The organism is Oligoflexus sp. (genome assembly GCF_035638955.1).
In the GTDB taxonomy this organism is placed as follows: Bacteria; Bdellovibrionota_B; Oligoflexia; order Oligoflexales; family Oligoflexaceae; genus Oligoflexus.
The window spans coordinates 1-55,018 of record NZ_DASQYZ010000368.1; the positions used below are offsets into that span (position 1 = coordinate 1).

Consider the following 55,018-nt stretch of genomic DNA (forward strand, 5'->3'; position numbering starts at 1 on the left):
CCAGCTTATACTTGATCGGGATGTGAATGCGGCTTTGGTAATCTTAAATTATGCTTTGACAGGCTTTGTCACGGGTCGGGAACCGGCCTCAGGTGTGGAGGAGAAGAACTCTTTTCCTGTGAAACACGAAACTCCATTCCATACCAAAAGCCGCGATGAGCGGCTGCCAAGCCCGCAGGGCTTGTGAGGATTGGGTGGAGCAGTTCATGTGTCTACAGCTGTTTTCAGAAGGCTGTCCACAAATTCCACGTGTTTGGGTAATTTATAGCTAGTCAAAAAACGACGGCAGTGCTCGCGAATGTCCTGCGCTTTGAGTGACTTGTTCCGCGATACCACCCGGACTTTGACGATTTCGCCGGTAATGGCATGCGGCACACCGGACGCTTCACAGTCGATTACATCGGGATGCAGGCGGATGACGTCTTCCACTTCACTGGGATAAACATTGAAGCCGGAGACCAGAATCATGCGTTTCACCCGGCCCACGATAAACCAATAACCATCCTCATCAAACGTGGCGATGTCACCGGTTTTCACCCAGCCGTCGGCCGTCAGGTGCCGGGCTGTTTCCTCGGGATTGCGCCAGTACCCAAGCATGACCTGAGGCCCGCGAATCCAAAGTTCGCCCGGTGTATGGGGAAGGTCGATATCGTGACCCTGCAGGTTCACCAGCTTCATCCCGGTGCCGGGAACAGGTTGGCCAATGCTGCCAATACGGTTGGCATCTGGTGGATTAAAACTGGCGACAGGCGACGTTTCCGTCATGCCGAAGCCTTCGAGCAGCGGTCGACCCGTCACGTCCTCCCAGTGGCGAGCCACCTTGGGATCCAGTTTCATACCGCCGGCAATGGCGAAGCGCAAACGGCTGAAGTCCATCGCCCGAAAGCTGTCCATGCGCAAGAGACTATAAAAAAGGGTATTCACACCCGTCATCGCGGAAAACGGATAACGCACCAATTCCTGAAAAAGGACACGAAGCGCAGTGGGATCCAGAATCAGAACATTATGGGTTCCAGCCAGCAGGGGCATTCCACAGTGCACCGTAAAGGCAAAGATATGATAGAGGGGCAGCGGTGCGATAATTGTTTCCTGACCACGCTGGATGCTTTGGCCCAAAAAGCTGAGCACCTGATACATATTACTCACGACGTTGGCATGCGTGAGCATGGCTCCCTTTAAAACCCCGGTGGATCCGCCGGTGTATTGGAGCATCATAAGATCCTGGGGGCTGACGTTAGGCCTTGTCCAGGTCTGACGCTTGCCCAGGCGCAAGACCTTATCCAGAGTCAGGTAGGAGCGGCGACGATAATCTGCCACGGCCCGTTTGCGATAATGCAGGTGAAAGTGCAGACCCCAGCGTCGCCATCGCGGTTGCAACGTAAACAGCTCGCAGACAATGACGGTGGGGTTATTCAGTTCGTGGCTCAGCATCGGGACCATATGAGCCGCAGTTTCTGCCACAAACCAGACTTTGATATCCGCGTTCACCAGCTGACGCTGCGTTTCCCTTGGGGTATAGAGTGGATTGGTGTTAACCAGAACAAAGCCAGCTTTGATAATCCCAAAAGCGATGACAGGATAGGCAAGAATATTGGGGAGCTGAACGGCGACACGATCTCCCGGCTGAAGCTGGGGAAGCGACTGCAGGAAGGCCGCGACCCGGCTGCTGAGGCGATCAATCTCACGAAAAGTCAAGCTACGTCCGAATTGCGAATAGGCAGGACGCTCAGCAAATTCCTCGGCAGCTTCAGCAAGGCAGTCCAGCATGGTCTTGGCGGTCGGAATCGAATGGATTTCCACGGGTCGCCCCTTTGTGTCCGGCGATTCTATCATTAGAGAATGGGGGGCATCGAGTTTTTTCCAAGTTCCGGAGACCGTGGCGTATTGTCAGTCCGCGCCCAAGAAGGCACAATGGAAGAAGTTAATCCATGGCCTTGAACAGGAGAGGGTAGGTCTATGTCTTCTCATAAGCGCAAACTCAGCAATTTTATGCTGCAGCCTCTTTTGCAAATTCGGCTGGGACTTTATAACATTCTTCTGTCGTTGGCCTTCTGTCTGGCCCTGGTTGCCATTTTTTATGTCAATTTCAACAAATTCTATGATCTCGTCCTGGAACTCACCGATCTGCGCGAGGAAGTGACGGATATCCTCAGGTCCTATGTGCGCGGGTTGGTCGGCTGGGTGGCGATCGGAACGACGATCTATTTCTTTATTACGGTCTCGGTTTCCATATTTTTCACCCACCGCCTGGTAGGTCCAACGTATGCATTCCGTCGGCACATTCGTGAGCTGAAAAACGGCAACTACGGATCTCGCGTGGTTCTGCGTAAAGGCGATGCCTTTCAGGAAGTCGCTGAGGATCTGAATGACCTGGCTGTGACGCTTGAGCAGGTTCGTCGTCGCAGCTAATATGGGGGAGCTCATGGGAGCCCTGAGTCTCGACTGGTTTGAACCCGCAATGCAGGGCGCCGTCTCCATTCCTCTGGCGCTCGATCGTGTCCTCTGCATCGAAGAAAGCAAGCTGCATTTCACCCGCTGTCTGCGTGCCGCTTTATGCAATCCCGTTCCGCATGGACAGGATCGTATTGCAGCTTTGGCCCATGACATCAAACTTCTGCAGCAAACCTTTCAGCATCGACTGGGGATTCTGGCCATTGATCGACCTCAGGCCTGGTTTCGGCATAGTTCCACGGCGGAGCGGGGGCCTTTTGCGGTCTCAGTTTTTGAAGAGCCGGTGTTTGCGCGCTTCGATGAATGTCGAGCGGTGGCCGTTCGCCATCTTTTGCCTGAACTCTGGCGCAATCGACAGGTGACCTGCTCGGACTATGATCCGGCGCTGTCCCTTTGGGGGCGTCTCTTGCAACTGAATCGGCGGCTGGAGCAAATCAATCAGCTGCCGTCCCCGTTCGCTGATGTGCGTTTGGATGAACTGCCGGAAGCCGTGCCCGATGAATTGCAGTCACCCGCTCTGCATAAGTTCGGCAGTCAGATCGCGCAGCGTATCAAAACCTGCCAGCGCGAACTGGATCATTGCTATGAGCAGCTCTGGAGCCGATCCGAATCGTTTCTCTATGCTCTGCATATCCAGTATCTATCGAACAAAGCCCGGCAGCAGCAAAAGCAGCATCAGGAGCCGAAGAGTCAAAGTCGTCAGGGTGCGCGTCAGCAGCCACCACCACCGCCTCGGTCCCATGTGCCGCCGATTATTGGTGAGGCCATGCGCTTTATGGAGTTTCAGCAGCTGCCCAATTTTGACGATCTGCGGCAGCGTTATCGAGTGATGGCGCATCGGCTGCATCCCGATCGCGGCGGCAGCGAGGATCGATTCAAGCAGCTCACGCAGCATTACAAGAGTCTCTTGCAGCATCTGGAAGAAAGTTAAGCGAGGGCTCTGTTGTGCCAGCGGCTCAGGCTGATGGCGAGCAGGGCGCCGACCAGAGCGCAGAAGATATCCGACTGGGTATCCCACGTATCCCCTTGAGTCCCTAGAAAAGCATCGGCGCCTTGACCCAGCGCAAGGGCTGCCCCCCATTCGAGCAGTTCATAGATCGCACTGACCGACAGGCACATACTGATCACGATCACGCTCAGCAGAGCGCCCGGTCTCAGCGGCGATTTTCTCAGCAGAAGTTCACGAAAAATAAACGCGGGTACGAAGCCCTGCATGATGTGGCCGATGCGATCGTAGTGGTTGCGACTGAAATGGAAAAGATCCTGAAGCCAAAAACCGAGTGGGACCTCGGCATAGGTGTAGTGCCCACCCAGCATCAAAACACCCGCATGCAGCGCCATCAATCGGAGTGTCCACCGGCTGAAACGGATTTTGAAAATGACCAGACAGAGCCCAATAATAAAGACCGGAGCATTTTCCAAAAACCATGTGGTGCGGTCGGCTTTCGGCGCGATGCCCAGAAGAATTTCCATGATGATGACAAGCAGCAGCAGAAAACGAGGTTCGGTCATGGGAAAGGTAGCTCCTTGATGAGGTCGGCCCAGGACTGGAGGATAGGCCCAGTAAGGCTTCTGCCGCAGCCTGGCATAGTGTGGTAGACCTGGCACGTGCTATCATGGACGGTATCGGGAGAAGACTCTATGAAAAACGTTCTCGTTGGATCCATGCTGCTCCTGCTCGTCGCCTGCAAAACGACACAAACGGCGCAAACGCACGCCGCATCCGTCAAACCATCCGCCCTTATCGGCACGGCCTATGACGCTCACACTCAGGAATTTACGGGCATGAGCTGCCTGGATCTTTCGCCCTTGGGTGCGGAAGACTATGAGATGACGAGCCTGAGCAGTCTCGCGACGGAAGTGAGTCCAGGCGCGACGGAGGCGGATCTCGAAGCGCTCTTCGGTTCCTTTCAGAAAACTTTTTATGCGCCGGCCACTGGCCTGCGTCTGTCTCGCCCCTATGAAACGGTGCAGCGCATCCTGGAAGGCGAGGCGGATGCGGTCAAGCTTATCCGGGTGCAGAGCCAAAGGGGGCTTTTACGTTTTCGCTCGGCGACCCACAGTCGCTTGCGGCTGACAGCTGATGCGCAAAAGCTGGTGCAGTCCATTCTCGTGGCGCCTGCGGCGGACCGTCCGTCGCGCATACAGGCTTTTGTTCAAACCTGTGGCACAGGATTTCTAGCAGGCACGCGCTATTCGCTCGGCATGGCGGCCGTGCTGCGCTGGGTGTTTCGCAATGCCGACGAACGGCGGCGCTGGGGTGACGGGCTGGTGGCGCGTGAGCTGGATGCATGGCCGGACGAGGATCGGGCGCCTGGGGAGGCGCGGCTCAGGTATGAAAGTTTTTTGAAGGAAACGCGCGATATCAATGCGCGGCGCTTAGGTGATTCTGGCAATCACGAATGTTCAGCAGATTTTTACCAACCTTGCCTGGATGCTGCACGACTTTTTAAAAATATGAGCATTCCCGCCTATCAAAACCTGGTGAGCAAACTGGCTGAGAATCCTGATCTCATTTTACCGCAGGCTTTTCTTTCCGAACCCGAAATTATCAGCTATCGCGATATTGAACCCGCGCTCATTGGTGTCGCGTTGGAACCGACGCCTCAGGACTCTGCAGCGTGGGCGCAAATCCGTTCCCGTTTTGTGGACGTGTATATCCAGACGTTTAAGCAGGTGCTGCAAGCGGAGCGACGAGCCGAGGTGCAAAGCCGTGCGATCCAGGACCTGCACAGCCGCCTGCAGGATATCTCGAACCTGGCCGCCCCGTGCTATCGTCCACTTTTAAACTTGGATCTCTGCGCGCAACATGCGGAACGTTTACCCGTGAGCTCCAGTTTCTAGCATGCCTTGCAGAGAACCCGGCGATTTTTTCCTTCCATTAGCCCAAAAAAATGCGCTAAAAAAATGAATTATCCAATATATTAAATGGCTTATGAAGGTCGGTGAAGACTATAGTCTTCAATATGCCGCCCGCTCGTCCCGCCAATGCTGGATTGCGTCACGGTTCGTTCACGGTTAGAAATATCACTCAGAATTTACTGACTGAGGCATTCAGCATGTATATTTGGCTCCAATATATGTCGCATGGCTTGATTGCGCTTGCCTTCTTTTTAACGGCAGTCGCTACGTTCAATCAAAAAACGCCGAAGCTCGATTTCCAGAAGAGCCGGCTCCTTATGATTCTTTTCCTGTCAGCTTGTGGCTTTTATCACGGGATGACGGCCGCAGGACAGATGTCTGTAAGCTCGGTGTTAAACATTATACCAGTAGGAACGGGGCTTCTAGCGTTGGTCCTGGTCCCTGTGAGTTTGGGCATGCTGCGTGAGCAATCCAGAAGCGACAGGAATGCCGATTTAAAACTCGAACTGGAGAACGCACGCGAAAGCCTCGAACTCGTGCACACGGCCGCTGGTCTTGCGACCTGGGTTTGGGACCTCAAGACGAATACGGTTGAGTGGGGAGCCGGGAGCACAAGGCTTTTTGGATTGCCGGACAATGTTCAGAAGACAGACTTTGCAACCATAACTGACGTGACACATCCAGACGATCGAAAGAAAGCTCTGGAATCCTCTCGCCATGCCATTGAGGACTCGGGGTTTCTGGATCATACTTTTCGAGCCGTTCGTCCCGATGGGGATATTCGATGGCTACTGGGGCGCGGCAAAGTTTTTTACGACTCAAACGGCCAGGCCATGCGGATGAGCGGCATCAATATCGATATCACGGATCAAAAGCAGCTCGAAGGCAAGCTTCGCCAAAGCGAAGAGTTCAGCCGTCTCATCGTGGAAAGTAGCAGCGATGCCATGGCTATGATTGAGTTTGATGATAGGGTTCAACCACTCAACAGTCGAGCTCGCGAAATATTTCAGATTCACGATTCTGCATCCATTGATAGCAATTGGCTGGACCTTTGGCTTTCTTCGACTCGCGATGCAGCGTCAGACGCGCTGACTCAAGCCAAGCAGGGAAAATCAAGCCGATTTCAAGGATCAACGATTTCGCCAGCAGGCGAGACGATGTGGTGGGATGTAGTTTTGAACCCGGTTCCAGGTCCTGAACAAAGTATTGTAAAAATTCTGTCCATCTCCCGTGACATCACGATTACAACGCAAAACAGGGCCGAGCTTAGAGAAGCGGAAAATCGCTTTCGACAGGTCACTGAAAACATTCTCGACGCTTTCTGGATGTGGGATATCGGTAAGGCACAATTCACCTATATCAGTCCCGCAGTCAAAAACGTTTACGGGGTGTCTGCAGAGGAATTGCTCGCCAACCCATCGCTTCTCTTTGATGCCATACATCCCGATGATCAGGAGCTGACGAACCATTCCATGGCGAGGCAAATGCGGGGCGAGCCCACGGATCAGGAACTTCGTCTCCAGGTGAAGGGGGGCCTGAAATGGGTGCGAGCCAGGGCTTTTCCAGTGCGCTCTTCGGATGGCTCTGTGACTCGGGTTGTCGGGATATCATCCGATATTACAGAACAAAAAAAGGCACAGGATCAGCGCTCCCAGAATATTACAGAGATCAAGGAGATCCTGGCTGCACTTCGTGAGAGCGAAGAGAGGTTTCGACTTATTGCGGATAATATCCCTGATTCGTTCTGGATGTGGGATGTTGTCCATGAAAAGTACCTTTACATGAATAAGGCGTCTGAACAAATATTCGGTGTGCCGCGCGAAACGATGGTTAAGATGTCCTTGCCCGAGGCTGCAAAACTGATCCACCCTGAAGACAGGGAGGACGCTCGTGCGACTGTTGAACGTCAGCTGCAGGGGCAGCCGACAGAAGCCGAATATCGTTTTATCAGAAACGGAGACGCGTTTTGGGCCCTGGTCCGCGGCGTACCCATCAAGGATTCATCGGGAAGGGTCATCCGAATCGTAGGCACAACCAGCGATATTTCCATCCGGAAAAAAGTGGAACAGGAGAAGGAAAAGTTATTTGAAGAGTTGATGGCTGAACGCGCCCGCCTGAATCTGGTCCTGCACTATATGCCAGCAGGTGTCATGGTCGTGGAAGCGCCGCAAGGGGATATTCTGCTGCATAACAGAAAGGCAGAAGAATTGCTGGGCCATCCGGTTATTCAAACTGATTTGTCAGGGTATGATCAGTACCGAGGCGTCCATCCCGACGGCCGGCTTTATAAGGGTGAAGAGTATCCGTCTGCCAGGGCATTAACAGGCGAGACCGTCATCGATCACGAGCTTGCCTATCGCCGTGATGATGGAAGCCTTGCCAACCTCATTATCAGCTCGTCGCCTTTATACAATTCAAAAAAGGAAATTGTGGCTGCTGTACTGGTGTTTTATGACGTGAGTGAGCGCAAGAAGGCTGAGGAGGAACGGGAGCACTTGATAGACGAGCTCAAGGCCCTCACGCAGGAACTCAGTCAGGCCAAGGAAAAAGCTGATGTGGCCAACCAGCTGAAGAGCCAGTTTTTGGCCAATATGTCCCACGAAATCCGAACACCTTTGACGGCCATCATGGGCTTTGCAGAAATTTTGAACGATTCTGAGGATTTGACAGACGATGAACGCCGCGAGTATACCGATATTATTTTGAAGAATGGATCGAATCTTACCCATCTTATTGATGATATTCTGGACCTCTCGAAAGTTGAGTCGGGACATATGGAGGTGGAGAAGGTCCAGGTCTGCTTGCCGGAAATTCTGCATGAAATTCGCCGCTTGTTTGCGCAAAGGGCTGAGAAAAAGGGCGTTGCCCTTGAATTTAAGTCCAGGCCTGGCGATCCGGAGTCTATCGTCACGGATCCCACCCGGCTCCGGCAAATCCTGGTGAATATCATCGGCAATGCGTTGAAGTTCACTGATCAAGGCAGCATAGTCGTGGAGACCCGGATCGTTAACATGCATGCTGACAATAAACCGGTTCTGGAATGCAGCGTGAGGGATACTGGCGTGGGACTCTCCCCGGATCAGCAGGCGCGGCTGTTTCAGCCTTTCACCCAGGCTGATTCCTCCACCACGAGGATGTACGGTGGAACAGGCCTTGGTCTGGTTCTTTCCAGACGTTTGGCTCATTTGTTAGGTGGCGACCTCGTTCTGGCGGAAAGCGTGGTGGGCGTAGGAAGCCGCTTCGTGGTTACCATTGATCCCAGCCTCGCCACCATTTCGCAAGCTGATTCCCATCTGTTGCTGGATGGCCCGGTCAATGCTGAAAGCGACCCAAACACGTGGCAGCCTGGAATGTTGGATCATTTCTCCGTCCTTGTCGCTGAAGATTCCCGAGATAATCAGGTCATCATCCGCCGCATACTGGAGCGATGGGGAGCAAAGGTCGACATTGTGGATAATGGGGCTACAGCTGTTGAAAGAGCGATGACTGGGCCCTATGATATCGTATTCCTGGATATCCAGATGCCCGTTCTTGACGGCAATAGCACGGCTCAGGAATTGCGAAAACGCGGCTACAAGAAGCCTCTGATTGCCCTCACTGCCAACGCCATGAAAGAAGAACGTGATAAGAGCCTGCATGCTGGCTTTGATGATCATCTCTCCAAACCTATTAGCGCGGAGGTCCTTATTCGCAAGATTCTAGGTTACAATAAACATAAGATAGATTGAAAAGGTTGCGACCGCCAGGAACCCAAAATTCAAGGTTCCTCTAGGAAGATTACCCAATCAACCCGTACAAATGGACCTTGCGCATTATTAGATATGCGATCATATGCAGCGGAGACCATCACTGCATTCAGGAGGCTTTGTGAACAATAGCCTTTTATTCCGCGTGTTGAAATTTTATTTCATACTTTCATTTATTTTGAACAAGGACTGTCTAGCGAAAGAGACCTTGATTCTTGGAAGTGGCATCTCAACACAAAATCCTCTATGGCCCAAGATTCAAAAATACGTGGAACTCATTTCGCTTCACGCCAATAGCAGTACTCATATTGCAGTTCGATCCATACCATTCAAACGTTTGACAGAGATGGTGCTGGATGGGCAACTGGATGGCGATCTCGGCCGTGAGGAAGGGGTCTATAATGATGAATCAGGCTTGGTTCAAGTACCAGAGCCTATTGCTGAAATCGAATTTGTGATATTGACTCATATGAACGTTGATGCAGATGATATGTTGAAAGTCCGGCAATCAAAAACAGTTGTTGATTTCGGAGATGACATACACAAAGAAATCTGCAAAAAATTGGACCTTGATTGTATTTTTGTGACTCAAGGCTCAGATCGTTTTGCTATGGTTAGGTCAGGCCGCGCAGGAAGCATGCTCACTGGTAAAGCAGAAGCTCATGAGCTGGTTAAGAAGGATGTATCGACCAAAATCAAGGTCAGCCGCACTGCTTATAAAGTGCCGATTTACATCTTTCTTTCGAGAAAGCAGGTAAAAATGGTCCCACACCTCAACTCTGCTATTAGGAAAGTCAAACAGGACGGCCATCATAAGGCGCTGTTCGATATAGAACCCTAATCAAGCTAGACAACGAAGGTCTCGACGATACGAGCCGCAATAGGATTGGCAATTTTCCTTTGGGCCGTCACAAGCAGAAGCTCTTCGTAAATACCCTGCAACTGTCCAATCTCAACCAATTCTCCCGCCAGAACCTGCCTTGTGACGGTATGCGCAGCCGTTGCAATCAGTCCCAGTTCATTGACAGCCAACAGTTTTTTGACCGCAATATCCTGGCTTTCCGTAATGATATTCAAATCGATATCATGAAGCCTTGCCCAATGATCAAGGTCCTGTCGAAGTTTGCTATCGTACGTAGGAAAAATCATGGGTTGCCCGGACAAGGACTTGGGAAAGCCTTTGCGCAAGGATTTGAACTTGGGGGCGCCGTAGAAAGCCACATTTTTTTTGGTGAGAGACCTGGGCGAAAGTCCCTTGGCATCCACGCCTGACGGCAGAAAATTGGTGATGAGAAGATCCATCCGATGGGCCGTCAGCTCCCTCAGAAGTTCGTCCGACTTGCCTTCAGAAAGGGTGATCTGACAAGGCGAAATACCTAAGGCATGTTGGACGATCTGTAAGATAATTTGCTTGGGAACACTATCCAAAGCTCCAAGATGGAGAGAAGGCTTGGACGGTCTGATGCGATCATGCAGGACCTCATACATCTCCGAACCCATTTTGAAAATGTTCCTGGCGTAATCGAGGGCCACCTGGCCTTGTTCCGTCAAAAAAATCTTTTTGTGCTGCCGTTCAAAGAGCTGGACACCCAGCGTGTCTTCAAAGGTCTTGAGCTGGGCGCTGAGTGTCGGCTGACCAATACGCAATCGTTCCGCTGCCTTGGACACCGAACCTTCCTCAGCTATGCACTTGAAATAAAAGAGATGGTGGTAATTTATCCAGGGATCCATGGTATTTCCCTCCCAGAGCCATGCATCGTTTCAAACGATCTATAGGAGTATAATTATCGATTTGAGATATGCAAGCTTAAGGTCGATAGTAGTGATAATGAGGAGGGAGACAAACATCATGATACTTTTCACGTTTGCAGACTACTGGTGGTTCTATCTGGCATTTATCGTCTTCGTGTTGATTGTCCTGGCCTTGGACCTGGGGGTTTTTCACAAACAAGCGCATGAGGTTTCCTTTAAGGAAGCTTCCATCTGGACCTCGATCTGGATTGGTCTTGCGATGGTGTTTAACCTTTTATTCTATTGGTATGCGCACTGGCGTTTTTCAAGCGCCCCTCAATACTTAAGCCTGTCTGGCTTTGACCCTGATCAACAGGCTAGAACCATGGCCTTGGAATTCCTAACAGGATTCGTCGTCGAAAAGTCCCTGGCCATTGACAACATATTCGTCTTCGCCGTAGTTTTCGCCTACTTTGGAATTCCCAAGATCTATCAGCATCGCATCCTATTCTGGGGAATTTTGGGTGCTTTGGTATTCCGAGCGATTTTCATAGCCATGGGCTCAGTCCTCATGCGCTATGAGTGGGTCGTGATCTTCTTCGGTGCTCTCTTAATCCTGACCGGGATCAAAATGTTTTTTGCTGGAACCGAGCAGACAGATCTCAATAAGAACATTGTCGTGCGCGCCTTGAAGAAAATTTTCCGAATTCATCCGATGATCGAAGGTCAGAAGTTTTTTATACGAAAGGAGGGTTTGCTGCATGTCACGCCGCTATTCCTGGCTCTGGCTTTCCTTGAACTGAGCGACATCATATTCGCGATCGACTCGGTGCCGGCGATTTTTGCCCTCACCAACGAACCTTTGATTGTGTTTACCTCTAATATTTTTGCGATATTGGGGCTGCGCTCGATGTACTTCATGCTGGCTGGAGTTATGGACCGCTTCGTCTATATCAAGTACGGTCTGGCTTCCGTCCTGGTCTTTGTTGGTTTTAAAATGGTTTATCTGAATGAAGCTTTTGGCGGCAAGTTTCCCATAATCTGGTCGCTTCTGATCATAGCCTCCCTCATTGGTGGCTCGATCCTGCTGTCCGTGATCATGGACGCCCGACGTCGGCCAGATAAGCTGGAGATTAAGAGGCTTTGAGCTGCTCCACTTTGTGATCATGCGCCCAATAAAACAAGTTTTTCGGCATGAATATTTCAAAGTGAAAGGGAACCTTATGCCGGTCCTCAGCCTTATCAATTCTAACGGTGATGGCGACGCCTGTGTCTGCGCAGTAGGTGCGAACGGCATCCAGGCCCACGCCCCGACCTGATAGCTCACTGACGGCATTTTTTGTGGAAAAGCCTGATACGAAAATCAATGAAGCGATTTCAAGGTCTGTATGAGCCTGCTGGGATTTCAGAAGGCCTTGATCCAGACCTTTGGCTTGAATCGCGGCCAAATCCAGGCCGTTGCCATCATCGCGATAGGTGAGGATCAGGTTGTCCAGTTCCTCTCTCAGCGCGATGACAATATTTCCCCTGGCCGGCTTGCCTTGCTGGAGCCGTTGTTCGGCAGCTTCTATGCCGTGATCCATGGAGTTGCGAAACAGGTGCAGGAAAATATTATAGAGGAATACTGCACCTTTTTCTTTGACCAGGATGCGGGCCTCAGGCGTGACAACGACCGGCATGTCTTTTTTCAAGTCGCGCGCCAGTGAATCCAAACCTCTGGACGCTTCCTCGATAAGCGACGACAGCGGGTCATAACAAAGGGCGCCGATCTGATCCGTGGTGTCCTCCAGTTCGGCTCGCTGCGAGGGGTTGAGCCTTGGATCATCCATGTAATGCAGAAAACGCAGCGCGTTTTCCAGACGAGACTTGGGGATTTTGACGAACTTCTCGCGACTGTTCCAGCCAAGGCGTTCTTCACCCACCTGCTGGTAGTGTTGGAGGATTTTGTGAACCTCGTCCAGGTCCGCCATGAGCTTGCCGTCATTCCACTCAACTTCATCACGCTGCAGGGCTGCGTAATACTGCTCCGCATCATGGGCTGACGTGGATATGGATTTTAATGCATAGGTGCGAGCCGCGCCTTTGATCGTATGCATATTCATAAACAACCGACGAATCACGTCACTGCGCGGCTTGGTCTTGTCCAGAATAATGTCCCGATTTTCAGTGATGTATTCGTTGGTCTTGGCCAGGAAACGCTGAAATCTTTCCTCGGGGATCTGGACCAGCTCAATCAGGATGCGGATATCCTCTTCCCGCTGTTCGGCCACCGATTTCAGTCGCCGAATTTCCGTAACGTCACGCAAGCTCACCAGGATTTTTTCAACGACGTCCTGCTTGTTGATAATCGGATTCCAGTCGATTTCGAAGGTGCTCTTGTCCTGCGTCGAGGTTTTCAGGTAATTCAGTTCCTTGACGAAACTCTGCTCGTTCATCTCAAAAGCCAGGGTATTTTCCCCAAGAGTGGCATCCAGGGCCGCTTCGATCTGGCTTTTGGCATCCGAGCTCAGGTCGGACTGTTTCAGGAGGAGTTGATCGAGATTCTGCCCCGTGATGGTGTCCTTGCCGAGGAGCTGCATGAGATGGCCCGAGTACTGATCACCCGCCTGCTTGGTCGGCGGAACCAGGGTAAAGATGCCCTGTTTGATGTTGGTCAGGATGGATTTAATATCCCGCGTCTGGCGCTCCACCTCGCTTTGCAACTCGCGTCCCAACTTCTCCGACTGGCGAAAAGCTTTGGTAAAGCGAATCGCTACAATTTGGGATTGAATAAGAACAAAGAGAGCTACGGCATAGGGCAGGACAGAGACAGTCGATACTACTTTATAGATGCTGAGGTAGTAGCTGATGAAGGCCGCAATCAGAATGGCGGAACCCACGAGCGAGATCAAAGCCCCTTCCTCGTTCTGTCGCCAGGCGCGAAAGGTTTGATACAGCATGACAAGCGTTTGGAGCACGCTGAGCTGATAGATGGTAAAAACGAAATTGGGCATGGTTGTATGCATAAAAATCAGGGGAATTGAAATCAAGCCGCAGAAAATCCAGCAGTAGTAGTCAAAGAATTTAAACGACTGCTTGGGAAAGTTGGCTCGTATGAAGCTGTTGAAGGAGGCAGCAAGGATGGGATTGGCAACGAAAAAGATGGAACGCATGAGCCAAAAATTACGTTCCGTCGGTTCACCGAAATAATACAGGAAATTGGGCGCATGGCGCGCATAGATAGCAGCAAGGGCAAAACAAAAAATGGCTAGATAAAAACTACCGTAGTCTTCGCGGCGGTGCATGAAAAGGCTTAAGTTATAGAGTCCGATGATGGCGACGATGCCCAGCATCCCCAGATTGATAATCCGGCTTTTCTCCAGAGCGTTGGCCAATTGTTGTGAGCTATAAACAGTGGGTTCAAAAAAAAGTCCGCCGTGAATCCAGTGGAAATTGGCAACCTGGATCAGCACGTAGACGGCATCCACCTGGCCTTGAAAATTAAACAGGCCGTAGCGCGTATCCTGCTGCGGTATGCTGGTTTCCCGACTTGTCCCCACGACACCGTTGCTTAACGTGAGAAGAATGCGCGAGGGATCATTCGCGTCCAGGACCCACATCTTATAGCAGCTGGCGGCGAAAGGCATGGTTATGCCGGGCTGATCGATCGCGCTGAGACCGTTGATCCGCATCAGATATGTGCCGTAACCTGGACCGCCGACAGGCTTTTGGGTCACAGGATCCTTAAACTGATTCCAACCGCCAGGCACTGGAAGCCACGCCGGTGTCTGCTGTAAAGCCTCGGGCAGCTGCTCGGGAGTGACGAGCTGGTTCCAAAAAAAGCGCCACTCACCTTTGAGCGGTAAACCGCTGACCAGATTCGTGCTCGTGACATGCACGACTCCTGGCTTGGGTTCTGCAGCCTGTGCCGACATGAGGCTGGTAATCCCTAAAAAAGCCAGGAGGATAGCCCATTTTATGGTTTGGCCAAGGCGTGTCAATGCAGTTCCTCCCTAAGTCTATGGATAGTTTACCAGATTGTGAGGGGTTTTGGGGTTTATAGCGGCCACGACTTATCGTGCGGAAAAGACTTTCAAACTTGTATACCTATGATTTTTTCATAAGCCGAAGAGCGACACAGACGATTGCATAGGATCTCTGCGCATGCGTTTTGTTTCCGCCCTCCTGATCTTACTCCACTTCGCGGCCGATTCGGGCTACGCGATGCCTATTATTTCAGTCGAGGAAGGATTTCAGAAGGCGGCCTTGGGTAAAACCTTGGACTATCTTTTGGATCCCGAAAACACCATGAGTCTTGAGGATATTCAGGACCCTCGCCATGAACAGCTCTGGCAGATGAGTCAGCAGGAGGCGATCAGTCTCGGTTATCACAAAGGCGCGGTTTGGGTCCGTTTCCAACTGCAGGATCGCCGCGCAGAACCTTTGGAAACCGTTCTTCAACTGGCCTATGCCCAGACGGATTTTGTCAACGTTTATACACTGCATGACGGTCGACTTGAAACCATGGAAGCCGGGGATCACCGACTGAAAAAAACCTGGGCGATTGATGCGCGGGTTCCGGCGTTTCCCCTGCGTCCAGCCGCAATGCGTACGGTTTACCTTAAGGTTTGGGGCACGACATCCATCCAGTTTCCCTTGATCCTGATGAGTCCAACGCGTTATCAAAGCGAAGTGCTGTCGGCGGAAATCGCCCAGTCGCTGTACTATGGGGCGCTGTTTGCGATAGGCATCTACAATTTTCTGCTTTTCGTCGGAACTCGCCTTCGCGTCTACGGTTACTATGTGCTTTTCCTGCTGGGATACTTTCTCTTTCAGGCCACACTCGGGAGTCAGGGTTATCATTTCATCTGGCGCGATGCGATTCGCTTTAACGAAATGATGATTTTCATCGGCATCGCCGTGACCGGATTGGCCGCCACCAAATTTACGGCTGTGCTCCTGGATATTGATCGGAAGAACCCGGTTTCGCGCTATGTTCTGACCTATTTGGGCGTTTCCCTGGTTACCACCTTCACGTTTTATGGCGTTGCCGGTTATACAGCGGCTGTGAAGTTCATGTACATCTTCACCGTTGTCCCTTGGCTCGCTTTTCTGGTCTATGCGGGTATCGTTGGGACGATGCGTCGCGAACGAGTGTCCAGTTGGTATTTGATTGCATGGTCCTGTTTTATTTTGGGTTCGCTGGTGACGCTTCTGCGGCAGGATGGGCTCATTCCGAGCAACGGTCTGACCCAGAGTGCGCAGCAGATCGGCTCGGCGATTGAATTCATTCTGCTGTCCTTTGCCCTGGCCGACCGCATTAAATATTTGCAGCAGCGGGTGGAAGAGGAACAGGCGGCAGCCTTATCGGCCAATCAGTTTGCACTGGAAGAGGAACGTCGCCTCAGTGAACTGCGTGATCAGATGGTGGCGAACACCAGTCACGAACTACGGACGCCTTTGAACGGCATGATGGGATTGATTCAGGCTGTTTTGCGGCGCGATCAGGATAGACTCTCGCCCGATTCCAAACGCAGCCTCGATCATGCTGTGACCTGCGGCAAGCGTATGGCATCGCTCATCGGCGATCTCCTGGATTTTTCCCGGGGTCAGCGGGCCGATATACCTTTGCGCCGAGCGCCGATCGATTTGCGGGAAATTCTGTCCATGGTATTTGACCTTCTGCGGCCTACACTTGCCAGCAAGCCTGTCGAGCTTCAGGATTTTCTGCCCTCACCTTTGCCGCCTCTGCATGCAGATCCTGATCGGCTCCAGCAAATTCTCTTCAACCTTCTGGGTAACGCCATCAAATTCACAGACCAGGGCCAGATCACAGTGTCAGCGCTGGTGGAAGCCGATCACGTGATCATTCGTATCACGGATACAGGACCTGGCATACCACCCGATATGCAGGAGCGCATTTTCGAGCCCTTCATTCAAGCCGATGGCGGCACAGCTCGACACTTCGGTGGCACCGGGCTCGGTCTCGCGGTCGTGAAGCAGCTGGTGCTCGCGCATGAAGGCAAGGTCGGTGTGCATTCGGTCCTGGGTTATGGGTCCACCTTTTGGTTTACGCTTCCCATCAGTCGGGAACAGGAACTGGCTCCGGTGCAGATGGCGCCAGGACTTGAGAATAAGCTGGTGGGACTGCAATCCCAAATGGATCACGCGAAAGTGCGCGAAAACTTCGAACCTATGACCGCCGTCGTGGCAAGCGAACCCTTGGCTGCGGGTCAGGTGCCGCGCCTCGATATTTTGGTCGTGGATGATGAACCGGTCAATCTTCAGGTTCTGATCGAAATTCTTACGCTTTCCGGTCATAGCATCCGCACCGCTCTGAATGGGATGGACGCTCTGCGGATGCTGGAGTCAGACCCGGTGCCCGACCTTGTCCTGCTGGATGTGATGATGCCAGGCCTGAGTGGTTTTGATGTGCTGCAGCGCATTCGCGGCCGTTTCAATGAAGCTGAGCTGCCGGTTTTGATCATGACCGCCAAAGCCCTCGAACGCGATCTGGTCCAGGGTTTTTCTCTGGGTGCCACAGATTATATATTGAAGCCCTTCTCGGCCAGCGAAGTGGAGGCGCGCATTGCGCATCAAATGCGCCTGCAGGCTGCGATCTGGGAAGGCAAGGCCGCCGACAAAGATCGCCGTATTCTGAGGCACAACATGCAGCTGGTGGAGAATCACCTCTTGCATACGGAACGCCTGGCATCGGTGGGTGCCATGACGGGAATGGTTGCGCATGATCTCTGCAGTCCGTTGGATCACATTCATACGGTCATGGGCTGGATTCTGCAGCGCACCCAGCTGCTGCTGCAGTCTCCTCAGCTCGATCCGCTTTGCCGACCTGATGTGGAACATATTCAGGAATCCGCAGAACTCGCCGAGCATGCGGTGAAGACGGCCGAAGAGTTGGCCAATTCCTTGCGCATGAGTATCCGGACGGATCAGGGGCCAGCCGAGCTCCTGCGAGTTGATGAAGTCCTGCCGCATGTTCTGCGTATTCTGGATCGCAAATTGAAGCCCTTGCAGGTTCATCTCAATGTTGCGGCCGGGGTTCTGATCGTGGGCCGGCGTTCCGAATTGGTGCAGCTTCTTATGAATCTGATCAGCAACGCAGCCGATGCTTTGGAAGAAAAAAACGCCAAGGATCTGGGCATTACGGTTGAGACTGTGGGAAAATCCATTCATATTCTGATTGAAGATGGAGGGGCGGGCATTCCGGACGCCATTCGGGATCAGATTTTTGAGCCCTTTTTTACGACCAAAATGTCGAGCAAGGGGACAGGTCTCGGGCTGTTCGTGGTCAAGACCATCAGCCAAAGACTGCAGGCATCCATTGTTGTCCACACCAGTGAGAAGTTCGGTGGCGCTTGTTTTGAATTGAATATTCCAGCGGCTTGAGCCACAGGAGAGGTTCGTGGTTAGGGTTTTCCTTTATTATGTCGTGCTGTTTTTGGTGGTGGGGAGCTCGCGTCTCCTGGCCGCTGAAACAACTGTCATAAAAATGGGAGATAACACACAATCCAGCCTCGTGGCCCCTTCCAGTTATGTTCTGGTCGATCCTTCGGCAACGATGGGATTTACTGAGGTGGAGACGGCATGGGAAGAAGGACGGTTCCGCCGCGAGACCCAGGATCTGCCCAACTACGGTTTTCAGCCATCGGCCTTCTGGTATCGATTTTCCGTGCATAACACCAGTCGGCACCAAAAGGTCTGGTATTTTGGTCTGGAGAATTCCGTCGTCAATTCCATGGATGTCTATTCCAAAGGTCTGGGCGGTGCCTGGATCCATACTCAATCGGGATCGCTGGTCGAATTCGCCAGGCGCGATATCAAAAATCGATATTTCTATTTGAAATTTACCTTTGCGCCCAATGAAACCCGCGATTTCTATGTCCGCTTCCATACCCAGGGATCGGCTGAATTTCAGATGTATCTGCGCGGTCTTGATGATATCTATCGTATGGAACATGATACGCAGTTCTATCTGGGAGCCACTCTGGGTCTCCTCTTGATTTTGGCTGCGTATTATATACTCCTGGCCTGGCATTCGCGGCAAAGCGATCTTTTCATGCACGGTTTTTTTCTGCTGTCCTTCTTTATCTTTCGCATGTCCGTTATGGGGTTTGGGTACGAGTACCTGTGGCCTGGCTCGCCGGTGTGGAACCGCATTATCGTGTCCACTTCGGTCCCGCTGGTTTTCCTGATGGCCTTATGCAATGCCTACTTCTTTCTGCCGATGCAGGACTATCCTCGCTTGCGCATGATCGTGCGGCTTTTTCTGCTGGCCAACTTCAGCCTTCTGATCACAGCCCCCTTTCTGCCCTATAAAGCCATCAAGTTCCACGTGATCGTGGGCATTATCACCACGCTCCTGATTATCCTATCGTCGCTTTATTCCCATCTTGGTGGTTTTCGACCGGCACGGTTTTTTGTGTACGCGTGGTCAGGTTTGCTTATCAGCGCTTTTATGCTGGGCTTGCAAAAATTGGGGCTGATACCGGTATCGTTTTTTTCAACCTATGGTGCCGAAGTCGCGACAGTGGCTTTGGTTGTGCTGCTTTCACTCGGTGTGAGTGACAAGATCAACGCGGTAAACAAGGCTTTGCACCGAGCTCAAGCAGATGCACTGGAAACGCAGATCGAAACCAACCGCTTGCAGCTGGTCGCGCAGCAGGCCGATCAACGCGCTTTGGCTGAACAGCTGCGACTGAATACTTTGAAGGATCAGTTTTTAGCCAATACATCGCATGAGCTGCGGACACCTTTGAACGGGGTGATGGGGATGGCCGAAGCCATCCTGCTACGAAAAAATCTGAATGAACGCGATCAGGATGACCTGCGGTCCATTCTTGATGCATCCCAGAGATTGACGCGCCTCGTCGGTGATATTCTGGATTTTTCTGCTTTGCAGGATGGTGCCCTCGATATGGGGCTGGTGGATCTGAATGCAGAAAAAATGATGCGCGAGACCCTGGGTCAGTTGAAAGGCCTTGTGCAGGATAAAAAGATCGACTTCCAGCTGCTCTTCCCGGGTGATGGAACTTGGGTTGAAGCCAATGCCGATCATATGGCTAAGGTTTTCGATGCGATCCTATCCAATGCGATCAAATTTACGGAAGCCGGCCTGATTTCCATCCATGGGCGCATCCTGGATGACACCGTGGAAATCGCCATCGCCGATCGCGGGATTGGGATCGCCCCCGAAAAGTTGCGCAACATTGAGGCCGCGTTTGAACAGGGCGATGGACGCACCACGCGCAAGCAGGGGGGAACGGGCCTGGGCCTGGCTTTTGCCAGCCGTCTTATGAAGGCTCAGTCGGGCAGTTTGAAGGTGCATTCCCAATTGGGTGTGGGCACAACGGTTATTATGAGTTTTAAAAAGGGCGTGAAAGAGGCGGAAGCTCTGGACACACCAGCTGCGAATCCATCCCATGTCGTGCCCCTGCTGCTTCCAGAATCCACGCCGCAGGCCTTGGCCGTCGGCCAGTCGTCGCGCGCGGCTTATTCCAAGAGTCAGTCGAGATCTTCATCGGTGATACCGATGACCAAGCCTCTCACGTTTTTAACCCAGGTCAAAGACAAGCCCTTGCCCCGTATCCTCGTCGTGGATGATGATGCCCTGAACCTTCGCGTGCTGCGCAGTCATCTGGCGCATCGGCAATTCCAGGTGGAATTTGCCAAGAGCGGATCGGAAGCTCTGGACAAGGTCAGGGAGCAGGGCCGGGTGGATTTAATTCTGCTCGACGTCATGATGCCCGGCATGAGTGGTTACGACGTGTGCCGCGAACTGCGCAAGACTTTTGAACCGAGCGAGCTGCCTATTCTGATGCTGACTGCGAAAAACCAGGCCCAGGATATTGTGGATGGATTTGAGGCGGGAGCCAACGATTACATCCAAAAGCCATTCAATCACACCGAGCTGCATGCCCGCATTGATCTGCATTTGAAACTCGGGCTCACGACCCAGGCGATGAAGCGCTTTGTGCCTGAGGATTTTATTCGTCTTCTGGGTCATGAACATTTTGCGGATGTGTCCCTGGGCGATGCCGCGGAACGCAGGCTGACCATTATTTTTGCTGATATCCGTGGCTTCACGAAAGCTGTGGAGTTCATGCAAACGCCGGAAGTGTTCCGTTATCTCAATAACTGTTTTGCGGTTTTGGGTCCCGAGATCCGTAAAGCGGGTGGTTTCATCGATAAATATATCGGTGATGCAATCATGGCTCTCTTTCCCAGTGACCCCGATGATGCGATTCGCTCCGCAGTCGCCATGAACGAGGGCCTGAAGGCTTTGAATCAGGATTTTTGGTTGGGAACCGGCATCCATATCGGTCCCACCATGCTTGGTACGCTCGGCGAATCCGAGCGTTTCGAGGCCACGGCTCTTTCGGATGCAGTGAATGTGACCTCGCGCCTGGAGGGGTTAACCAAGCTTCTGGATACGCGTGTGCTGGTGTCCAAAGACTGCAGGGATGCCATGAAGCGAGCCGAGGACTGGCGTTGGCGCGACCTGGGTGATGTCCTGATCCGCGGTCGTGACCAGGCCATTCATCTTTATGAGTTGGTCGATGTCGATCCGCACAAGGATGCCTTGATTCCTATGATCCAGGAGTTCGAACAGGGCGTCAAAGCCTTCAAAGAAGGGCAGTTCAAGCAGGCCATGCTCCATTTTCAGCATGTCCTGCGCGAAGTGCCAGGCGATGGCCCCTCACGTTTTTACGTTAAAAAAGCTGAGTTTCTGATCGATCACCCCCAGGCTTTTCATGGTGTCCTGGACGTGAGTGATGTCCGCTGATCATGGAGCTTCTCCGGCCATGGTCTGAAGTTTCGTCCAAACTGCTCGCGCGACCGGCCCCATGGGCACGAGCTTGCTTCTCATCACGTGCAGGTCAAGGACAAACCCAGCGGAAACCGAGTTCGGGATTGCCGTCAAAGTTTTCGACTTGAGGCCGGCTGATGCTTCATGTCCAGCCAGTCGTCCCCAGCCGAAGCCTTCCTCAATTAAGCGTCGCTTCAACGAGTGATCCGTTACGTAACATCGCTTGCCTCCATCGAGGAGACCCAGGCCATCGCGTTTGGCAGGATGGCAGAGGTCGCCATGGGACGCGACGATGATCTGGGGCTGCTCCTGTAACCATGCAGCCGTGAGAGGGTCTGCCGAGGTAACCCGTGAGCTTGCAATCACTGGAATCATATCGACACGTTCGATAGGAAACGATTCCATATCATCCTCATCATCCACTTTCGGGGTCACAGCAAAGCAGGCCTCTCCCTTCCGCACCAGATCGGTTCCAACATTAATGATCTCGGAACGCAGGATCAGCTCCGTGGCTTTCATGTCGCTGAGACATTCGCTAAAGATGGTTCGAACGGCTTCAAACCTGGCCACAGGATCGATGATAACCGTCAAGCTTGGCTCGGCCTTGTTGAGTCCCAGCTCCTTGCCAATGACTTCCAGCCGTCGGAAGGACAACAGCGTCTGTTTTGCTGATTCGTAAAAGACACGCCCGGCATCGGTCAGCTTGGGGCGATATTCTTCGCGACTGAAGAGGATAAGTTCGAACTCATTCTCGAGCTTCTTGATGCTTACACTGAGCGTCGGCTGGGTCCGGTTGAGAGCCTTCGCTGCCGCTTTGAAGCTGCCCTTTTCTACTATCATTTCCAAAGCTTCCAACTGATCAAAAGTCATGCAGCACCTTTCCTCGATCAATGTATTGATGCAGTCTATCGAGTAGGTAGATATTATATAATTTATTTGCATCGTCAAGAGACGATAAGATCCTTGTCACAGGCGCTGGAAAACCTTGGTTGGCGCCCGCTAAGGAGGCACTATGTTGGCTATTAGACGCTCAGATGAACGTGGATTAGGGAATCATGGCTGGCTCAAGTCGCGCCACACCTTTTCATTCGCCCATTACTTCGACCCTGAGCACATGAACTTCGGACCTTTGCGGGTCATCAATGAAGATCGTATTGCAGGTGGATCCGGATTTGGACGTCATCCGCACCGTGACATGGAAATCATATCGTACGTCGTCAAAGGATCTCTGGAGCACCAGGACACCATGGGCAATAAAACGGTCATTCGTCCTGGCGAAGTTCAAAAGATGAGCGCCGGACATGGTGTCACGCATTCCGAGATGAATCACGAAGCCGATGACGAGACCCATTTTTTTCAGATCTGGATCATGCCGGACAAGAAGGGTATCGAGCCTTCGTATGGTCAAAAGTCTTTTGCTCACGAACTCGAAAAAGAGCCTTTGGTGTTGGCCGCATCATCCGATGGTCGCAACGGCTCGATTCCGATTCAGCAGGACGCGGATATGTATCTTGCCAGGTTGCGGCCTCATGCCAGCCTCCACTTCGGTGTCCGTCCAGGCCGTGGGGTCTGGGTGCAGGTTGTGAAAGGTTCGATTGGACTTGGTAAGGACGAGCTTCGGGCAGGAGACGGAGCTGCCTTGACCGATAAAGAAGTTCTGGAAATCGTCGGGTAGACAGAAGCCGAGGTCATCCTGTTCGATCTGCCACCGGTTTGAAACACCACTGGCATCGCTCTGTCGATAGGCATGACACTCGTTGCTGGTCGGGTTGTCTCCTACCGCCAAAGTCACAGAGAAGACTGGACCTTGCATGGTAGCCAGAGCTCGCCCTGGACTCGCTCTGCTACATTTTGACACCGAAGTCAGAGTCTGAGAACGAAATCGCATCTCTCCCATTTGAAAGTCTAACTTATAGCGGTTATATGAGTCGCTTGGCTGCGACGGTTTTCAGTCGCTCCGGTTTTAGATATTAGGGAGACAAGAGTGTTTTATAGCAAGAGTCAAATCGCAAGCGTTATGAGCGTCAGCCTGCTTCTTCTAGGAACAGCCTGCGGCGACATCAAGAGCGACAAGCCGGAAAAGGTTCGCGAAGTCGTGATCACCGAGTACGTGGAAGTCGACAGTCCTGAACTGCTGTCGCGCGTTGAAACCCTGCAAGCAGAGATTGATACGCTGCGCGAGCAGCTGGAGGAGGAAAAGGGTACCCGCACGGAGCTGGAGCGCAAACTCGCCGAAGCGGAGAAGGCCCTCACCGACGCCAAGGCTGAAATTCGCTCGTGTGCAGAGAAGCAAGCGGCTCTCGTTAAAGCGAAGGCTGATTTGGAAGCTGAGCTCGCGCGATTGCGTAATGCATCTGAACAAGAGATCCAGGCGTTGAAAGATAAGCTTGCTTCTACGCAGAAGGATCTGGACGCAGCTCAGGCTAAGGTCCAACGCCTTAATGCAGAAGTCCACGCCCTGCAAAACAAAATCTTCGTCATCAAAGTCAACATTTCCGATGTCCAGGTCAGCTCGCAGTTGGTCGCGTGCGACGGCAAGGCAAAACTGATTTTGCAAAAGGATAATATCCTGATTCAGGCGCGGGAGGCAGAGCAGCAAGTGACTGATGCTGGCTTCTTTGGAATTGAAGAGAATGGACAGACCGTTTGCACGCTTCGAGTCGTCAGCTTCACCTTGGGCGCGGGCGTTTCGGACGGCAAGGCTGCCGACGCCACGAAGTCGGTCCTTGGCGTTTGCCAGGATCAGGCCTGTAAGGAGATCGTCACCGCTTTCGGTGTGATCACAGACCAAGGCACGTCACATAAAGAATAATTACCGATAGGCAAAGGCATAGCATCCATGAAACGAATCAGTACATTCTTAGCTCTTGCAATCAGCCCAGGCGCAGCTCTTTACGCGACCGAGGCGAAGCTTTCCACATCCCGCTGCGTCATCGATTTTCCCTTTGACAGCGCCGTGCCTAACAAGGCTCAGGTTGAAGCGTGTATCACCGAGGTGCGCACGCTCGCTCAGGTGCCTGAGCAGGTGGTGGTGTTCACGACCTCGTCCTCGTCTGGCGATTCTGATTATAACTATAATCTTTCCAAGCGCCGCGCTCAGGCCGTTCAGGACATCATCGCGAAGGAGTATCCTGGACTGAAGGTTGAGCTCTTCCATGGCGGTGAGAACCCTGAGTTTGGTCAAAAGGCGGTGGTCCTGGCCGCTGTTGGCCGCGAGCCGATCCTGCCTGCCGTGAAGGAAGCGCCGGCTCCAGAAAAGCCGCGTTGGACCCAGCGGATGGAGATCGTTGCTGGTCCCCACACCCTTCGCGACAATCGAGCCCACTATTCTGGACTGGGCGTGGGTTTTGCCGTGCGCCCCACCTTGACCCCTGTGAACCTGGAAGCAGGTTTCCAGGTTATATCCATGAGCGCCGAAGATCACTATGATCAGTACTCGCTGGTTCTGGATGTGGGTCCAGTCTTCAGCTTCGGCTCCCTGGACCTTATGCCTAAAGTCTTGTACCGCGGCCTCTATAATGAAGAGGGCTCACGATCAGGTGACGTTGGCGTGCGCGCCGCAGCGCTTTATCACTTTGGAAGAAACAACGTGGGACTGAGCGTCAGCACGAGCCAGGAAACTCAGGACCTTCTTCTTTCGACCGGTATCAATCTTTAAGTGTCCTCTGACACGGATTGTCCCTGTGGCGATCCGTGTTATGCAGATTGTGCCGCCACTTACGATAGGTCCACCTCATCCCAGTTGAACAGCGGCCCGATGAACGACGCTCGGGCCGCGTTCGTCAATGTGGAAACTTCGAGCCTTGGTATAAATAGCTTCGTCTTCTTTTGTCATGCGTTGATGTTGAAGAAGGTGATCCGCCCAGGTGCTGATCCAGAAAACCTCTTCAAAAAGACCCGGTTCACGAGAATTGCACACGACATTCCAATCGTAGCCCCCGTCCCGCAGGCGAATATTTCGAAGCTCGTACAAAGCGACAAGAAACGGCGCCGTGTGCTGAGGCTGAATATGATAGCTGATGCGAATTTCAATAGGTCCATCCGTCCCTCTAAACTCACTCTCATCGGCTTTTCTCGCAAATGCCTCGGAAGGATTCAGGTCGCGACCTGAGAGCCAGGACAAGGGCCTGATCCTGGTCAACGCAATCTGCAGAATCAAAACAGCTGCTGAAATGATGAGACTGGTGGCCACTGTCGAACGGTCCGCAAGGTAACCCCAGAAGATTCCACTCAGCGCCAAGGCCCCTTGAGTGACCACCAGAAATACGGCAACGGCTCGTGCCTGCACCCATCCCGCCACAGCAATTTGAGCACATAAATTAAACGTTGCCATCATTGCGATCCAACCCACACCGCCGACTGCCAGGGCGATACTCACCACGGACACGGAATCCACCAGCGCCACAATCAAGGTGGATCCAGCAAAGAGTCCCGCACCTGCAGAAAGGATATGATCAATGGAAAGTTTACGGCGTCTCACCTCGCCAAGTAGAAAGACGCCGCCAACTGATCCTGCCCCAACGCAACCAAGAAGAAAGCCGAGGCCTCCTGAGGCAAGTCCCAGGTCGTTGCGCGCTCGCAGAGGCAGCAGGGCCCACAGGGCTCCAGCCGCAAAGAGGGCCGCAAAGCTTCTCAAAAGTACGGCTTTAACACCCGGTGACCGCCATGCATAGATCAAGGAAAGTTTGGAGGCCGCGAGATAACTTTCACGGGGGCGGACAACTGATGGCTGAGCATCGACAGGTCGCCACGACCAGACGATCGCGAACACGAACATGAAGCTGAGAGTATTACAAAAAAATGTTGCGGCTACACTGGATGCGCTGATCAACGCACCCCCAAGCGCTGGTCCCACGGCTCGCGCCAGATTTATCGAAACTCCCGAAAGGGCAATGGCCGCGGCAAGCTGTTCTTTCGGAACGAGTTTCGGAAGAGTTGCTGTCCAGGACGGCATATGAAAGGCGCTGCCCACGCCCATGCAAAACGTCAGGATAAGAAGGAGAGTTGGCGTCAATTGCCCCGTGAACGCGAGCCAGGCGAGAACTCCTGACGAGGCCATAAGCCAGAGCTGAGCCCCAAGAATAATGCTGCGGCGGTCGCGCAGATCGGCAAGGACCCCGGCGAACAGTCCGAACATAAACATAGGCAAGGCGCTTGCGGCCTGGAGCGCGCCAAGCCATGTCGCGGATAGACCGGCGACCGTAAGAAACCATGCGGCGCCGATGCCTTGCATAAAGCCACCGATGTTGGACACTACCGCCGCCAGCCACATCCGACCATAAGGCGAGATGGTCAGCGGCGTCCATGCTGAATCCTGGCTCGCGTGTTTCACAGTCTGTTTTTCAACATGTTGCATCATTTAAAAAGCCCAACACATGCAGCCCATGCTCCAATCCAAGGCGGCTTCCTCGATGGTATGCCGCTCGGTTTTACGAATGGGATGAACGGAGCAGCAGGGCAGCGAGGCCTTGTTGTCAGCCATGGTGCTAAGCCGCGTTGCTTGGCTCTGATACCCGCCGTAGAACTTGATGGGAGACCAGTCGGGCATGGGCGGTGGCAGGTTCGGAGCCTTGTCACTAAACGGGCCGTCGCCGTGGACGATCCTTCCTCCGACCACAGTCATCCAAGATGTAATATCTTTGATAGCATCGCCATCGACCCCGAAATAGTCATCGCTCAGGACGGCGAAGTCGGCGAGCTGGCCATTTTTAATTTGTCCGCGCTTGCCTTCTTCATTGGAGAACCATGTGTTGGAGACGGTCCATAAACGGAGCGCTGTCTCGCGGTCGAGAAGACGAGTATCGGAATAAAGCTTCAGCCCTCCGACCGTCTTACCCGTCACCAGCCATGACAGGCTCATCCATGGATTATAGCTCGCGACCCGGGTCGCATCGGTGCCAGCGCCCACAGGCAGGCCTGCATGCAACATGTCCTTCACAGGTGGTGATCGATCCGCTGCAGCCGCTCCGTATCGTTCCACGAAATATTCGCCCTGATAGGCCATGCGATGCTGGACCGCAATGCCACCTCCTAGTTGTTTGACACGATCGATGCTGGTCATGGAAATGGTTTCGGCGTGATCAAAAAACCAATGCAGGCCATCGAATGGGATGTCGCGATTCACTCGCTCAAAGACCGTAAGGGCTCGCGTGATGGTCTCGTCATAGGTCGCGTGCAAACGGAAGGGCCAGCGCTTTTCAACCAGCAATCGGACAACCTTTTCGAGCTCGTCTTCCATACTCTGAGCCAGATCGGGTCGAGGCTCGCGGAAGTCTTCGAAGTCTGCTGCCGAGAAGACCAGCATCTCGCCGGCTCCATTGTGGCGAAAATAGTCACTGCCTTGCCCAGGCTGGACCATTTCGGTCCAACGCTTGAAGTCGGATAATTCTTCCTTGGGCTTTTGGGTGAAGAGGTTATAAGCAATGCGAAGAGTCAACTCGCCCTTGTTCGCCAGCTGATTGATAACCTCGTAGTCCTCAGGATAATTTTGAAAGCCCCCACCGGCGTCAATCACACCTGTCACTCCAAGTCGGTTGAGCTCACGCATGAAATGTCGAGTCGAGTTCACCTGGTATTCAAACGGGAGCTTAGGGCCCTTGGCCAGCGTTGCATAAAGGATCATGGCGTTGGGCTTGGCGAGAAGCAGTCCCGTGGGGTTGCCTGCTCCGTCCCTTGTGATCTGGCCGCCCGGAGGATCCTTGGTCTCTTTTGTATAACCACAGACACGCAAGGCCGCCCTGTTGAGAAGGGCCCGATCATAGAGATGCAGAATGAAGACCGGCGTCTCCGGTGCTACCCTGTTGATCTCGTCCAGCGTGGGCAGACGCTTCTCTGCAAACTGATGTTCCGTGAAGCCACCTACAACGCGGACCCACTGGGGCGCGGGTGTTCGATCGACCTGCTCCTTGAGCATTCGCATGGCCGTGGACAGCGAGTCTACACCGTCCCAGCGCAGCTCCATGTTATAGTTCAAGCCGCCACCGATCACGTGGATGTGACTGTCGATCAATCCCGGGATGACTCGATGTTTACCTAAATCGACAACCTGCGTCTTCGGTCCTTGATGGACGGAAATATCCTTATCGGACCCAACAGCTAAAATTCGATCGCCTGTGACGGCAAGCGCGGTCGCCTCTGGACGGGATGGGTCAAGCGTCGCGATACGGCCATTCAGGAAAATGGCATCAGCGTAGGTCAGGCTCATTATGTTTTCTCCCTTCAGTGCCCTTCTTTTCCCCCAAACATGGCCTTCGCATACGCAATACCAAGGCCGTACCCGCCGCCATGTTCTTTGGCAATTGTCGTTGTGGCTTCATAGGTATCGCCACGGGCCCAGTCCCGCTGCAGTTCAAGGAGGTAAGTCAGCGATGTGAGCGGCCTCGCACCAGCTTGAACCATACGCTGCACCGCCATCTCATGAGCTTCGGTCGTCACGTCGCCACAGGCATCTGTAAGAACATAGACTTCGAACCCCTGCTCGATCGCACAGAGTGCGGGGTCCGAGATGCAGACAGAGGTCCACAGACCGGCAAGGACAATTCGCGAGCGATTGATGCGATTGATCTCGGCGACAACTTTGTCATCTTCCCAGGCGTTCATCGATGTGCGATCGAAGACGGTCTGCTCGCGATAGACATCGCGAATCTCTGCGAACATAGGCCCAGAGAACGATTTTTCCGCAACGGTTGTAAGGATGGTTGGGACTTTAAAAGTTTTGGCAGCCTTGGCCACGAGCGCGGCATTATTTCGAAGGCTAATAAGGTCGATGGACTTGATGGCAAAGGCCATCTGCGATTGAAAATCAATCATGATGAGAGTGTGGTCGTTGGGGGTTAGCAAATTTCTGGAAGGGGTAACGGTTGCTTTTGTCATGAGCGCTTTCTCCTACATGCTCCTTCATTCACGCCACCGGATCTTAATCCTCCCGCGCAGGAGATAACAGTTCATGTTTTCAATCGACTTGATTAACCGAATCTATCTTTACCCATTACCGTCTCATGGAAAGGAACTTCAAAGCGGCTTCAGAATTTCCAGATGACTCATTCCCGAACAACCAGACATCCTCCACGCCAACCTGAGATTTTATGTCCTCACGCTGGAGGACGACAAAAGCCGATTTTTGATCAAAATTCCTGGCCACGCCGAGTACGCCTTGCACACGCTTGCTGCGATACATCTGTATGGCCTGAGGATATGTATTGGTCCAGGTGATTTTAAGACCTGGACATTTTTGCGTGAGTTTTTTCGCATACAAAACATTTCTGAATGCCGCGAGAGTCATCGAATTAAGATCTTCGCAGCCGCGTACTTCCTTGCGTGCAATGACAACGATAGAAACTGTTTCTATTTTAGTTATTTTTTCAGAAGCAGGAGTGGACGAGTCATGGTCCAAGGATATAAGGAATTGAACCCGGTTGGCCTGCAGCTCGCTGAAGGCTCGGGTGGTCGGCAAAGGTACAATCTCACAGTTGACTTTAGCTTTCTCGCAGTAAGCTTTGGCCATGCTTATGTTGGGAGCCTTGGCATCTGTCCCTGCTCCTCCGATCTGCAGGACGGCGACTTTATATAAGGCATTCGCAGCCACGGGAGAGCCAGGAATAAGTGTAAGTCCAAGAAAGATACTGACGAGCTTTACCATGGGGAAGCCTTTTGCAGTTTCATTGGATTACATCCCATGCCCACCGAATCTGCAAGGCTGGATATTCTTATATTTATGAATTTAATTTATAGCTCGATAGAGTTTGTCTATACAAAGGACAGGTTCAGGCCCCCGTCCTTCAGCTGTCCAACTTACGAACAGCGTCTCCAGGTCAGACCGAAGACCTGGGTGATCTGACCATCGATGGAATCGTTGGTGATGAAACCACGAGCATTCGGATACGCGGTAGTGCTGGCATTGCTGACCCGAATTTTAGTGTTCAGGTTCAACGCACGGCTCACACCGCAGGGTGACCAGACGTTGCTTTCGATGCCAACGCTATCGGAATAAACATAATCGTTTTCAAAGGGACCGGTTGTTACCGAAGCAAAGCGGCTGGTGCGGCCTTGGCCTTCAAACGAATAGTCCACCGAGTGATCGGCTTTGATACCTTCATCGAGTTGCATGAATCCGCGGTAATAGAAGTTCGCGACCGAATATTGCCAGCCTGATGGGATGTGCAGAGTTACAGTGGCAATACAGTTTTTGCGGCCTTGGGCCAGGCTGATCCCAGGACCGGCTTCGGCGAAGAATTCAGAGAAGGTGAGGGTGAAGGCTTGTTTGTCATCAGACACGTTTTGCGCCACGGTGCCGAGCGGACAGCCGGTGCCATTGTATTGAATGTTTTCAATGGTGATCGGATCGGATGGAACCAGCACGGGAATGGAATCCATTGGGTTTTCCGGTGTTCTGTCTTCAGCCAAGGATACAGAGCCGCTGGCGAGCAAAGACAACGCAAGAGCCCAATGACATTTTCCAACGTTCATGAAGAACCTCTTTTTCGAAATGGATGTTTGGAGAAATTTCCTACTGCAGGTATTCCAATGCTTGAGCTTTTTTTCAAGGTAATTGATTGCGATAGGAGGATTTTGGTGTAAATAATCTGTTCTGTCAGCAAAGGAACATACAGCAAGGGTTTGGAGCTGAGATTTACTAAGATGAACTCTGAAAAAATTAGTGTTACATTCACGACGATCGTGCATGGAAAAGTTCAAGGAGGGGAACATGAGTTATCAGATTGAGCAGTATCGGCAGATTTACCGGGACAAGGTGATTCCAGGTTACTATTCAGGCGTTCTGCATTTGACCTTTACGCTGACCACCCTGGTCGTGGCCGCTGCCCTTTTATTCAGTCAAGTGCGACAGCCAACCTGGATGGAACTGCTGTTGATCCCTGTCATGCTTCTGCTCGGTGAGCTGGTGGTGTTTGTCATCCATAAGTTTCCGTTGCATAGGCCCCTGCGTGGTGTGGCGCCCTTCACGTTTAGAATTCATGCCCTGCAGCATCATCGCTTTTTTACGGATGCCTGCGTGACCTGGCGGGATACTCGCGATTTTCACATTATGCTCTTCCCACCCTTGGCCATCATTGGTTACATCGTGGCTGGGGCGCCGCTCCTGTTTGGACTGTTCTGGCTGCTGTTTGGAGTGAATGCGGGATGGATCGGGGCTGGTATGGGAGCGGTTTATTTTCTTCTCTATGAACTGGTGCATTTTTGTTCGCACCTGCCGGAAGATCATTGGGTCATGAGGCTGGGCTGGATGCGCTATCAGCGTGAATTTCATCGGCTTCATCATGATCCCCGGTATATGGACAGCCATAATTTTGGTGTCGTCTATCCGCTCTGGGATTTTGTGTTCAAAACGGCCGTAAAGCCAGTCCGACAGCCGTGAATGTGCCGGAAGAACCCTGGCCCGGCGGGGTTTCCCACCGGGTCGGGGGAGATATGTCGGAATTGCTGCTAAAACCCCGAAAATACTTGACCAAACCACTCAAGAAAACCCATATTTTGCTTGCGACGCCCGGATTGCTTCGCTAAATCAGGGGTCTCAGTCCTAATACCGATCTGGCCTTGCCGCCCGATCTCATCGAGGATGAAGCATTTGAGAGCAGAATTTCCTATATTCGCCGCTCACCCAGGACTCGTGTACCTGGACAGCGCCGCGACCAGTCAAAAACCTCAGATCGTTATCGATCGGATGAACCGATATTATGCGGAAGAGAATGCCAACGTTCACCGCGGCGTTTATGAGCTGTCTGAATCCGCAACCCGCGCTTTCGAAGGTTCCCGAGCTGTGATCGCCGCGGCGATTCACGCCTCGCTGGAAGAGACCATTTTTACCCGCGGTACCACCGAGGCCATCAACCTCGTGGCGCATTCATTGGGTCAGATCGTTTTGAAGCCCGGTGATGAAATCCTTCTGACCATCGCCGAGCATCATTCCAATATCGTACCCTGGCAGCTGGCGGCCGACCGTTTTGGGGCCAAGGTGCGGTTTATTCCTTTGAATCAGGATCGTCGCCTGGATATGCAGGAGGCGGCCCGGATGGTGAACAGCCGCACCAAAATCATGGCGTTTGCGCATATTTCCAATGTCCTGGGCATTGAGCATCCTGTGCGGGAACTGATCGCGCTCGCGAAGAGTGTGGGGGCTGCGACGGTCATTGATGGTGCGCAGGGTATCGCGCATCTGCCGGTGAATGTTCGGGAACTCGATTGCGATTTTTATGCCTTCAGTGGTCATAAGGTGTTCGGACCTACCGGCATCGGCATTCTGTATGGACGCAAGAGTCTCCTGGATCGTATGCCACCTTATATGGGTGGCGGCGATATGATTGAAAAGGTCACAGTCAACGGTTCGACCTGGAACATCCTGCCCAGTAAGTTTGAGGCAGGCACGCCCAATATTGCTGGTGCGGTGGGACTGGGTGCGGCTTTTGAATTTTTGAAGGGGCTCGATCTTGGCAAGACATTGGCGCATGATCGTGCTCTGGGTTTAGGGCTCGTGAACGAGCTGAAGCGGCACTTTCCCAAGGTCCGTTTAATGGTTGAACCAGGTCCTGATTGGATCGGCCTTGTCACCATGTCCCATGAGACGATTCATCCGCATGATCTGGCTGCCATCTGTGATACTGAGCAGGTTTGCATCCGTGCCGGCCATCATTGTGCGCAGCCTTTGATGGAGCTGTTCGGTTTGCCGGCCACAGCGCGTGTGGCGCCCTTTGTCTATAATGATGAAAACGATATGGACCGCTTCGTCGCTGCCTTGCACAAAGCGGAAAAACTTTTCGCTTGAGCGAGCGGATGAAAAAATCACAGGACCCTGAATTCAAAGCGATCATCATTGATCATTATAAACAGCCGCGTTTTTTCGGAAAGCCGGACGCGGTTCGTTTTGCGGCCGAAGAGCACAATCGGACCTGCGGCGATCATGTGGAAGTTTTCTTAACGGACGGCGCAAGCCCCGATCGGCGGAGTTTTCAGTTCACGGGCGCCGGCTGTTCGCTGTCTATTGCGAGTTCATCACTCATGAGCTCGCTCCTCCAGAATGTTTCGATCGAAGACGCTCGTCTTTGCCTGGATCAGTTTCAAAGAGTCAGCAAGGAAGGTGTCGAGCCCAGTGCGGAAGCCGTGTGGCAGATATTTGATGGGCTGCGTGATTATCCTGTGCGCTCGCGCTGCGTGCGCCTGCCATGGCAGGCTTTGGAAAAAATCCTGACCCTTTGGTCCGAGGATAAGTCATGAGTCAATGGGTGAGAGTGGGGGCCTTGCAGGACCTGCCTGAGAATACCATCATTCCTTTTTCACAGCAGGGTACGGATTTCATTTTGATTCGGCGCGGTGATGAGGTGTCGGCTTTTGTCGATCTTTGTTCGCATCAGGAGATCAAACTTTCTGAATTCGGTGAAATCCAGCAGGGTGTTTTGATTTGTCACGCTCATGGCGCTGCGTTCGATTGCGGTGATGGCAAAGATCTCTGCTTTCCCGCGACCTCACCTTTGCAAAGCATAGCCACTCGGATAACCGCGCAGCAGGTTGAGATCCATATCTAGTTTCTATGGGTCATTCCAAAAGCGATCGATGGGATAAATTGCTCAAGCATTTCAGCATCTTACCGTAAGTATAAATTCACTCTCCAGCGTTGCAAATAATAAGTCCAACTTATCGTTCGGACTTAACAGGTGAAATGCGCGCTCATTCAGCTTCGCTCAACTATGGCCGAAAAGGCCTTTGTACCCTTTCACTCATTAGAGGTTGAGGCAAGCCATTCAATTCGATGGGAAAGGGGGCGTTATGAAAGCTCTTCTCGGTTTAACCAAAGTTGTTGTGTCAGTCGGTGCGTTACTGATGAGTTCAACAGCGTTGGCAACGTCCTTCATCCAGATCGAGCCAGCCTCGAAAGCCGTCACGGTTGAAGTGGATAGTGGTAAGGTTCAATCTGAGGGCACCAAACTGCAGATCACAGGTTCCAAAAATAAATTACGAGCCACTTACGTGTGGTTTGATTTGAGCCGCTTCTCCAGCGCCGCAGAAATTGAAGCCGCTACCATCGGCCTTTACGTGAATAGCAATTCAGGTGAAGGTACGATTTTTGTCGTTAAAGCGAACGCGCCTTGGACTTACAAGAACAAGAACTGGTACTGGGATGCTGACCGTTCCCTCTTGAATGACGGAAACTGGGAAGCTCAGGCCATCAGCGCTATCTCGATTGATAACAGCGCATCCAAGAAAATGATTGAAGTCCCCATCACGAGCTATGTGAAAGACGCGATTTCTACCAAGAAAAACTACGGTTTGATCTTTGTCACCAGCGATGACATCTCGGCTCAATTCAATGAAGAGAGCGACTTCGGTCTGGTCCCGAATTCTTACGTCACGCAGATGTCCAAAGTTCCCCTTATCAAAGTGAAGCACGGATTCCGCTTGGGTGACCTGTTGGGTTCAGTCGGCAAGCCCGGTCCTCAAGGTCCTATCGGTCCTGCAGGTCCTCAGGGTCCACAAGGCCTTCAGGGTCCTAAGGGTGATGTTGGTCCCACCGGTTTGCCTGGTCTGAACGGTGCGACTGGAGCCACAGGTCCCATGGGTCCTGCTGGTGTTTCGGGTACTCAGGGTTTGAAGGGTGACAAAGGTGATAAGGGCGACAAGGGCGACAAGGGCGACAAGGGTGATAAAGGTGATGTTGGGCCACAAGGTGCTCAAGGTCTGAAGGGTGATAAAGGCGATATCGGTGCCGCTGGTCCTCAGGGTCTCAAGGGTGATATCGGTGCAACCGGTGCTCAGGGACTTAAGGGTGACAAAGGCGACAAGGGTGATATGGGTCCTGCCGGTGCGCAGGGTCTGAAGGGTGATAAAGGCGACAAGGGTGACATCGGTCCACAAGGTGTTGCCGGTGAAGCTGGTGCTAAAGGTGATGCTGGTCCTGCTGGCGCTCCTGGTCTGCAGGGTCTTGTTGGTGAAGCTGGTCCTATTGGTCCTCAGGGTCCACAAGGCCCCAAAGGCGACAAGGGTGATCTTGGTCAGCAAGGTGTAGCAGGTGAAATTGGTCCTCAGGGTCCACAAGGTCCCAAGGGTGATCAAGGCGAAGCTGGTCCTGCCGGTGCGCAAGGTCCTCAAGGTTTAGCTGGTGAAACTGGTGCGCAAGGTCCACAAGGTGTTGCCGGTGAAGCCGGTCCTCAAGGTGCAAAAGGTGACGTTGGTCCCCAAGGTCCCAAGGGTGATCAAGGTGAAGCTGGTCCTCAGGGTCTGCAAGGTTTGGCTGGTGAAGCCGGTCCTCAAGGTCTGAAGGGTGACAAGGGCGATAAAGGTGACCAGGGTGATGTTGGTCCTCAAGGTTTGGTTGGTGAAGCTGGTCCTCAAGGTGCAAAAGGTGATGTTGGGCCTATCGGCCCTCAGGGTTTGGCTGGTGAAACCGGTCCCCAAGGTCTGAAGGGTGACAAGGGCGATAAAGGTGATATCGGTCCTGCTGGTCCTCAAGGTGATGCGGGAGCCAAAGGTGATATTGGTCCTGCCGGTCCTCAGGGTGCTCAAGGTTTGGCTGGTGAAACCGGCCCACAGGGTGCTCAAGGTCTGAAGGGTGACAAAGGCGATAAAGGTGACATTGGTCCTGCTGGTCCTCAAGGTGATGCGGGAGCCAAAGGTGATATTGGTCCTGCCGGTCCTCAGGGTACTCAAGGTTTGGCTGGTGAAACCGGCCCACAGGGTGCTCAGGGTCTGAAGGGTGACAAAGGCGATAAAGGTGACGTTGGTCCTGCTGGTCCTCAAGGTGCTGCTGGTGATGTCGGAGCTCAAGGTGCGAAAGGTGATATTGGTCCTGCCGGTCCTCAAGGTGCTCAAGGCTTGGCTGGTGAAACCGGTCCACAGGGTGCTCAGGGTCTGAAGGGTGACAAAGGCGATAAAGGTGACGTTGGTCCCCAAGGTGACGCCGGTGCGCAAGGTTTGAAGGGTGATCAGGGTATCGCTGGTCCCGTCGGTCCGCAAGGCCCAGAAGGTGCGGTTGGTGCGACCGGTCCCCAAGGTGCTCAAGGCGCAGTCGGTGAAGTTGGTCCAAAAGGTGACAAAGGTGATCAGGGTGACGTTGGTCCTGCCGGTGCTCAAGGTGTGCAGGGTGTTGCTGGTGCTAAAGGTGAAAAAGGCGACAAGGGTGAAATTGGTCCTGCCGGACCCCAAGGTTCAACTGGTGAAACCGGAGCCGCTGGTTCAATTGGACCACAAGGTGTTGCAGGTCCCGTCGGTCCTCAAGGACCCAAGGGTGATACAGGTACCGCAGGCAAGGACGGCGTTACTAAAGTTGGTTACGCTGCTGCCCCCGTCTGTAATCAGTCCAACTCCGGAATGTTGATCTATGAAGCCGGCAATGGCTCTGCTTTATCAAGCTTCAAAGGTTGCGCGTGTCTTGGTACTTCGAATTCATGCGCTTGGTATAAATTGGGTATGTCCGCGATCCCACTCTAAGTAATTTTGGGAGATTTCGATGAGAGCTGCAAACCATCTGTTATTTGGAATGACTTTGCTTGGTCTAAGCATCGTTTCTTGTGCAAAGAAAGACAAGAAAGACTCTGAATTGGAATCATTAACACAAATCGTGGCGACCACCAGCGCGCTACCCACATGTTCCCGGGAAACCATGTCACAGGTTTACTGGGTCGAAGAGCAAAGTAAGATTTTTGTTTGCAATGGATCAACTTTCGTTGAGATTGCAGGTGCAAAAGGCGAGCAAGGTGAAAAAGGTGAGGACGGTGAAACTGGACCTGAAGGCTCACCCGCAAATTCTGGAGTCTGGGTATTCGACAAGGACGGTAAGGCTATTGGTGTGTTAATGGACGCCAGGCTTGGCCTTATCCTCTTCACAAATGGTGGATTTGCCCGCATCAATCTCCAAACCGGTGCTTACGCAGTTCCAGTCGTCCTGGACGGTGGAACCATGACGTCCTCGTCCAACCTTGTATGTCGCTTCACTGACATCAGCTGTGCCGGAACTTGTTATATGGAAGAGGCAGTTCCTCGTGGCGCGGTTATGAGAACTTCTGTTTCAACGTTTGTTGTGGCTAATGGTGATGAAGAACTCGTTACAGGCCTTACGACAAAGAGGTTCGGTGATCCCAACGGGACCACTTGTCACGACCTGGGAGATTTCCCACTGGACGGATACGCTATTACCAAACCGTACAGTTTTCCAGAAGGCATCACACTCCCACTTAAAACACCACTCTCTTTCGGTTTCAAAACCGAAGAATAACCCAAGGCTCTCACGAAAATAACAAACCCCGCCTCAAGCGGGGTTTTTTGCGTTTCGAAAGTGGAATAAAACGAACCGAAATTCGAACGGTCCTTTTAGATCAGCGGATTCCTACAAGCGAATCATGAGGCTCCAGCTCAAGCCAAGTCATCACATTTCATTGGCATCTTCCCCCTGCCTCATGAAAAATCCCATCTTTCACCGGTTAAAACACAAGGATATTGACGAGCCCAGGTCGCCGCAAACTTTCCTGACGTCATCATCGACAAACCGGGGTGCGACCGGCGGATTGCTATTTGAATTCGATAGTGCTTAAATTAATGAAAAGACAAAGGATAAATCCTTTTAACAGGGTGCGACCTGTATCGTGCCGTAGGGTTAAGTAAGAGGGCATGGTGCCCTGGCTTTTAGAAACCGTACCGGAAGAAAGGAGGAGGGATATGCCTGGTAAAAAACTCGCAGCGCTGGCTCGGGAACTCTCCGTCACTCAATATCTGGAATATCAGGATTACCTCGCAGCGCTCTATCAACTGGCCAAGGAACGCCATGCGTCCTACTCTTATCTCCGCTTCGCGGAAGACCTTGGATTTTCAGCGACCAATGTCCTGCGCCTTGTTATCGCCAGGAAGCGTCGTCTGGCGGAGAAGTCTGCCCGAACCATTGCCGAGGCGCTGGACCTTCGCAACGAGGAGCGAAACTACTTCCTCAACGTGGTCCGCTATGGCAACGTTCCCAGCCAAGAGACCAAGGCAGCCATCTTCCTGCAAATCTATCGCGATAAGAAAACAGCGGTGGCGGATCATGCGGATAGCGATCTGATGGAATACTATGCTTCCTGGTTGCACCCGCTGATCCTGGAACTCATCCATCTCCCAAAAGGTTCCCAGGAACCGGAGCACCTGGCTCGACGGGTTTATCCACACCTGACGGCTGAGCAGATGAGTAAGGGCCTCGAGCTGCTCCAGAAGTTAAAGATGATACAATGGGACGAGGGCACCGGTCGTTGGCGAGGTGTGGACGATTCCCCTCGGATCCTGCCGGAAGATCAGGCAGCCGGTGTCTACTCAGTCGTGCAGTTTCATCAGCAGATGATAAAGATTGCCGCGCAGTGCCTCCTTCTGGTTCCCAGGCACGAACGTGAATACAATGCTCTGACGTTGAGACTGTCGAATACCCAGATTCCCCAGCTGAAGGACCGGATTCGAGCCTTCTGCGCCGAAGTCATGGCCATGGAAGAGCAGGCCGAGGATTCGGATCGCGTGATACAAGTCAACATTCAAATGTTTCCATTCACCCGACTTGCACAAGATGAGGAAAAAACATCATGAAACCTCTGCATACACGTTTTTGGTCACAGGATACCAGGAATTTCCTGCGCTTTGGATTCTGCATTTGGCTGGTGGGTTGCGGCAACTGGGTTGGTAATCCCAAACCTACTGATGACGATGATAATGCCGGGACAGGGACTTCCATCGCCGAGCCTGGTGACATGATGCTGCATCGCGTGCAGGTGGCCGCTGGCGAGAGCACACAGCTTCACTATAAAATCGGCGGTGCAGCCGCGCTGCTTGCCGGCAATGAGCAGGCCTTTGAGGTCTCCGTGGTCAATGCTGCCGGTGAGGAAAAGGTTTACACCCGGCAGGCGGCCGGTGAGAGCGGAGTCTCCTTCACGGCCGAGGAGGAAGGCGCGTATACCGTTCTCATTAAGAACAATTCCAGTACAGACGCAGAAATGGTCGTGACCGAGGCCAGCGGGGTGGCAACCGATGAAGGGCTCATCAATGCCACCAGCGCAGGCACTGGCACGCACAAGGATATCGTCCTGAAGGCTGTTATCACTTTTGCCCGTCAGTGCAAAGTCTATGTGAACAACGGTGCCTCCACGCAGACCTACACAGCGCCTGAGGGATCCTACTACATCCAGCCCTTCGTTTTCCTGGGTCAGGTCAACAGTGAGACAAAGCAGGTGACGCCCATCTCCACAGCCCAGATCACTGTGTCCAGCGGTACCACCAGCATGACGCTCAAAAAACTCGCCGATTTTGATCTCGGCGTGTTCCGTGAACACGGCGCCCTGACCAAGGATCAGCATGTGGTCTACACTCGGAACTTCTACAGTGGTTATTTTGGAGCGGCCGGCGAGCTATATACGACCGACACCTTCCGCTTCGGTGGTGACTGCGCTTCGGCGCCGACGTTTGCAGCCCCCACTGACGTCGGCACAGCTGATATCCAGCTCCGCATCCAGGATGCTTCGCTCAGTCCTGCGCTCGACGCCAGCCACCCTATCCGCCCCACGATTTCGACCGCCTTTACGATGTATGAGAAAGAAGGGCAGAAGCTGGATAACTGGGATCCATGCACCTATGATGCTTTCACAGCCATACCCTACAATTACAACGACGCGACTCAGCCCTGCCGGAAGCTCTCGATCCTTGACGCGCCGTATATAACGCTGGATTATCTTCTGCCCAGCGAAGCTTCGGCGGACAGTTTGACGAAGGCCAGCGATCCAACGCGGATCCTCTTCTATGGTCATTCGTTTGCCAGGTCGTTCAAGAAAGCCATCATTGATAATCAGGAAGCTCTGCGTGGTGATCTCTCGACCTTGAGTCTCGACCGTTGCGTCAACAACGGTGGGATGCATGCGGTTCCCCTCGGCGTGAACAAGACTTACCTGCCACTTGGGGAGTTCAATACGCAATCCGGGGATCTGATCCAGCTGGCTCGCAAGACCGGATCCTATACCGCGCTAACGGACTTCTATCAGGGCAATGTCAGCCTCGATGGGAGCGTGGACTACGCCGCTTGCATACCCAACTCCGGGACGCAAAGCAGCTGTGATGAATATAAAGTGATTGCGGTTGAAGTCACCGGGTGCAGGATCAAGGCGGACTCAGGAATATCAGCCAGTTCCATCAGTGATAGCTTCATCTACCCCGAGTATTATGAAATGTCCGGGGAAGTCGTCGAATAGGTCTCCTCACTTTAAGCCCCTTGAAAGCTTCAAGGGGTTTTCCATTCCTCCACCTCCTCAACACTGCTTCCCTTAGAACCTGCCCATTCCGAGAGTCCCTGTGCCAGAACCTGCATCTGCGCAAGAGGCTAAGTGAATACGCAATGGAATTATTCAGAGTCAACCAGAAGCCAATTCATTGCACCCACAACAATTTATAGGGTGTCGCACGAAATTTACTAGAGATTGTTAGTTAACTTATATCGAGAAAATTTACTCATAGTAAATGAAGTAACTCCAAGCCTGATGGCGCTTCTATAAGCAACTTAGAATATCTTCGTACGAATGTAACAGAATGTCTTGAGAAGGCAGACAAAGGAAATTTAATCATGACGATCAGGATTAATTTCTTAAAAGTCTTTCTTTTCGGATTGATGAATTGTATATAGCAATCGTTTGCACTCGCACTTTTTCGAGGAAAGGAAATTGTATGCTCCGCACCACAGTACTTGGTACTTGCCTGTTTCTGGCTTCTGCATCGTTTGCTGCACCACAGAGGCAATGCCGCTGGGAGTCGACTCCTGACGGTGGAACTGAGAAGGTTTGCTATGAGTATGTGAACGAGGAACGTGTTCTTGAAGGTATCAGCGTGACACCTGCCAATGGAGGCTTTAACCCTGAATTTTCTGCTTATAACGTGAGCGGGTCTGTTTTGGTTGCAGGAAACCCATGCCTGGCCCAAGGACTCGATGCAACGCTTGAGCAAGAAACCAAGGGCAGACGCAATTTCGTCGTTGCACGAGTGAAAGGGTGGAGACGCGAAGGCGTGATGTGCTCGATGATCGCTGACCCTGTGACCAGGTTCGTATCGACGACTGTCCGTGGACAAAAACAGCTGATCAGTAATACGTTTATCAAGAATGCTGAAGAATTCGGCAACGTGGTTACGCTCGATTCATATATCCCGTAAGCTCGACAGCTTCGGTCAGGGAAGCTCGCCTTCCCTGGCTTGACGGGTTCCGCACTATCAAAAAAGCCCCCACACTAACGCGTGGGGGCAGGCAAAGTCGGAGTATGGGACTCACACATCACAGTCTAGCAATCCGTCCTGATTCTGGCTCAGGAGCAGCACCTTGTTTTTCCACCAGATCGAGTCCAAGCGCCTCTTTCAAGACCTCTTCAACTCGACTGACAAAGACAAATTCCAATTCATCACGAACTTCCTGTGGCACATCCTGGATGTCCTTGCGATTGCGTTCTGACATCAAGATCTTCTTAATGCCAGCCCGGTGAGCCGCGAGGACTTTCTCCTTGATCCCACCAACCGCTGTGACCGCGCCCCGCAGGGTGATTTCACCCGTCATCGCGAGACTCGGGTTCACAGGCCGGTGCGAGAAGAGCGAAGCGAGTGACGTCAGCATGGTCACACCTGCGGAAGGTCCGTCTTTCGGAATCGCACCCGCAGGGACGTGGACATGCACATCGGTTTTCTCATAGTCATGCTGCGTTTTCATGCTCGGCAGCAAAGAACGCACATGAGTCATCGCAATCTGGACTGACTCCTTCATCACCTCACCCATCTGTCCGGTCAAGGTCAGCTGACCCTTGCCCGGCATGGCTTTGGCTTCGATGAAGAGGATGTCACCGCCCATCGGTGTCCAGGCCAGGCCTGTCACCACACCAGCTGGCATATGCGCTTCCGCCAGCTCCAGAGTGAAGGGCTCGCTGCCCAGCAGGCGTTCCAAATCCGCAGGTCGGATCTGGATACCCGTTTCACTTTGGATAATGGCTTCGGTCGAACCGCGGATCAAAGCAGCCAGTTTCCGCTTCAATTCCCGCACGCCCGCTTCCCGGGTGTAGTGCGAAATGAGGCGCAGCAAGGCATCATCTGCGATGGTGAGCTGGCTGGGTTTCACGCCATGGTTTTCCATCTGCTCAGGCCAGAGATGCTGCTTGGCAATATGCAGCTTCTCGGCTGTCGTATAACCTGCAATCGAAATCACTTCCATACGATCCCGCAAAGGACCAGGGATGGTCTCAAGGCTATTTGCCGTCGCGACAAACATCACCTGCGACAGGTCATAGGGCACTTCCATAAAGTGATCGCGGAAACTATTGTTCTGTTCCGGGTCGAGCACTTCCAAAAGGGCCGCCGCTGGATCCCCGTTATAGCTCTGCGAGAGTTTGTCGATCTCATCGAGCAGGAACACGGGATTGTTCTGTTTACACTGCTTCAAAGCCTGAATGATGCGGCCTGGTCGTGACCCAATATAAGTCCGACGGTGGCCACGGATCTCAGCTTCATCGCGTACACCGCCAAGGCTGGCCCGCACGAAATCGCGGCCCATGGATTCAGCAATGCTGCGACCCAAACTGGTTTTACCAACACCCGGAGGTCCCACCAGCAAAAGAATGGAGCCGCGGAAGTTTTCCTTCAGTTTCAGGACAGCCAAATGCTGCACGATACGGTCTTTGACTTTTTCCAGACCATAGTGATGACTGTTCAGAATATCCCGGGCCTTATTCAGATTGATGTCCTGCTTGGCTCCCGGTTTCCACGGCAGACTCAACAGCAGATCCAAATAATTTTGCATCCCCGGGGCTTCCGGAGAATTGCGTTCGAGGCCGGCCAGGCGCTGAGCCTCCTCAAGGGCGACCTTTTTTACGTCCTCGGGCATGTCTGTATGCTCTTCGATGCGTTTGGTATAGCTGTTCTTGGCCATACCGCCTTCACCCAATTCCTCCTGGATAACCCGCATCTGCTGACGAAGCATGGCGTCACGATGCTGCTTATTGAACTTATGAGAAACCTTACGGCCGATTTCGGCACGAATCTCCAAACTCTGACGCAGGTCCTGCATGGTTTCGAGGAGCATCATCAGACGCTTGTTCAATGAAATTTCGCTCAGCAGCGACGCTTTCAATGCCACATCCACTTCGAGGTGCGGTGCAATCAAGTTCACCAGCAGCTCAGGATCATCAATGGCCCGCAGCATATCGCCGACCTGCTTCATGTTGCCAGGAAGGAAGGCAATGATCTTATCCGACAGTTCCTTAATGCTGTTGAGGTAAGTCTCTACTGTGCCAGTATCGATATCCTGATCGATAACAACCGCGTGGGTTCGGACCATGCACGCATCGTTATCCCATGAGATTTCAGAGATGTGATGCCGCTCGAGGCCACGTACGATCAGCTGCACTTCAGCCGTATCGTTGCCTTTGATGTATTCCACTTCCGCCAGACAGCTGGTCGAATAAACTGTCTCCTGGGAAATGGGTTTTTCTGCGTCCTTTCGCGTGACAACGTGAATGTTTTTCAATCCACGCGCTTTCATTTCGCGCAAGGCGGCAAGATTTTTTTCGTCGGTTACCGTAACAGGCATGGCTGTGCTCGGGAAAAGCACAAATTGAGAAGACACCATGGCTGGAACCCAGCGATTCGCAAATTCCGTCATAGACCACCCCAGGTGCTGCGCTTCAAGTTCGGCTTTGCCCATCGCGCAGGGACCAGCAAAGCGATATCTCAAAGATGGAGTCTAAAGGAAAATTGTCAAGACATACGCAAAAAAACCTAGAGGCGACTTTTTGTATAAGGTTTGGACACCTGCTCAGCGGCGGTGCAACAGGCGGACTCAACATTAGGGGGATATGTATATAACATAATGATATTTATAGTAAATTTAACTTTACCGGCCAGGAATAGCGGGGGCGGGACGTGGTACGTCCCTTGCTTAAGTAAGAGTGCGCTCGGGAGTTAAAACTCCCACTCTGACTGTTGTTGCTGTTGCTCCCTAAGCTGTTGAGGTTTTCCATGCTGAAGCGCCTGTTCCTGTTGATCCTGTTTGCCTTTTCCGTTCTGGCCTGCCGCGAATCGCACGTCGAGGAAGTTAAAAGTTTCCGAATTTATGTTGATACTGATGTTCCCGCCTTGAAGTACTCCGTTCAGATCCTGGTCCGCGATTACAATCGCCAGCTTGGGTTTGAAGGCCTCTCGGTCGTCGATACGAAAGAGGACAGCACTTCGCTGATTCATTTCCGCAAAGGTCTCGCTAATGACGGGCGTAAACTAGGTCTGGGTCAGTGGACCACCCTGCAGAAACAGACTGTTGAGGGAACTTTCCGCGAATCACAAACCACAACCATACAGTACGGAATGGATGTCATCTTTGATCTGGATAACTTCGCCAGCAAAGCTGCTTACATTCAAGACCCTGATTCTGATGGCTATAAGCATCTCTTTCATCTTTTCTGCCACGAAGTTGGCCATGGCATGCAGATGGATCACCATCATGACGAAGATAGTGTTATGTTCCCCAGCATTTCCGAAAAAGGGGCGCGTCCCGTCAATTACGACAATTATTTTCAAAACGTCCGTGAGTTTCTGAATACTCCTGGTTCAGGTATGTCTCCCCATCATCATGAACACGATGACACTGACTTTAGCCGAAGCGATGAGCTCAAACTGTAATCAGTCAGGGTACACGGCGTTGCGCATGAGTTCGATGGCCTTCGCCTCCCACCATTGACCTGCAGCGGGTCCGCCGTTGCAGCTCCCGTCCGAGTCCCCCGGCTTTTTAAGCCATAGATAAGCGTCCAATCCCTTAATTCCTGTTGGAGCCTGAGGCGTCTGGCCGATGGCTCGACTTTTTGGGTTGCACCAGGCTTCACGACTGACCGGACCCTTGCCGTTACGTGAGGTGTCGATCACAAACGATTTGCCACCCAGACGCTGCGAGATCTCCTGGCCATAGCGAATACAATCCTCAGTCCAATGATACTGACCAACATTGATGGCAAAACCATCCCCAGCCAAAACTCCGGCTGTCAGAAGACGCTGGACAGCTTCATCAACCGAGAGCCAACCGGGAAATCCTACATCCATGTAGACCTGTGCTTTGGGGTTTTTCTTGAGGACCAAAATGGATTCCGCAAGCAGGCTCATTCGTTCCTTAACTTCGTCCGCCGTGAGACAGCCTGTCAAAAGCAGAGCCTCAGGTTCGAGGATCCAGTAGGTTGGCGTTTCTCCCAGTCCCTGGACCAGTGACTCAAGCCAGGAACGATAGGCCTGGGGCGCAAGGCCTGGCGTGGAAAAGCGCGCACAATCTTTTTTAGGCAGCGCCGCAATCACGGCGACGGCATAGCGGTCCGTGCCTGCGACCGACTGCGCCAGGCGCTGCGCGGCCGCGAGCGGATTGGTTTCTGCTGGCGTGAACCAGACTGCTGTCGGCTGTTCCGCCAGCTGCCGCAGCCATCCTGCTTCCCTGGGTTGGGTTGGCTGCAAACGCAGGGCGGCACGTGCGGCTTCGCTGTCGGGGTTCACCCAAAATGTTCGACTGCTTGGTTCTTCCGCAGCGGTTTTGGACTCTGCTGGTGGCGCGGGTAAGAACGGCGGCGAGGCGGGCGCCAACTCCGCTCCTGAACTTGAGGCCCCAGCAGGGTTTGTCATAGGAGCGGTTCGATCCGGAGTGCTTTCACAAGCCAGGAGCGCGAGGTAAACCCAAAATTGAGGTGCGATGGCCCGCATCGAGGTCTCCTTTACAGTCAGTCTTATGTTCTCCATGGTATCAAAATTCTTACTGCAATTATTCCTTGGGCTTTATCTCCAGCTTTCCGGTCTCTTACCGGTCCTGCTGAAACGAAGTCAGGTGGCGCCGATAGATCGTCAGGTCTGATTTTTTTCAGACCTTTGGAGGAAACCAAGCCATGAGACACGCATTTTTCCAGGGTCTTTCCCTGGGCCTGCTCGCCGCCTGCGGGGAAACGGTAAACTACGAAACCCGCGAAAAAATGGTTACGGCTGCGGAATTGAACACACCGGGCGCCGATGCCAACGGTTCCACGGATTCATCCGATATTGAAGTGGGTCTGCCTCATGAAGGCGATGCTCAGGCAAATTTGTGTCTGTCCTCAGCCGTGCAGCATCAACGTGAAGTGCTGCATTTCCCGGAAATCGCTGCGGGCACCACCTGCAGTTTCGGAAGCAACGGCAACCTTTCCCGGCGCGACGGGTTTATTCGGGCCTATTTCAAGCAGGATCAGACCATTACGCTGCCTGCCGGTGCGAAGCTGTGCGGTTTTTCAATCGAACCGACCGCTGGCGCCATGCATTATGATGATGAAATGTTTTTCCTGGTTGAGAATCGGGTGCTGATGGCCACGAAAGACTACACCGAGTATTTTCCCAAGGACGGCATCTTTAGTACTTTTAGCTGGGAGTCCCTGCGCAATCAGGTCTATAATCAGTTTGACCAGCGTGGACTCTATTGTGTCGGCGGCGCCGATGGGCTGAGCGAATGCCAGTTGCCACCGACGGATACCACCGGTTCGATCGAGCTGAGTATCAGTGCTGAACTTTCCACCAGTCTGGCTGCGCTGCTCGAGGAAAAAAACGTTTTGAATTTTTCATGGGTCACGACCGGTGACAATGATGACTCCGACTGTCGTCACACCGATATCAAGCTGCCCTTGGTGATGCACTATGTTCCAGCGGAAGTGAAACCTTGAAGTTACTCGGTACCGTTCTTTTAACTCTGCTCCCTATGTCCGCTGCGAGCGCCCCCCAGGTCTGGTTGGGTGCCTCCGGCGGCTACACGCATATCGTACCGGATGGTTCCGGGCAAACTTCCAAAAATGGTTATCATCTTTTTCTGGACGCCTCGGCTGAGACGACGACCGGGAATTGGAATTTGGGAGTCGGCGGCGGGTTTTTTTACAATCGTGTTTACAGCGACGGCGAACGCGATTTTCCCACCGACGATCCTGATGTGGTGCGTGAGCAGCGCAATCTGCGGATTGAAACGCGAGCGGGATCGGCGGCTCTCTCCGCGCGCTATCGCCTTTGGGACGGGCACATCGAGGCCGGTCTTCTGATCCGCCATCTGTTTGGCTCCTCGCTTTCCTTCAGCCAGGATAAGGACAGCAACCAAAGTAAATTCTTCGTGGGCCCGCAGCTGATTTTAAAAACGGCAGCGGATACCGCGTGGATGCAAAGGGTCGATCTGAATCTGACCAGCGATTTGAATGTCCCGAAGCGCCGGGTTTATCTCCTGGCCGCTGGCTTTGCGATTGGCCGCACATGGCCCATCACGCAGCCGCCGCAACCGGAGCCTGCATCCAAACCAGCGGAACGTTTTGAAGAGATTCTGGCCGATAAGGTCATCAACTTCCCCAGTGGAAGTTCCCAGCTCCAGGAACCTGCGCTGACGTTTCTCAAGGAGTTCGGCCAATTTTTGCAGAAGCATCCCGAACACTGGCAGAGCATGACCGTGGAAGGGCACACCGATAAAAAGGGCAAGTTGGATTACAATATGAAACTGTCCCAGGACCGATCCGATGCCGTGCGTCGGGTGATTGTGGATCAGGGCGTGGTCCAGAACAAGGTGCACGCTCAGGGCTTTGGTCCGACGCGGCCCTTGAAGGACGGTGACAGTCCCGAAATTCTGGCTTTGAATCGTCGTGTGGTGATGGTGTTCACCATCAGCCATCGCGAAGGCAGGCAAGAAGTGAGTCGCGAAATCCAACGTCTGCGCCAAAAACATTTTGGTGAATAATCAAATACCCGCCTTTTATGCAACCTAACTGACTAAAATTACCTATTTATTCCCTTCCACTAGTTGGATTTAATTACTATTTGTATATTTAGCAATTTTGGGATAGGAAAGGACCAAATGCGACTATAGAGACCGAGCGGGAGGTGTTCCGGCCATGAGAGAAATGTCACCTAAATTCGAAGCAGTTCAAACAGCTGTTAAAAGGTATTTTGAGCGCTTTCCGCGAGTGAGTATCAAAGCCCTGTCGATGCGAACCGGGGTTCCCTACGCTACGCTCCGCAGAATTTTACAAGCCGAAGTTAATGACATCAAAGATGAAACCATTTTTAAATTGATTGATCGGGTCATGCTCCGCGAGGATCGGATGAGTTTTATCCGTGACCACTACCCGGCCCTGGCCAAAGTCGTTGCGGAATATCCGGAACAAGGACTTGACGACGATGGATCGGTGGTCATGTTAAAAAAATTCCGTTACATGGATCCCCATAATTTTATCATCAAATTGGCCCTCACCACGGCAGGAACCACCCGTGATCATGTGCAGCGTTTGACCGGTGAACGGGGCATCCTCGCTCTTGAAGAGATGCTGGATGCGGGTTTGATCCTGGAAGAACAGGAAATTCTGCGAGTCGGTGGCAACGGGTTCCGTTTGATGGATATTGACGATATCCAGCATCAGATCCAAAAGGACTTGCACTATTTTCCGCGCAGTATGGTTGGAACTCAGTACGCCCGGATTGGGCACATGTCGGAATCCGTAACCAAGGAAGCGCTCGCCCGCATGGTCGCCATGAGCGGCGATCTCTTGAAAAATATTGAACAGACCAAGGATGGGGAAATCGGCACCATCCCGTTTTTCTTTGACATCATGATTGGCACATACGATCGACACACATTGATTGGGGATCAGGAATGAAACTGCGGCACATCTTTCACGCGCTGGCCCTGGCCAGCCTCTTCCCGGCTGCCCAAGGATTCAGCCGCGGCGGGGAAACTGGAACGCTGGACGAGCTTGAAGCTGCGACGCGAACGATCGCCGAGATCAAACGCAATCCGGGAAAATCCTGGTCTCCCCATTATCTGTCGCAGGATCACTTCCGTCGCCTCAGGTCACGATTAAGCGTCCAGACCATGGCACCGATCCCAGGCTGGGATGAGCGTCGCGCGTGGCGCCTGCAGAATCGATATTTTACGGAAGACAACGTTTATGAAATTTTGCCCCTGGTGAACGAACCCATTCGGTGACCACATCCAAATAGACTATGTGATGGACTCACTCGACCCTTGCTGGATGTGGCCATGATATCCTTGCAGAAACCTCGGGAGGCCGACTCATGCTTTTTGACACCAAAGGACATTGTTTTGATCGCCAAATCATCATGCCCCATGTCCGCTGGTATCCGTACGCTCCTGGTGTTAAGCTTGCGCCTTGAAGCTTTCAGCGAGTGGCAGATACAGGATAAAGGTGGTCGGCTGCCGATCGTGATGAATAGCGATTCGACCGCCGTTAGCCTCTGCCAGACCTTTTGCAATACTGAGTCCCAGTCCAGTGCCCTCGCCGACATCTTTAGTCGTAAAAAAAGGTTCAAAGATCCGGCCGCGGAGTTCAGGAGGTACGCCTAAACCGTTGTCGCTAATTTCCACAGCGCATTCGCCATTTTCAACACAGCCTCGAATGCCCACCCACGGCTTTTCACTGGCCGTAGCTGCATCAATGGCGTTGAGTATCAAATTGAGGAGGATCTGCTCCACCTGGGTCGGTCTACAGAGTAGCATAAGGGAGGAATCGAGCTCAGGCTTTCTTAATTCTATTCCTTTGGCTTTCGCCCGGGTCTGGCTCAACATGAGTGCGCATTCGATCATATCAATGAGTTTGCCTACTTTTAAGGGTTCGTCATCGGTTTGCTTGGCAAAAGTCAGCATGCCGTTTGCAATATTCTGAATACGCTGCACCATTCGATCGATCGCAATCAAAAAGCTCTTTATTTTTTCGTTGTCCAATTTCGGTGCATGTAGGAATTTCTGCAACTGCGAAGCTCGCCAGATGACTACTGTGATTGGATTGTTGATCTCATGACCCATTCCTCCCGCCATTTTGCCAAAGGCAGCCATTCTCGATGAGAAGGCAAGCTGAGTTTCCATGCGCCGTCTTATGGTTAGGTCGCGGATCGTGACCATCATTTTCTCGACGTTTTTACTTGAAGGGTTCAGAAAGGGCGTCCATTCAACTTCAAGGATATGCTCGCCATCATCCAAATCTATAATGAATTCACGGGGCAGACTGCTGTATTCGGAGTCAAGTGCCGCAGAGTTGGATTGAAACGTATTCGAAAGGGACTGACGGTAGGTTTCTCGATCGCAAGAACTGAATCTGGCCTTTTCAAAGAGCAACTGGCCGACGTCAGCATCGGCGATGCTATCGATAGGAACACGAAGAATTTGCGGGAGTCGACTGGAAAACTGTTCGTCGACTCTGAATTTTGAATCAAAGGTGAGAATGCCTTCGTTGATGCTATTGAAAATCTTTTTTAATTTAACTGCTTCAGCGAGTTCGGCAAGGATTCGAGATTCGTTCACCGCATGCTCAACATTTTTTTTGAAGACATAGGAGAAGTTTCTGCCGAGACTGAAGAGGAGGATGGCAAAGAGTCCAAAAACACCGCAAGAAATAAGACCGAGTTGATTTGAAATGGAACCATTTTCGAGCAGGATTGCTAACAATACGAAAGTAATGAGGATCAATTCACCACCAATTATGATGCGCACCGGGGCTCGAGATTTTACGTTCTTATGATAATAGCGCAAGAGGCATAGGAGAGAGACAAGAAATGTTGAGCTTGCAAAAAAATCGTACTGTGCAGATGCAAGTATTGAAAATGAATTCCACGGAGTCAGTACATCGAAGCAGAAAACGGCTATTAGAAGGATCCAGTGACAATTCCGACACCAGCGTAGTGCCGATTCCTGATCACGAGTTATGGCTGTATCAAGGAATGAAAAAAATCCTATCAATGTCAGCGCGAGGAAGTAGACTCTTGTCTTGCCTACTGTTTCCAGTATTTCTGGGGAAGAACTGAAGAGAAATAGTGGGACGGAAGGTGTATAGAGCAGCATTAAAAATGCCAGGCAAACACCGGACATTCCAATTTGAAGGTAATCATACTGATTTCTGCGAAATAGAAAGAAGAGGAGCAGTATGAGGCCATAAGTAAAGCACAGTGAGTAAAGTACGATTGGCAGGATATCCCGTTTGATTGCGGCCTTCGAAAGTTGAGTCGTGTTTCCGACCCACACCTTTCCCTTAAATCCGATCTTAAATTCGAATGCAGCAACCTTAATAATGAGAGACCCTTTGCTTGGACTGGAATGAATCGGGATCAGATGCGAGAAATAAGGAGATCCTCTGAGAATATCGGTGGACGAGGCGTTGCCGTAGCGATACAAGACCTGGCCATCAACTATGGCTTCAAAATCGCCGATTATCCGCTCGATGAAGACTGCCCTATCGTCTACGTCAAGATCGGGCAGTGTGGTCCGTAACCAAATAATGCCAGGTCCTTGAGGTGTATTCTCCTGATCAAGTTTTCGCCAACCATGAGTCGGGGACTCATCTCCTGCGGTCGAGACGGCCCATTCCCAGTTTTCCAGGGATGCGACTCCAGCGTCTGCAGAGTAGCCTGGCAGCAACGAGCAAGCCGCAAAGAAAAGGCATACAATGGCTTCGAAAATGCTGCGGCAGACTACTCCCTTCGATTGAGCCTTCTTATAGGCGCAGCTCATACGGCGACCTCATTCCTGTCGTGAACTTCAGCTGAATGGGGTATTGAAAGCAGAAATCGATTGCACGCAGAAGCAGAATCCAAAATCAGCAGGCCGCCGTTGGCTTCTGCAAGTTCACGGGAAACGGACAGACCAAGATCTTGACCTATGTTGCTGTTGATGCTGGATGTCAGAGAATCCAAAATATGGTCCCGTTTGGAAGGATTCATTAACGGTCCGCTATTGCTGATAGCAATGACGCTGTATTGATTTTTTTCATAGATTTGAATTTCCACCCATCGGTCCTTGCTCGAACCTATCTCGTCAAGTGCATGCAACAGCAAATTAAGTAGAATTTGAACAATCTGCGTGGGGCGGCAATAGAAAGAAAGACCCTCGGATTCAATACGACGTTTCAGCTCCACGTTTGCAGTTTCCACTCGAGCCGCACACAGGATAAGCATGTCATCAATCACTGACACCACTGGTAGGAGTTCAAAGGGATCGAAGTCGACCTGGCGTGAAAAAGTAAGGATGCCCGTACAAACACGCGCAATGCGATGTCCTAAACGTTCGACATTTTGCAAACTCGCCACTATTCCAGGCCGATCAAATTCTGCCAGCTCGATCAATTGCCGGACTTGATCCATTTCCCTGATGATAGTGGTGAGAGGGAGGTTAATTTCAAAGCCCATGCCACCCGCCATCTTGCCTAGGAAAGCCATGCGCGAGGAATTGGCCAATTCACTTTCAATTCGACGCCTCATCGTCAAATCTTTAATAGTGACCATGATTCGTTCGAGGCCGGCATTCTCGGTCTTGGAAAAAGGCGTCCATTCCACCGATAGTATATGCTCGCCGTCAGGGAGCGCGATGACGACTTCCTGAGGGAGCTTGAGAGCGCTGAATTCAGTGGCCTCGGTTACCTCGTGAAAGGCTTTTTCAAGTTTCGCCAGAGTTTGTTCACGATCAACGTCGACCAAATTGGCCTGTCTAAACAAGAGATTCATGATATTCGCGTTGGGAATCTGGTCAAATGGAATACGCAGGATATGTGGCAATTGGGCTGAAAACTGATGGTCCACCTTGAACTGGGAATCGAAAGTGAGAATCCCTTCGTTGATATTATCAAGCACCTTCCTGATTTTTTCTGCGCCTAGCATCTCGACTTCAAGCCGAGCGTTAGCAGCGGCCTGCTCGATATTTTTTCTATAAACCGCTGCAAATCGTTGGGCTAGAACAATCACAATAGAGGCTTGATATAGTAAAATACCCAGTGGTACGAGCACAGTTGGATTTGAAATGAGCTTGAGGGCTCGCAAGACATCGTGGAATGCAAAAAACATGAAGGTAAAAATACCGAGCAGTAGAATGCGGACATTATTCCTATCATTTTTATTGCGTATGTAGAAGTGAATCATACTGCCAACAGTTATGAAAAAGCTTAAACCGATACACGGTAGAATCTGAAACTTGATTATAAAGGCAAAGGAAGACATGATGTCGAGACCTTCAACCAACAGGGAGGCAAGAAAAACTATGAGAAAGTAATTGCGGCACAATCGGATCAAAGGTTCTGAGCCACGCGTGATAGCTGTATTTATAAAGGAGTTCATTGCCAGGAGCGCTCCTGCCAATGCAAAGATTAGCAGCCTCGACTCAAGATCCAGAAGGTGTGCGCCTCCGTTAATGAAAAGTAGGGAAACCAAAGGGGAGTACAGCAGCATATAACAGCCAATCAAGAAGCAGAATATTCCCCCCTGTAGATATTCACGCTGGGAACGACGAAGGGAAAAAAGCAGAAGCAATGCCAAGCCTAGATTGATGCTCAATAGTGCAATAGTGGTCGTAAAAAGATTCTCCTGGAGAACCGTGGTAGAAATTACCTGCCAGGTGTTGCCAAACTTTACCGTTCCGACAAAGCCGATTCTTGACTCGATACTGGTGAGTTTTATATGTAGGATCCTTTGCCTATGATGTAGAGGCAAGGAGATCATATGGGCATTGTAGCCAAGTATATGCCTCAGCGATGGATTGCCAGTCTCGCCATAGCGATACAAGAGCTGTGGCCCTTCCCAGACTTCGAAGTTACCAAACATCCGATCAAATATAAGACATGCATCTTGGATCGACTGCCCCGGAATAAGGGTGCGCATCCAGATAGTGCCGGGACCTTTTGGTTTGTGCTGCGCGTCGAGACGCTGCCATCCTTTTTTTGGGGCCGTGGCTTGTTGGGAATCGGCCGCAATCCATTCCCAGGCATCATTCAGTTGGACCGGCAGAGGATCTTCGGAAGCAAATACAGCGCAGGTTATCAAGGCGATTGATAAGCCGAGACATAGCCTCAGGAAATGGTAGGACCAGTGTTCAGCCAAGCTGCACCCAAGTATCGTTTAGATTTCGGTCAAAACATTGAAAAAAAGCCTAGCCAAGTTTTTTTTCGGCGCTTATTGAATAAACTTGAGAGTTCTTTCGCTTACTTAGCCGCCAGAAGGGGGGGGCTGCAGTCTCGTCCGAATCAGGCATAAAAAACGTGGAAATAATCATAGGTGTCGCTTCTGTCATTCGCGGCTCAAATGGCTCCAATTGAATTGAAAAATTCCTGCGATTTTATGGATTTGACTATATCTTCACTCTACTGAACGAAAATCTTCAGGAAGTTGAAGATAATGTAATGGCAGTCTATTTCAGAATTTAAGTCAATATGTTACAGAAACGCTTTCAATCTGACTCCTCAAGAATCCAAGTTTTGTTGTGTGCATTCCGAAGAAAATAACAATGAGAGATTGGATCTAGAGTAACTCCACTATCTCGTTCATTGGATGCCTTTTAGTATCAGCATTCCAGGGCTTCTATATGATCTGCAACTGTAGGGCTAAGTCCTTTTGCGAATGCAATCCCATACATGGTGGGCATTTGGAGGTCAGTCAATATTAGTGA

The 55,018-nt window shown here is 52.1% G+C and carries 41 protein-coding genes; 27 read left to right on the plus strand and 14 right to left on the minus strand.

Annotation, left to right across the window (positions count from 1 at the left end):
* Nucleotides 1-187, plus strand: a 187-nt coding sequence (locus VE954_RS32120; RefSeq protein WP_324960718.1) for a hypothetical protein, incomplete at its 5' end; no start/stop codon positions are given.
* A 17-nt stretch (nucleotides 188-204) separates the two neighbouring features.
* Here VE954_RS32120 and VE954_RS32125 read toward each other — a convergent pair.
* Nucleotides 205-1,800, minus strand: a complete 1,596-nt coding sequence (locus tag VE954_RS32125; RefSeq protein WP_324960719.1) for an AMP-binding protein — start codon at nucleotides 1,798-1,800, stop codon at nucleotides 205-207.
* A gap of 156 nt (nucleotides 1,801-1,956) precedes the next feature.
* On the opposite strand from VE954_RS32125, the gene VE954_RS32130 reads away from it, so the two are divergent.
* Nucleotides 1,957-2,409 (plus strand): hypothetical protein, encoded by a 453-nt coding sequence (locus tag VE954_RS32130; RefSeq protein WP_324960721.1) that lies wholly within the window; start codon nucleotides 1,957-1,959, stop codon nucleotides 2,407-2,409.
* 13 nt (nucleotides 2,410-2,422) lie between these two features.
* Nucleotides 2,423-3,382: a hypothetical protein gene (locus VE954_RS32135; protein WP_324960723.1), complete on the plus strand. Its 960-nt coding sequence runs from the start codon at nucleotides 2,423-2,425 to the stop codon at nucleotides 3,380-3,382.
* On the opposite strand, the gene VE954_RS32140 is transcribed toward VE954_RS32135, so the two are convergent.
* Nucleotides 3,379-3,963 carry a DUF2238 domain-containing protein gene (locus VE954_RS32140; protein ID WP_324960725.1) on the minus strand — a complete coding sequence of 195 codons (585 nt, stop codon included), beginning with the start codon at nucleotides 3,961-3,963 and terminating at the stop codon, nucleotides 3,379-3,381. The genes VE954_RS32135 and VE954_RS32140 overlap by 4 nt on opposite strands.
* A gap of 129 nt (nucleotides 3,964-4,092) precedes the next feature.
* Between VE954_RS32140 and VE954_RS32145 the strand changes: the two genes are divergently transcribed.
* The 3 genes from VE954_RS32145 to VE954_RS32155 all read left to right on the plus strand — a co-directional run bounded on the left by VE954_RS32145 (nucleotide 4,093) and on the right by VE954_RS32155 (nucleotide 9,900).
* A complete protein-coding gene (locus VE954_RS32145) occupies nucleotides 4,093-5,295 on the plus strand; it encodes a hypothetical protein (protein ID WP_324960727.1) in 1,203 nt (400 codons plus the stop codon).
* A gap of 215 nt (nucleotides 5,296-5,510) precedes the next feature.
* Complete coding sequence (locus VE954_RS32150; protein ID WP_324960729.1) at nucleotides 5,511-9,041, plus strand: PAS domain S-box protein; 3,531 nt, start codon at nucleotides 5,511-5,513, stop codon at nucleotides 9,039-9,041.
* 139 nt (nucleotides 9,042-9,180) lie between these two features.
* The gene (locus tag VE954_RS32155; protein WP_324960731.1) at nucleotides 9,181-9,900 is read left to right on the plus strand and encodes a hypothetical protein; all 720 of its coding nucleotides are present in this window, start codon (nucleotides 9,181-9,183) and stop codon (nucleotides 9,898-9,900) included.
* A gap of 5 nt (nucleotides 9,901-9,905) precedes the next feature.
* On the opposite strand, the gene VE954_RS32160 is transcribed toward VE954_RS32155, so the two are convergent.
* Nucleotides 9,906-10,790: a LysR family transcriptional regulator gene (locus tag VE954_RS32160; protein ID WP_324960734.1), complete on the minus strand. Its 885-nt coding sequence runs from the start codon at nucleotides 10,788-10,790 to the stop codon at nucleotides 9,906-9,908.
* Nucleotides 10,791-10,908: 118 nt separating this feature from the next.
* Here VE954_RS32160 and VE954_RS32165 point away from each other — a divergent pair, with 118 nt between their 5' ends.
* Nucleotides 10,909-11,937, plus strand: a complete 1,029-nt coding sequence (locus VE954_RS32165) for a TerC family protein (protein WP_324960736.1) — start codon at nucleotides 10,909-10,911, stop codon at nucleotides 11,935-11,937.
* On the opposite strand, the gene VE954_RS32170 is transcribed toward VE954_RS32165, so the two are convergent.
* On the minus strand, nucleotides 11,924-14,770 hold the full coding sequence (locus VE954_RS32170; RefSeq protein WP_324960738.1) for a 7TM diverse intracellular signaling domain-containing protein: 2,847 nt from the start codon (nucleotides 14,768-14,770) through the stop codon (nucleotides 11,924-11,926). The genes VE954_RS32165 and VE954_RS32170 overlap by 14 nt on opposite strands.
* Nucleotides 14,771-14,933: 163 nt before the next feature.
* Between VE954_RS32170 and VE954_RS32175 the strand changes: the two genes are divergently transcribed.
* Nucleotides 14,934-18,176 carry an ATP-binding protein gene (locus VE954_RS32175; RefSeq protein ID WP_324960740.1) on the plus strand — a complete coding sequence of 1,081 codons (3,243 nt, stop codon included), beginning with the start codon at nucleotides 14,934-14,936 and terminating at the stop codon, nucleotides 18,174-18,176.
* A gap of 16 nt (nucleotides 18,177-18,192) precedes the next feature.
* A complete protein-coding gene (locus VE954_RS32180; RefSeq protein WP_324960742.1) occupies nucleotides 18,193-21,573 on the plus strand; it encodes a response regulator in 3,381 nt (1,126 codons plus the stop codon).
* Here VE954_RS32180 and VE954_RS32185 read toward each other — a convergent pair whose 3' ends face one another.
* Entirely contained in the window at nucleotides 21,574-22,467 is an 894-nt protein-coding gene (locus VE954_RS32185) for a LysR family transcriptional regulator (RefSeq protein ID WP_324960743.1), read from the minus strand.
* Nucleotides 22,468-22,609: 142 nt separating this feature from the next.
* Here VE954_RS32185 and VE954_RS32190 point away from each other — a divergent pair, with 142 nt between their 5' ends.
* The 3 genes from VE954_RS32190 to VE954_RS32200 all read left to right on the plus strand — a co-directional run bounded on the left by VE954_RS32190 (nucleotide 22,610) and on the right by VE954_RS32200 (nucleotide 25,255).
* Nucleotides 22,610-23,272: a pirin family protein gene (locus VE954_RS32190; protein WP_324960745.1), complete on the plus strand. Its 663-nt coding sequence runs from the start codon at nucleotides 22,610-22,612 to the stop codon at nucleotides 23,270-23,272.
* Nucleotides 23,273-23,581: 309 nt separating this feature from the next.
* The gene (locus tag VE954_RS32195; RefSeq protein WP_324960747.1) at nucleotides 23,582-24,409 is read left to right on the plus strand and encodes a hypothetical protein; all 828 of its coding nucleotides are present in this window, start codon (nucleotides 23,582-23,584) and stop codon (nucleotides 24,407-24,409) included.
* A 27-nt stretch (nucleotides 24,410-24,436) separates the two neighbouring features.
* A complete protein-coding gene (locus VE954_RS32200) occupies nucleotides 24,437-25,255 on the plus strand; it encodes a hypothetical protein (RefSeq protein WP_324960749.1) in 819 nt (272 codons plus the stop codon).
* A 75-nt stretch (nucleotides 25,256-25,330) separates the two neighbouring features.
* Here the strand turns inward: VE954_RS32200 and VE954_RS32205 are convergent, their stop codons facing one another.
* The 5 genes from VE954_RS32205 to VE954_RS32225 form a co-directional block, all read right to left on the minus strand.
* Complete coding sequence (locus VE954_RS32205) at nucleotides 25,331-26,956, minus strand: MFS transporter (protein ID WP_324960751.1); 1,626 nt, start codon at nucleotides 26,954-26,956, stop codon at nucleotides 25,331-25,333.
* Complete coding sequence (locus tag VE954_RS32210) at nucleotides 26,957-28,801, minus strand: amidohydrolase (RefSeq protein ID WP_324960753.1); 1,845 nt, start codon at nucleotides 28,799-28,801, stop codon at nucleotides 26,957-26,959. It abuts the gene before it with no gap.
* 14 nt (nucleotides 28,802-28,815) lie between these two features.
* Nucleotides 28,816-29,469: a hydrolase gene (locus tag VE954_RS32215; RefSeq protein ID WP_324960755.1), complete on the minus strand. Its 654-nt coding sequence runs from the start codon at nucleotides 29,467-29,469 to the stop codon at nucleotides 28,816-28,818.
* 115 nt (nucleotides 29,470-29,584) lie between these two features.
* On the minus strand, nucleotides 29,585-30,235 hold the full coding sequence (locus VE954_RS32220; protein ID WP_324960757.1) for a transporter substrate-binding domain-containing protein: 651 nt from the start codon (nucleotides 30,233-30,235) through the stop codon (nucleotides 29,585-29,587).
* 152 nt (nucleotides 30,236-30,387) lie between these two features.
* Nucleotides 30,388-31,062 carry a DUF4360 domain-containing protein gene (locus tag VE954_RS32225; protein ID WP_324960759.1) on the minus strand — a complete coding sequence of 225 codons (675 nt, stop codon included), beginning with the start codon at nucleotides 31,060-31,062 and terminating at the stop codon, nucleotides 30,388-30,390.
* Nucleotides 31,063-31,300: 238 nt separating this feature from the next.
* Here VE954_RS32225 and VE954_RS32230 point away from each other — a divergent pair, with 238 nt between their 5' ends.
* From VE954_RS32230 to VE954_RS32270, 9 genes are all read left to right on the plus strand, one after another.
* Nucleotides 31,301-31,969 (plus strand): sterol desaturase family protein, encoded by a 669-nt coding sequence (locus VE954_RS32230; RefSeq protein ID WP_324960761.1) that lies wholly within the window; start codon nucleotides 31,301-31,303, stop codon nucleotides 31,967-31,969.
* Nucleotides 31,970-32,170: 201 nt separating this feature from the next.
* Nucleotides 32,171-33,373: a SufS family cysteine desulfurase gene (locus VE954_RS32235; protein WP_349263851.1), complete on the plus strand. Its 1,203-nt coding sequence runs from the start codon at nucleotides 32,171-32,173 to the stop codon at nucleotides 33,371-33,373.
* An 8-nt stretch (nucleotides 33,374-33,381) separates the two neighbouring features.
* Complete coding sequence (locus VE954_RS32240; RefSeq protein WP_324960766.1) at nucleotides 33,382-33,822, plus strand: iron-sulfur cluster assembly scaffold protein; 441 nt, start codon at nucleotides 33,382-33,384, stop codon at nucleotides 33,820-33,822.
* Complete coding sequence (locus tag VE954_RS32245; RefSeq protein ID WP_324960768.1) at nucleotides 33,819-34,130, plus strand: Rieske (2Fe-2S) protein; 312 nt, start codon at nucleotides 33,819-33,821, stop codon at nucleotides 34,128-34,130. The genes VE954_RS32240 and VE954_RS32245 overlap by 4 nt, the downstream gene beginning before the upstream one ends.
* A gap of 241 nt (nucleotides 34,131-34,371) precedes the next feature.
* Nucleotides 34,372-37,029, plus strand: coding sequence for a DNRLRE domain-containing protein (locus VE954_RS32250; RefSeq protein WP_324960770.1), 2,658 nt, complete (start codon nucleotides 34,372-34,374; stop codon nucleotides 37,027-37,029).
* A gap of 19 nt (nucleotides 37,030-37,048) precedes the next feature.
* A complete protein-coding gene (locus tag VE954_RS32255; protein ID WP_324960772.1) occupies nucleotides 37,049-37,813 on the plus strand; it encodes a collagen-like protein in 765 nt (254 codons plus the stop codon).
* Nucleotides 37,814-38,253: 440 nt separating this feature from the next.
* Nucleotides 38,254-39,141 carry a TIGR02147 family protein gene (locus VE954_RS32260; RefSeq protein ID WP_324960774.1) on the plus strand — a complete coding sequence of 296 codons (888 nt, stop codon included), beginning with the start codon at nucleotides 38,254-38,256 and terminating at the stop codon, nucleotides 39,139-39,141.
* Nucleotides 39,138-40,790 carry an emp24/gp25L/p24 family protein gene (locus VE954_RS32265; RefSeq protein ID WP_324960776.1) on the plus strand — a complete coding sequence of 551 codons (1,653 nt, stop codon included), beginning with the start codon at nucleotides 39,138-39,140 and terminating at the stop codon, nucleotides 40,788-40,790. Before VE954_RS32260 ends, VE954_RS32265 begins: the two co-directional genes overlap by 4 nt.
* Before the next feature lie 469 nt (nucleotides 40,791-41,259).
* The gene (locus VE954_RS32270; RefSeq protein WP_324960778.1) at nucleotides 41,260-41,739 is read left to right on the plus strand and encodes a hypothetical protein; all 480 of its coding nucleotides are present in this window, start codon (nucleotides 41,260-41,262) and stop codon (nucleotides 41,737-41,739) included.
* A 118-nt stretch (nucleotides 41,740-41,857) separates the two neighbouring features.
* Here VE954_RS32270 and lon read toward each other — a convergent pair whose 3' ends face one another.
* Entirely contained in the window at nucleotides 41,858-44,224 is a 2,367-nt protein-coding gene (gene lon, locus VE954_RS32275; protein WP_324960780.1) for an endopeptidase La, read from the minus strand.
* Between the two features lie 356 nt (nucleotides 44,225-44,580).
* Here lon and VE954_RS32280 point away from each other — a divergent pair, with 356 nt between their 5' ends.
* Nucleotides 44,581-45,237: a matrixin family metalloprotease gene (locus VE954_RS32280; protein WP_324960782.1), complete on the plus strand. Its 657-nt coding sequence runs from the start codon at nucleotides 44,581-44,583 to the stop codon at nucleotides 45,235-45,237.
* Here the strand turns inward: VE954_RS32280 and VE954_RS32285 are convergent, their stop codons facing one another.
* Complete coding sequence (locus tag VE954_RS32285) at nucleotides 45,238-46,293, minus strand: glycoside hydrolase family 6 protein (RefSeq protein WP_324960785.1); 1,056 nt, start codon at nucleotides 46,291-46,293, stop codon at nucleotides 45,238-45,240.
* 179 nt (nucleotides 46,294-46,472) lie between these two features.
* Here VE954_RS32285 and VE954_RS32290 point away from each other — a divergent pair, with 179 nt between their 5' ends.
* The 4 genes from VE954_RS32290 to VE954_RS32305 all read left to right on the plus strand — a co-directional run bounded on the left by VE954_RS32290 (nucleotide 46,473) and on the right by VE954_RS32305 (nucleotide 49,564).
* Nucleotides 46,473-47,273, plus strand: a complete 801-nt coding sequence (locus VE954_RS32290) for a hypothetical protein (protein WP_324960787.1) — start codon at nucleotides 46,473-46,475, stop codon at nucleotides 47,271-47,273.
* On the plus strand, nucleotides 47,270-48,319 hold the full coding sequence (locus VE954_RS32295; RefSeq protein ID WP_324960789.1) for an OmpA family protein: 1,050 nt from the start codon (nucleotides 47,270-47,272) through the stop codon (nucleotides 48,317-48,319). Before VE954_RS32290 ends, VE954_RS32295 begins: the two co-directional genes overlap by 4 nt.
* A gap of 154 nt (nucleotides 48,320-48,473) precedes the next feature.
* The gene (locus VE954_RS32300; RefSeq protein WP_324960791.1) at nucleotides 48,474-49,235 is read left to right on the plus strand and encodes a hypothetical protein; all 762 of its coding nucleotides are present in this window, start codon (nucleotides 48,474-48,476) and stop codon (nucleotides 49,233-49,235) included.
* Nucleotides 49,232-49,564 carry a hypothetical protein gene (locus tag VE954_RS32305; protein ID WP_324960793.1) on the plus strand — a complete coding sequence of 111 codons (333 nt, stop codon included), beginning with the start codon at nucleotides 49,232-49,234 and terminating at the stop codon, nucleotides 49,562-49,564. The genes VE954_RS32300 and VE954_RS32305 overlap by 4 nt, the downstream gene beginning before the upstream one ends.
* A 171-nt stretch (nucleotides 49,565-49,735) precedes the next feature.
* Here the strand turns inward: VE954_RS32305 and VE954_RS32310 are convergent, their stop codons facing one another.
* Nucleotides 49,736-51,433, minus strand: a complete 1,698-nt coding sequence (locus VE954_RS32310; RefSeq protein WP_324960795.1) for a PAS domain-containing sensor histidine kinase — start codon at nucleotides 51,431-51,433, stop codon at nucleotides 49,736-49,738.
* 267 nt (nucleotides 51,434-51,700) lie between these two features.
* Here VE954_RS32310 and VE954_RS32315 point away from each other — a divergent pair, with 267 nt between their 5' ends.
* Nucleotides 51,701-51,859 (plus strand): hypothetical protein, encoded by a 159-nt coding sequence (locus VE954_RS32315; RefSeq protein ID WP_324960797.1) that lies wholly within the window; start codon nucleotides 51,701-51,703, stop codon nucleotides 51,857-51,859.
* Between the two features lie 236 nt (nucleotides 51,860-52,095).
* On the opposite strand, the gene VE954_RS32320 is transcribed toward VE954_RS32315, so the two are convergent.
* On the minus strand, nucleotides 52,096-54,453 hold the full coding sequence (locus tag VE954_RS32320; protein WP_324960799.1) for an ATP-binding protein: 2,358 nt from the start codon (nucleotides 54,451-54,453) through the stop codon (nucleotides 52,096-52,098).
* Nucleotides 54,454-55,018 lie beyond the last annotated feature (565 nt).

Coding starts and splice junctions, on each gene's coding strand:
- VE954_RS32215 (WP_324960755.1), bottom strand. CDS start 29,469: ATGACAAAAGCAACCGTTACCCCTTCCAGAAATTTGCTAACCCCCAAC.
- VE954_RS32255 (WP_324960772.1), top strand. CDS start 37,049: ATGAGAGCTGCAAACCATCTGTTATTTGGAATGACTTTGCTTGGTCTA.
- VE954_RS32160 (WP_324960734.1), bottom strand. CDS start 10,790: ATGGATCCCTGGATAAATTACCACCATCTCTTTTATTTCAAGTGCATA.
- VE954_RS32300 (WP_324960791.1), top strand. CDS start 48,474: ATGAGAGAAATGTCACCTAAATTCGAAGCAGTTCAAACAGCTGTTAAA.
- VE954_RS32175 (WP_324960740.1), top strand. CDS start 14,934: ATGCGTTTTGTTTCCGCCCTCCTGATCTTACTCCACTTCGCGGCCGAT.
- VE954_RS32285 (WP_324960785.1), bottom strand. CDS start 46,293: ATGCGGGCCATCGCACCTCAATTTTGGGTTTACCTCGCGCTCCTGGCT.
- VE954_RS32190 (WP_324960745.1), top strand. CDS start 22,610: ATGTTGGCTATTAGACGCTCAGATGAACGTGGATTAGGGAATCATGGC.
- VE954_RS32210 (WP_324960753.1), bottom strand. CDS start 28,801: ATGAGCCTGACCTACGCTGATGCCATTTTCCTGAATGGCCGTATCGCG.
- VE954_RS32145 (WP_324960727.1), top strand. CDS start 4,093: ATGAAAAACGTTCTCGTTGGATCCATGCTGCTCCTGCTCGTCGCCTGC.
- VE954_RS32140 (WP_324960725.1), bottom strand. CDS start 3,963: ATGACCGAACCTCGTTTTCTGCTGCTGCTTGTCATCATCATGGAAATT.
- VE954_RS32270 (WP_324960778.1), top strand. CDS start 41,260: ATGCTCCGCACCACAGTACTTGGTACTTGCCTGTTTCTGGCTTCTGCA.
- VE954_RS32205 (WP_324960751.1), bottom strand. CDS start 26,956: ATGATGCAACATGTTGAAAAACAGACTGTGAAACACGCGAGCCAGGAT.
- lon (WP_324960780.1), bottom strand. CDS start 44,224: ATGACGGAATTTGCGAATCGCTGGGTTCCAGCCATGGTGTCTTCTCAA.
- VE954_RS32240 (WP_324960766.1), top strand. CDS start 33,382: ATGAAAAAATCACAGGACCCTGAATTCAAAGCGATCATCATTGATCAT.
- VE954_RS32250 (WP_324960770.1), top strand. CDS start 34,372: ATGAAAGCTCTTCTCGGTTTAACCAAAGTTGTTGTGTCAGTCGGTGCG.
- VE954_RS32235 (WP_349263851.1), top strand. CDS start 32,171: ATGAAGCATTTGAGAGCAGAATTTCCTATATTCGCCGCTCACCCAGGA.
- VE954_RS32185 (WP_324960743.1), bottom strand. CDS start 22,467: ATGACTTTTGATCAGTTGGAAGCTTTGGAAATGATAGTAGAAAAGGGC.
- VE954_RS32245 (WP_324960768.1), top strand. CDS start 33,819: ATGAGTCAATGGGTGAGAGTGGGGGCCTTGCAGGACCTGCCTGAGAAT.
- VE954_RS32290 (WP_324960787.1), top strand. CDS start 46,473: ATGAGACACGCATTTTTCCAGGGTCTTTCCCTGGGCCTGCTCGCCGCC.
- VE954_RS32305 (WP_324960793.1), top strand. CDS start 49,232: ATGAAACTGCGGCACATCTTTCACGCGCTGGCCCTGGCCAGCCTCTTC.
- VE954_RS32165 (WP_324960736.1), top strand. CDS start 10,909: ATGATACTTTTCACGTTTGCAGACTACTGGTGGTTCTATCTGGCATTT.
- VE954_RS32225 (WP_324960759.1), bottom strand. CDS start 31,062: ATGAACGTTGGAAAATGTCATTGGGCTCTTGCGTTGTCTTTGCTCGCC.
- VE954_RS32130 (WP_324960721.1), top strand. CDS start 1,957: ATGTCTTCTCATAAGCGCAAACTCAGCAATTTTATGCTGCAGCCTCTT.
- VE954_RS32280 (WP_324960782.1), top strand. CDS start 44,581: ATGCTGAAGCGCCTGTTCCTGTTGATCCTGTTTGCCTTTTCCGTTCTG.
- VE954_RS32230 (WP_324960761.1), top strand. CDS start 31,301: ATGAGTTATCAGATTGAGCAGTATCGGCAGATTTACCGGGACAAGGTG.
- VE954_RS32135 (WP_324960723.1), top strand. CDS start 2,423: ATGGGAGCCCTGAGTCTCGACTGGTTTGAACCCGCAATGCAGGGCGCC.
- VE954_RS32200 (WP_324960749.1), top strand. CDS start 24,437: ATGAAACGAATCAGTACATTCTTAGCTCTTGCAATCAGCCCAGGCGCA.
- VE954_RS32310 (WP_324960795.1), bottom strand. CDS start 51,433: ATGCTGCTCTATACACCTTCCGTCCCACTATTTCTCTTCAGTTCTTCC.
- VE954_RS32150 (WP_324960729.1), top strand. CDS start 5,511: ATGTATATTTGGCTCCAATATATGTCGCATGGCTTGATTGCGCTTGCC.
- VE954_RS32265 (WP_324960776.1), top strand. CDS start 39,138: ATGAAACCTCTGCATACACGTTTTTGGTCACAGGATACCAGGAATTTC.
- VE954_RS32220 (WP_324960757.1), bottom strand. CDS start 30,235: ATGGTAAAGCTCGTCAGTATCTTTCTTGGACTTACACTTATTCCTGGC.
- VE954_RS32260 (WP_324960774.1), top strand. CDS start 38,254: ATGCCTGGTAAAAAACTCGCAGCGCTGGCTCGGGAACTCTCCGTCACT.
- VE954_RS32315 (WP_324960797.1), top strand. CDS start 51,701: ATGCGAGAAATAAGGAGATCCTCTGAGAATATCGGTGGACGAGGCGTT.